The organism is Marinovum sp. 2_MG-2023 (assembly GCF_030548265.1).
Taxonomy (GTDB): Bacteria; Pseudomonadota; Alphaproteobacteria; order Rhodobacterales; family Rhodobacteraceae; genus Marinovum.
Genome location: NZ_JAUOSD010000002.1, coordinates 115343 through 173013 on the forward strand (window position 1 = coordinate 115343; position 57671 = coordinate 173013).

52 protein-coding genes (2 of these 52 running past the window's edge) are annotated in these 57671 nt (G+C 58.5%); 21 read left to right on the plus strand and 31 right to left on the minus strand.

Annotation, left to right across the window (positions count from 1 at the left end):
* Window positions 1-353 carry the final stretch of a hypothetical protein gene (locus tag Q4577_RS03400; protein ID WP_303468702.1) on the plus strand. The gene continues 448 nt to the left of window position 1, outside the view, so 353 of the gene's 801 nt are visible here — the last part of the coding sequence; its start codon lies off the left edge, out of view; its stop codon occupies window positions 351-353.
* Window positions 354-543: 190 nt separating this feature from the next.
* Here the strand turns inward: Q4577_RS03400 and Q4577_RS03405 are convergent, their stop codons facing one another.
* Complete coding sequence (locus tag Q4577_RS03405; protein WP_303468700.1) at window positions 544-1056, minus strand: GNAT family N-acetyltransferase; 513 nt, start codon at window positions 1054-1056, stop codon at window positions 544-546.
* A 459-nt stretch (window positions 1057-1515) separates the two neighbouring features.
* Between Q4577_RS03405 and Q4577_RS03410 the strand changes: the two genes are divergently transcribed.
* The 6 genes from Q4577_RS03410 (at window position 1516) to Q4577_RS03435 (ending at window position 8072) form a co-directional block, all read left to right on the plus strand.
* Window positions 1516-2541: a phosphotriesterase gene (locus Q4577_RS03410; RefSeq protein ID WP_303468699.1), complete on the plus strand. Its 1026-nt coding sequence runs from the start codon at window positions 1516-1518 to the stop codon at window positions 2539-2541.
* Between the two features lie 187 nt (window positions 2542-2728).
* Complete coding sequence (locus Q4577_RS03415) at window positions 2729-3628, plus strand: LysR family transcriptional regulator (protein WP_303468697.1); 900 nt, start codon at window positions 2729-2731, stop codon at window positions 3626-3628.
* Between the two features lie 211 nt (window positions 3629-3839).
* Window positions 3840-4784 (plus strand): tripartite tricarboxylate transporter substrate binding protein, encoded by a 945-nt coding sequence (locus tag Q4577_RS03420; protein ID WP_303468696.1) that lies wholly within the window; start codon window positions 3840-3842, stop codon window positions 4782-4784.
* Between the two features lie 71 nt (window positions 4785-4855).
* Window positions 4856-5281 (plus strand): tripartite tricarboxylate transporter TctB family protein, encoded by a 426-nt coding sequence (locus Q4577_RS03425; RefSeq protein ID WP_303468695.1) that lies wholly within the window; start codon window positions 4856-4858, stop codon window positions 5279-5281.
* A 10-nt stretch (window positions 5282-5291) separates the two neighbouring features.
* Complete coding sequence (locus Q4577_RS03430) at window positions 5292-6821, plus strand: tripartite tricarboxylate transporter permease (RefSeq protein WP_303468694.1); 1530 nt, start codon at window positions 5292-5294, stop codon at window positions 6819-6821.
* Between the two features lie 531 nt (window positions 6822-7352).
* Entirely contained in the window at window positions 7353-8072 is a 720-nt protein-coding gene (locus Q4577_RS03435) for a TetR/AcrR family transcriptional regulator (protein WP_303468693.1), read from the plus strand.
* Window positions 8073-8131: 59 nt separating this feature from the next.
* On the opposite strand, the gene Q4577_RS03440 is transcribed toward Q4577_RS03435, so the two are convergent.
* Together Q4577_RS03440 and Q4577_RS03445 are read right to left on the minus strand one after the other, a co-directional pair.
* Window positions 8132-9001 (minus strand): amidohydrolase family protein, encoded by an 870-nt coding sequence (locus Q4577_RS03440; protein WP_303468691.1) that lies wholly within the window; start codon window positions 8999-9001, stop codon window positions 8132-8134.
* Between the two features lie 9 nt (window positions 9002-9010).
* Window positions 9011-10819, minus strand: a complete 1809-nt coding sequence (locus Q4577_RS03445; RefSeq protein WP_303468690.1) for a feruloyl-CoA synthase — start codon at window positions 10817-10819, stop codon at window positions 9011-9013.
* A 129-nt stretch (window positions 10820-10948) separates the two neighbouring features.
* Here Q4577_RS03445 and Q4577_RS03450 point away from each other — a divergent pair, with 129 nt between their 5' ends.
* From Q4577_RS03450 to Q4577_RS03470, 5 genes are all read left to right on the plus strand, one after another.
* Window positions 10949-12277 (plus strand): aspartate aminotransferase family protein, encoded by a 1329-nt coding sequence (locus Q4577_RS03450; RefSeq protein ID WP_303468688.1) that lies wholly within the window; start codon window positions 10949-10951, stop codon window positions 12275-12277.
* Window positions 12278-12282: 5 nt separating this feature from the next.
* Window positions 12283-13668 (plus strand): aspartate aminotransferase family protein, encoded by a 1386-nt coding sequence (locus tag Q4577_RS03455; RefSeq protein ID WP_303468687.1) that lies wholly within the window; start codon window positions 12283-12285, stop codon window positions 13666-13668.
* 649 nt (window positions 13669-14317) lie between these two features.
* Complete coding sequence (locus Q4577_RS03460) at window positions 14318-15070, plus strand: hypothetical protein (protein WP_303468686.1); 753 nt, start codon at window positions 14318-14320, stop codon at window positions 15068-15070.
* A 114-nt stretch (window positions 15071-15184) separates the two neighbouring features.
* A complete protein-coding gene (locus Q4577_RS03465) occupies window positions 15185-15862 on the plus strand; it encodes a GNAT family N-acetyltransferase (RefSeq protein ID WP_336623644.1) in 678 nt (225 codons plus the stop codon).
* Between the two features lie 172 nt (window positions 15863-16034).
* The gene (locus tag Q4577_RS03470; protein WP_303468684.1) at window positions 16035-16253 is read left to right on the plus strand and encodes a DUF6500 family protein; all 219 of its coding nucleotides are present in this window, start codon (window positions 16035-16037) and stop codon (window positions 16251-16253) included.
* A gap of 131 nt (window positions 16254-16384) precedes the next feature.
* Here the strand turns inward: Q4577_RS03470 and Q4577_RS03475 are convergent, their stop codons facing one another.
* The 8 genes from Q4577_RS03475 to Q4577_RS03510 are packed head-to-tail and all read right to left on the minus strand — an operon-like array spanning window position 16385 to window position 25678.
* Window positions 16385-17989 carry a GMC family oxidoreductase gene (locus Q4577_RS03475; protein ID WP_303468682.1) on the minus strand — a complete coding sequence of 535 codons (1605 nt, stop codon included), beginning with the start codon at window positions 17987-17989 and terminating at the stop codon, window positions 16385-16387.
* A 46-nt stretch (window positions 17990-18035) separates the two neighbouring features.
* The gene (locus Q4577_RS03480; protein ID WP_303468681.1) at window positions 18036-19310 is read right to left on the minus strand and encodes a sugar ABC transporter substrate-binding protein; all 1275 of its coding nucleotides are present in this window, start codon (window positions 19308-19310) and stop codon (window positions 18036-18038) included.
* 31 nt (window positions 19311-19341) lie between these two features.
* Window positions 19342-20226: a carbohydrate ABC transporter permease gene (locus tag Q4577_RS03485; RefSeq protein ID WP_303468680.1), complete on the minus strand. Its 885-nt coding sequence runs from the start codon at window positions 20224-20226 to the stop codon at window positions 19342-19344.
* Window positions 20223-21101, minus strand: a complete 879-nt coding sequence (locus Q4577_RS03490; RefSeq protein WP_303468679.1) for a carbohydrate ABC transporter permease — start codon at window positions 21099-21101, stop codon at window positions 20223-20225. Before Q4577_RS03490 ends, Q4577_RS03485 begins: the two co-directional genes overlap by 4 nt.
* Before the next feature lies 1 nt (window position 21102).
* A complete protein-coding gene (locus Q4577_RS03495; protein WP_303468678.1) occupies window positions 21103-22191 on the minus strand; it encodes an ABC transporter ATP-binding protein in 1089 nt (362 codons plus the stop codon).
* A complete protein-coding gene (locus tag Q4577_RS03500; protein ID WP_303468676.1) occupies window positions 22191-23237 on the minus strand; it encodes an aldo/keto reductase in 1047 nt (348 codons plus the stop codon). The genes Q4577_RS03495 and Q4577_RS03500 overlap by 1 nt, the downstream gene beginning before the upstream one ends.
* 1 nt (window position 23238) lies before the next feature.
* Complete coding sequence (locus Q4577_RS03505) at window positions 23239-24228, minus strand: amidohydrolase (protein ID WP_303567595.1); 990 nt, start codon at window positions 24226-24228, stop codon at window positions 23239-23241.
* Window positions 24229-24232: 4 nt separating this feature from the next.
* Window positions 24233-25678, minus strand: a complete 1446-nt coding sequence (locus Q4577_RS03510) for a sulfatase-like hydrolase/transferase (protein ID WP_303468674.1) — start codon at window positions 25676-25678, stop codon at window positions 24233-24235.
* Between the two features lie 246 nt (window positions 25679-25924).
* Here Q4577_RS03510 and Q4577_RS03515 point away from each other — a divergent pair, with 246 nt between their 5' ends.
* Entirely contained in the window at window positions 25925-26815 is an 891-nt protein-coding gene (locus Q4577_RS03515) for a LysR family transcriptional regulator (RefSeq protein WP_303468672.1), read from the plus strand.
* A 427-nt stretch (window positions 26816-27242) separates the two neighbouring features.
* Here the strand turns inward: Q4577_RS03515 and Q4577_RS03520 are convergent, their stop codons facing one another.
* The 19 genes from Q4577_RS03520 to Q4577_RS03610 all read right to left on the minus strand — a co-directional run bounded on the left by Q4577_RS03520 (window position 27243) and on the right by Q4577_RS03610 (window position 48689).
* On the minus strand, window positions 27243-28043 hold the full coding sequence (locus tag Q4577_RS03520; RefSeq protein ID WP_303468670.1) for an inositol monophosphatase: 801 nt from the start codon (window positions 28041-28043) through the stop codon (window positions 27243-27245).
* Entirely contained in the window at window positions 28040-29056 is a 1017-nt protein-coding gene (locus Q4577_RS03525) for a LacI family DNA-binding transcriptional regulator (protein WP_303468668.1), read from the minus strand. The genes Q4577_RS03520 and Q4577_RS03525 overlap by 4 nt, the downstream gene beginning before the upstream one ends.
* Window positions 29049-30473, minus strand: a complete 1425-nt coding sequence (locus tag Q4577_RS03530; protein WP_303468666.1) for a glycerophosphodiester phosphodiesterase family protein — start codon at window positions 30471-30473, stop codon at window positions 29049-29051. Before Q4577_RS03530 ends, Q4577_RS03525 begins: the two co-directional genes overlap by 8 nt.
* The gene (locus Q4577_RS03535; RefSeq protein WP_303468665.1) at window positions 30470-31516 is read right to left on the minus strand and encodes an ABC transporter ATP-binding protein; all 1047 of its coding nucleotides are present in this window, start codon (window positions 31514-31516) and stop codon (window positions 30470-30472) included. The genes Q4577_RS03530 and Q4577_RS03535 overlap by 4 nt, the downstream gene beginning before the upstream one ends.
* A complete protein-coding gene (locus Q4577_RS03540) occupies window positions 31516-32340 on the minus strand; it encodes a carbohydrate ABC transporter permease (RefSeq protein ID WP_303468664.1) in 825 nt (274 codons plus the stop codon). The genes Q4577_RS03535 and Q4577_RS03540 overlap by 1 nt, the downstream gene beginning before the upstream one ends.
* Window positions 32337-33638 carry a carbohydrate ABC transporter permease gene (locus tag Q4577_RS03545; protein ID WP_303468663.1) on the minus strand — a complete coding sequence of 434 codons (1302 nt, stop codon included), beginning with the start codon at window positions 33636-33638 and terminating at the stop codon, window positions 32337-32339. Before Q4577_RS03545 ends, Q4577_RS03540 begins: the two co-directional genes overlap by 4 nt.
* 72 nt (window positions 33639-33710) lie before the next feature.
* Window positions 33711-35054 (minus strand): ABC transporter substrate-binding protein, encoded by a 1344-nt coding sequence (locus Q4577_RS03550; protein WP_244689300.1) that lies wholly within the window; start codon window positions 35052-35054, stop codon window positions 33711-33713.
* Window positions 35055-35465: 411 nt separating this feature from the next.
* Window positions 35466-36641 carry an acetyl-CoA C-acetyltransferase gene (locus tag Q4577_RS03555; RefSeq protein ID WP_303468662.1) on the minus strand — a complete coding sequence of 392 codons (1176 nt, stop codon included), beginning with the start codon at window positions 36639-36641 and terminating at the stop codon, window positions 35466-35468.
* A gap of 4 nt (window positions 36642-36645) precedes the next feature.
* A complete protein-coding gene (locus tag Q4577_RS03560) occupies window positions 36646-38064 on the minus strand; it encodes an aldehyde dehydrogenase family protein (protein WP_303468661.1) in 1419 nt (472 codons plus the stop codon).
* A gap of 26 nt (window positions 38065-38090) precedes the next feature.
* The gene (locus Q4577_RS03565; RefSeq protein ID WP_303468660.1) at window positions 38091-39527 is read right to left on the minus strand and encodes an NAD(P)/FAD-dependent oxidoreductase; all 1437 of its coding nucleotides are present in this window, start codon (window positions 39525-39527) and stop codon (window positions 38091-38093) included.
* Window positions 39528-39534: 7 nt separating this feature from the next.
* Complete coding sequence (locus tag Q4577_RS03570; protein WP_303468659.1) at window positions 39535-40278, minus strand: SDR family NAD(P)-dependent oxidoreductase; 744 nt, start codon at window positions 40276-40278, stop codon at window positions 39535-39537.
* Window positions 40275-41240 (minus strand): carbohydrate kinase family protein, encoded by a 966-nt coding sequence (locus tag Q4577_RS03575; protein WP_303468658.1) that lies wholly within the window; start codon window positions 41238-41240, stop codon window positions 40275-40277. The genes Q4577_RS03570 and Q4577_RS03575 overlap by 4 nt, the downstream gene beginning before the upstream one ends.
* 14 nt (window positions 41241-41254) lie before the next feature.
* On the minus strand, window positions 41255-41908 hold the full coding sequence (locus tag Q4577_RS03580; protein WP_303468657.1) for a class II aldolase/adducin family protein: 654 nt from the start codon (window positions 41906-41908) through the stop codon (window positions 41255-41257).
* Between the two features lie 14 nt (window positions 41909-41922).
* On the minus strand, window positions 41923-43134 hold the full coding sequence (locus tag Q4577_RS03585; protein ID WP_303468656.1) for a nitrate/nitrite transporter: 1212 nt from the start codon (window positions 43132-43134) through the stop codon (window positions 41923-41925).
* Window positions 43135-43587, minus strand: coding sequence for a MaoC family dehydratase (locus Q4577_RS03590; RefSeq protein WP_303468655.1), 453 nt, complete (start codon window positions 43585-43587; stop codon window positions 43135-43137). It lies immediately after the preceding gene.
* Window positions 43584-44009 carry a Zn-ribbon domain-containing OB-fold protein gene (locus Q4577_RS03595; protein WP_303468654.1) on the minus strand — a complete coding sequence of 142 codons (426 nt, stop codon included), beginning with the start codon at window positions 44007-44009 and terminating at the stop codon, window positions 43584-43586. Before Q4577_RS03595 ends, Q4577_RS03590 begins: the two co-directional genes overlap by 4 nt.
* Entirely contained in the window at window positions 44006-45169 is a 1164-nt protein-coding gene (locus tag Q4577_RS03600) for a thiolase family protein (protein WP_303468652.1), read from the minus strand. The genes Q4577_RS03595 and Q4577_RS03600 overlap by 4 nt, the downstream gene beginning before the upstream one ends.
* Window positions 45166-47118 (minus strand): acetoacetate--CoA ligase, encoded by a 1953-nt coding sequence (locus Q4577_RS03605; RefSeq protein WP_303468651.1) that lies wholly within the window; start codon window positions 47116-47118, stop codon window positions 45166-45168. Before Q4577_RS03605 ends, Q4577_RS03600 begins: the two co-directional genes overlap by 4 nt.
* A gap of 5 nt (window positions 47119-47123) precedes the next feature.
* Window positions 47124-48689 (minus strand): sulfatase, encoded by a 1566-nt coding sequence (locus tag Q4577_RS03610; RefSeq protein ID WP_303468650.1) that lies wholly within the window; start codon window positions 48687-48689, stop codon window positions 47124-47126.
* Window positions 48690-48821: 132 nt separating this feature from the next.
* Here Q4577_RS03610 and Q4577_RS03615 point away from each other — a divergent pair, with 132 nt between their 5' ends.
* From Q4577_RS03615 to Q4577_RS03645, 7 genes are all read left to right on the plus strand, one after another.
* The gene (locus tag Q4577_RS03615) at window positions 48822-49949 is read left to right on the plus strand and encodes an ABC transporter substrate-binding protein (protein WP_303468649.1); all 1128 of its coding nucleotides are present in this window, start codon (window positions 48822-48824) and stop codon (window positions 49947-49949) included.
* A 146-nt stretch (window positions 49950-50095) separates the two neighbouring features.
* On the plus strand, window positions 50096-50914 hold the full coding sequence (locus tag Q4577_RS03620) for an ABC transporter permease (RefSeq protein ID WP_244689215.1): 819 nt from the start codon (window positions 50096-50098) through the stop codon (window positions 50912-50914).
* A complete protein-coding gene (locus Q4577_RS03625; RefSeq protein WP_303468648.1) occupies window positions 50914-51669 on the plus strand; it encodes an ABC transporter ATP-binding protein in 756 nt (251 codons plus the stop codon). The genes Q4577_RS03620 and Q4577_RS03625 overlap by 1 nt, the downstream gene beginning before the upstream one ends.
* A 321-nt stretch (window positions 51670-51990) precedes the next feature.
* Entirely contained in the window at window positions 51991-52821 is an 831-nt protein-coding gene (locus Q4577_RS03630; protein ID WP_303468647.1) for a GntR family transcriptional regulator, read from the plus strand.
* Window positions 52822-53229: 408 nt separating this feature from the next.
* On the plus strand, window positions 53230-54114 hold the full coding sequence (locus tag Q4577_RS03635; RefSeq protein WP_303468645.1) for an AraC family transcriptional regulator: 885 nt from the start codon (window positions 53230-53232) through the stop codon (window positions 54112-54114).
* Between the two features lie 180 nt (window positions 54115-54294).
* Window positions 54295-55020, plus strand: coding sequence for an SDR family oxidoreductase (locus Q4577_RS03640; RefSeq protein WP_303468644.1), 726 nt, complete (start codon window positions 54295-54297; stop codon window positions 55018-55020).
* Window positions 55021-55096: 76 nt separating this feature from the next.
* Complete coding sequence (locus Q4577_RS03645) at window positions 55097-55825, plus strand: SDR family oxidoreductase (RefSeq protein ID WP_303468643.1); 729 nt, start codon at window positions 55097-55099, stop codon at window positions 55823-55825.
* A gap of 201 nt (window positions 55826-56026) precedes the next feature.
* Here the strand turns inward: Q4577_RS03645 and Q4577_RS03650 are convergent, their stop codons facing one another.
* A complete protein-coding gene (locus Q4577_RS03650) occupies window positions 56027-57025 on the minus strand; it encodes a LacI family DNA-binding transcriptional regulator (RefSeq protein WP_303468642.1) in 999 nt (332 codons plus the stop codon).
* A gap of 189 nt (window positions 57026-57214) precedes the next feature.
* Here Q4577_RS03650 and dctP point away from each other — a divergent pair, with 189 nt between their 5' ends.
* Window positions 57215-57671, plus strand: partial view of a TRAP transporter substrate-binding protein DctP gene (dctP, locus tag Q4577_RS03655; protein WP_303468641.1) — the 5' end (the start) only. The gene runs 545 nt beyond the window's last position; only the first 457 of its 1002 coding nucleotides appear in the window; it begins with the start codon at window positions 57215-57217; the stop codon falls past the right edge of the window.

The window sequence follows — 57671 nt, forward strand, 5'->3', positions numbered from 1 at the left end:
ATAATCCCGATAAACATGCTTCTTTGATCCCCATAGGGTACTACCTTAGCGTTGTTGTTGGGGACATGCGGAAACAAATCCCAGATTTCATGATGGGCATGCCATCTGACTCAACAATGGCAGTTGCACAAAATTGCCGAGATTTTTCATGGGACTGCAAGCCTTTCACAATGAACGATTGGGTGGTTAATAAAGTCCCTGCAAATGGCATACTCAAACAGGAGGTCACTGTTCCTGTGGATGTATGCTTTCAGGGTAGGGATATGAGTGGCGAGATGCTTACGGTCCCAACGCTTCGCCAATTTTATGATGTAGCCAATTATGTTGTTGACGTTATTTCAAAATATTCTTAACCAAAAACCACCATTTTTTGGAACGGCGCCCCTAAAATCGACATTGGTTCTATTGCAGCGAAATCACACTTTGTCCCGCACAACCGACATCCGGTGTGGCAACAATAGTGGATTTTGCTCGCTGCGCTGCCGCATGTCCGCTTTGCGCCCAACGGGAACTTTGCTACGCGCGGCCCGAATGTCCGGTCTTTCAGGCCATCAGTTGAAAACGATACAACACAGAGCCTGGCGACCAAGATGGCAAAGCTGCTCCGGCGTCCAGCTCACCCCCGAGGCGTTCAGCCAGCCCTCGCGACGCCGAATTCTCGCGATGCACAAGCGCAATCATGCTTGAGAGCCCAAGCTCCTGTTTTGCGTACCGCTTGAATGCAACACCGGCTTCGGTGGCAAATCCTTTGCCCTCATCCTGTTCATCCCAAAGCGTCCAAGTGATTTCAGGCGGCTCAGACGAGCTGAGTTGCAAGGCACCGAAATGCCCCAGCGGTCGTTCAGTGCTACGCTCCAGAAACACGAAACGCCCGAAACCGCGCAGCTCCCAGTGGCCAATCATTGAAGCCAGCTTTTCAAAGGCCTGAACCTCGCTGAACGGACCGCCGACGTACCGCGTTCGTTCGCTAAGACAGTACCTCGTGTACCAAGGCAGGTCGGATCGGATGGGCCGTCGGAACAAAAGTCTTTCGGTTTCCAAGAGAGGGGTTTGCATATCAATATCCGTCCACTTCCGGCTCATAATGCTGGACTGACACGACAAATGAATGACAGCCGGGGCGGACAGGATGTTTCGCCCGTCGAGCTGGTTTCTGACCTTGGTACAGCCGCAGCGAATTGGCCTTTGTCCCCCGGTGCGGAACTACGAGGCGGCGAAAATAGTGGATTTTGCCCGCTGCACTGCCGCATGTCCGGTTTCAGACCAACCGACCGAATGCGGCGCTTCGCATGCATGGGTGTGAACGGCGCATTGCTGTCATCGACCCGCGCACGCAACTGTGCCTTGGGGGACTGCCCCCGGGGCGCGGCACCCGTGCTTCCGCCCATCATTAGATCAAGGCAACGAAAATTTCGACGCACCTGGTTGATCCTATCTTTTTTGATGAGGTAATGACTTCCCAGGAATTTTATTGTACAGCGTACATCAAAGCGCGAAACCAAGAGGTGCATTTCTATGTCTAAAGGTAAAATTCAAACGGTTACGGGATTGATTGAGACCGATGAATTGGGGCCAACATTGATGCATGAGCATCTGATAATGGACCTGAACCTGCCCAAGGACAGGGATTATTCCCAACCTGAACAGGAAATCACTTTGGAAAATTCGTTCAGGATTCGTCAGGGTCAGACGCCATGGAAACAGAATGGCCGGCTCAATCAGCCAAATGTGGCAATCGACGAAGTCAGAAGAATGATGGAGGCAGGCGGGAAGTCGATTGTCGAATTGACGATAGGCGGCCTCTGTCCGGATCCTCTGGGCTTGGTTGAGATCTCGAACGCTACGGGCGCGCAAATCATCATGGGATGTGGCCACTACGTAGAGGCCTACCATGATGAAACGATTGGCCCTCGGACGGTTGAGAGTTTTGCCGAAGAAATGATCAAAGACGTGACAGTTGGCGCTTGGGGCACAGATGTAAAAGCCGGTTTGATTGGCGAGATCGGATGCTCAAACGACTGGACCGCACAAGAGAAGAGGGTGATGCACGGTGCGCTGATCGCGCAAAGAGAAACCGGAACCGCATTGAACGTGCACCCAGGCCGGATACGTGAGCAACCATTCGAAGTCGTGCATTTCGCCAAGTCGCTTGGGTACGACGTTGATCGACTGATCATGAGTCATATCGACCGCACAATATTTGACGAGGATGGGGTCGTCGAACTGGCCGACACGGGGTGCATACTAGAATTTGATCTCTTTGGCTGGGAGCAGACGGCCTATCCGATGGCCGAAATCGAAATGCCGAATGACGGCCAACGCCTGCGACTGATCAAGGCATTGGTTGATCGTGGCTATTCTGAACAGGTTGTCATCAGCCACGACATTTGCACCCGGGTGCGGTGGGAAGCATATGGTGGACACGGGTATCAGCATATTTTCGCAAATGTCATTCCGTTGATGAAGCGCAGGGGTTTCCCGGACCCCGCCATCGAAGCGATCATGGTCGGCAACCCGAAACGGCTTCTGGCGCTTGATTGACAATGAGCCCCCTGGAACAGTCCTCACACTCCCGGAAAGCACGTGGGCGGACCACTCGACAGCCCTATCGGCCCACCGGAAGCTGAGCGATTTTCAGGGGTGTCGTGGACGTCCCCGCGATGCTTTGCACTATCACTCTTTTGTCACGCCCCGCAGTTATTGAGAGGTCGAAACTTCAGGTGGGCCTATGAAGTCAAACCAAATAGAAGCGCTTGTTGCGATCGCGAATGCCGGTAGCATTAGCGGTGCCGCTGCTATTCTGAACAAATCGCAGCCTGCGGTTTCAAGCCTGTTGAAAGGTGCAGAGCAGCTTTTGGGGGCCCACATATTCGTGCGTGAGCCAAGTGGAATGACCCCGACCCCCGTGGGGCTGGAAATCATCGCGCGGGCCCGTGTCATATCCAACGAATACAAACGGTTGCACGAACAAGTGCAACAAATCCAGGGTGAAATGATTGGGTCGGTCAAAATCATGGTGTCGCCCATTGCAGCGGCCAAGATCGTTCCGTTGGCCATTTCGTCCTTCAAGAAAAAGTACCCGACCGTAAAGATTCAGATTGAAAGCGGACATTCCCCATCGGCCTTTACCCCGCTGCGTCAAGGTGAGGTCGACCTTGTCGTAGCGCCCTCACCTGTTCGCGCCAGCGAAGCTGTCAACCTGGCATATGAAGCTCTGTTTTCGGTCCCCTTGTGCTTCGTTGCCGGGGCCGGAACCAGATTTTCAATGACATCGAATATCCTCGATCTGGCCGATGCGCACTGGTTGATGTTTGGCCCAAAGGAACGCGAATATATCATACAGGAATATTTGTCTTCTCTGGGGTTCAAACCCAACACGCCGATTACCTGTTCGGACTCAGTGTTGAGTGTGATGAATATGTTGGAAAATTCGGACTGTGTTTGCACCTGCCCGCTCAGTCTTTTTGAGGATCTTTCGGGGCGCTGGAACATTGTGCAAGTCCCTGTGCATGTCGACTTTGGCCCCTTGGAAGTATCCGTAATTTCATCAAGCATACGGCCACTTACTGTTGCTGCATTGGCCCTGAAAGACGCAATCGTGAAAGAAGCAGCCAAGCTAAGCATCTGAAGAGTTTAGGGTTTTGGCGGGCATCTGTAGCTGACCTGCTCACTCTCGAGCCGGGGTTCGCCTGGGTATCAGGCACAGACGTCGACCAGGCATAGGCAACTCTTATGCCTATCAGGTTTTTCAATTTGCCGAACCTATTTTGCCTGTTATTGTACGGTGTACAGTTTGCGCCTGATACGGGCACGAAACTCGACAAACCTCGGAGAGTGAAATGGGATTGATGAAAAACTTAGCGGGCTTTGTCGCAGCGACAGTCCTTTCTATAGGTTCGGCATTCGCTGACGACTGGTCGCCGAATGGGACGCTGAAGCTTCAGATCGCTTTTGGCGCTGGCGGCAGCACCGACACGATGGGGCGCGTTCTGGCCCAGGTCATGAAAGAGCAGACAGGCTGGAGCATTATCGCCGAGAACAAAACCGGCGGTGGCGGTGTGGCCATGATGACAGGCATTGCGAACATGCCGGCCAGGGGCCTTGTCATGGGAATTGGTGTGAACGAACCGATCCTGGTCAACTTGGCACAGCGTGGCGATGAGTTGGCTTTCGATCTCGACAGCTTTGACTATGTCGGCACCGTGGCGCGCGGTCAGTTGTCGATCGTGGCATCTGCCGATGCGCCCTTCTCCGATCTCGCGGGCGTCGTACAACACGTAAAAGACAATGGTCCGATCGCCATTCCCTATAGTGCCGCAGGACAGCGCGCATTGTTTGAGGTGGTTGCCAAGGCAGAAGGTATCGACTTCAAATTTGTCACCAGCAAAGGCGGGGCCGAGTCGCTGAAACTGCTGCTTGGCGGTCAGGTGCAGGCGGCCTTTGGGAGTGGTGAAGAACTGCGTTACCTGGAATCCGGTGACATGAAGGTGCTGGCAAGTGTCGGTCCCGAGCGCCTGTCCCATACACCGGACGCATTGACCTTCATCGAATCCGGATATGACGTGTTCATTGATCCTGTCTGGTACATCGCGACGACAGCGGGCACGGATCCCGCAGCCTTGGATGCCCTGCGCGCGGCTGTGGACGCAGCGATCAAAGACCCGCGCGTCGTGGAAATCGTTCAGAACATGACAAAAGCTGACCCCATTAACCTGGGCGCCGAAGGGACCAGGGAAATGATGGTCGGCGGCATGGCCGTTGCCGAGAAGCTGGCTGGCAAATAACTCCTCAAGGTGGCCCGCTCTACTTTTCAGATGCGGGCCACCCTTCCTTTCGCACAATCAGGATGAACGTCATGCCTCTGTCAGCGGATCGGATATCGGGCCTGTTTTTCTTTTTCGCGGGCCTCATCTTCTACCTGTATGTGATCCCGACGTTTGTCGAGGAAGTGAGCTCTGGCTCACTTCATCCAGACACGCTCCCCAATGCGCTCAGCCTTCTGATCGCGACTTGTGGCTTGATCGTCGCGGCCAAGCCCACAAAGCACGAATTGCACGGGGCACGGGAACTATTCATGGCTGCGGTTTACTTCGTGCTGGTCTGGATCAGCCTATTTGCAATGACCTTCTTCGGGTATGCCGTCGTGTCGCCGGTCTTGGCGTTGATCCTGATGTTGCTGATTGGCGAGCGCCGGCCTGGTTGGCTTTTTTCAGGGGCCGTCATCATGCCAGCACTGATCTGGTTTCTTGTGGAAATCGTGTTGGAACGCGGACTGCCTTAGGAGAAAAGCCATGGTAGATTTAGCAACTATTCTTGCAGGCTTCGCGGATGCCTTCACACTGACCAATATATTCTTTGTGATATGTGGCGTGGCGCTTGGGCAATTTGTCGGCGCGGTTCCGGGCATTGGCCCCGTCATGGCCATGGCGATTGCAATCCCTTTCACGTTTAGCTTGACCCCGCTGGCCGGGATCGCCTTTTTGGTTGGCGTCAGTAAAGGCGGGCTTGTTGGCGGTGCCTTGCCGGCGATCCTGATCAACACCCCGGGCACACCGGACGCGGCTGCCACGGCTCTGGATGGCTATCCGCTGGCCAAACAGGGAAAACCGTTGAAGGCCACCAAAATGGCGCTGTTTTCCTCCGTTACCGGGGATACCTTCAGCGATATTGTCCTCATCACCGTTTCGGCGCCCCTTGCTGTTCTGGCGCTTAGGATGGGCCCGGTAGAAGTGCTTGCCCTGATGATCATGACTTTCGCGGTCCTGTCTGCGCTCATGGGAGACTCGGTTGCCAAAGGCCTGATTGCCGCAGGTTTCGGATTTTTTTGCGCCACCGTTGGCAGCGACCCGGAACATTTCACGCCGCGAATGATTTTTGGCATGTTCGATATCTATGATGGGCTTCCCCTGGTCTCGGTGGCCATCGGCGCTCTGGCAATTTCCGAAATCATGCGCCGCCTGTCGGAGATTCGTGGCGAAATGCGTCCAGCTGTCGAGATACAAGACACCGGCAACCCGGACGACACGCGGGTCACCTGGGTGGAATATTGGGGTAGCCGTTTCGTCATTCTACGTGGCGCGGTGATAGGCACCATTCTTGGTGCACTGCCCGGAATCGGATCGACCGCAGCGGCCTTTATGTCCTATGCTGCCACCAAGAGCACGTCGAAGGATCCTGAAAGTTTTGGCAAAGGGAACATCCACGGGATCGCAGCCGCGGAATCTGCGAACTCGGCAGTGGCAGGCGCAAACCTTATTCCGCTGCTGACGCTTGGCATTCCCGGAAGTGTTGCCGCCTCTTTGATTATTAGCGCATTCATGATTCACGGCATTCAGCCCGGCCCGCTGCTGTTCCAGGATCAGGGTCAGCTCATCTACGGATTGTTTGGCGCGATGCTCATGGCAAACTTTACCAATCTCTGGCTGGGACAGCTGGGTCTTCGTTTGTGGGTGAAGGTGATTTCGGCGCCGGAATCCATCATCTTTGCGTCGGCCATCCTGTTGAGTATCGTTGGGGTTGCTCTGTCGACCAGCGGTCTGTTTGGTGTCGGCGTGATGCTGGTCTTTGCGCTGATCGGTTATCTGATGACCTCGTTTGGTTATTCGATCGTGATCTTCATCATCGCCTTCTTCCTTGGTCCGCGCTTTGAGATTTCTTTGTCGCAATCACTATCACTGATGAGTGGCGACTTGACGCAGATCTATCGCTATCCGATCGCCGTCGCGCTGCTTGCGGGGGCTGTTGTCTTCCTGGTGTGGTTTTTCGCGACCAAAACCAAAAGGGGCGGCGAAGAAGCAGGATACACGAGCATAGAAGATTGATCCCGGAGTTTCGAAGTGCTTGGCTTTGTTTGTAAGCAGTAGACCATGACAAATAACGAAATAGCCGCTGAACCGTCCTGAGCTGCCAAATTGGTCCGGGTCAACGCCGCGCAAAGGCTTTCGGAAAATAGGCCATCCGCCGGCGACGTACCTCAGATGCGGCCCACTGCTTGTATCATCAACCCGGTGATGGGTCGGCCCAAATCTGCGCAAGCAGATCGTTGGTCATGGCATTGCGCTTTTTCGGTCAGTTCAGACCGATTGTCGCGATCTCACCGCCATATTCCAATATCAGGTGGTTCTTACACATCCCAACGGATCCTGTGACCACTGCCCTGGTCCGCAACTGCTCGCCGTTCGCAGATTTGCAAGAGCCCCGTCAAGGAGGGCGACTTGTATTAACATACCGACGCTGTACAATAAAATCGGCGGTTGGAAACAAATTCTGGTCACCATGCGCATCGAAATTTGCTTCACGGCTGACACTGACCGTGGCAAGGTTTTCTGAACCAACCAGAAATTGGAAAAAGTTTGTCGCAGAGTGAAAAACGAAAGCCAGGCAGACGCCGCAAGGGCGAAAAGCAGCTGAGCAAATCCGAGATTGTCGAAGCCACCCTGAAGCTCATTGATCGCGACGGTATCGAGGCGTTTTCAATGCGCCATCTCGCGGCGGAACTTGGCGTCTATCCAACCGCGCTCTACTGGCATATCAAAAACCGGAACGCCCTGTTGGGTGACGTGGTTTCGATGGTTCTTGCCGATCTGCTTCCAGAAGATTTTGAGGATGACTGGCGGCAGGGTATCGTCAACCTGTGCCGCAATTACCGTGAACGGATCAAGGCGCATCCCAGTATGGCGCCGGTTGTCGGGTCGCAGCTCGTGTCAAACACAAGTCTGGATTTCCCGATGATTGAAAGGATCCTTGCCGCACTCGAAGGCGCTGGTTTCAAAGGCGCATCGCTTCGGGCGGCCTACAACACGGTGCTGGCCGCCATGGTAAGCTTCACGACACAGGAATTCGCGCGCCTGCCCGCTGATGCAACGGATAGTTGGGTCCAGGACATGAAGGACGAAATCCGTGGTGTGGACCCGCAACGTTTTCCAACCATCGCGCGTAATTTGCCGGAACTGGAAAACAGATCCTTCATTTTGCGATGGGAAAACGGGTCCACGTCGCCGCTGGATGACGGCTTTGAACATTACGTCCATTCAATAGTAGCAGGCTTGGAGGCGTCGTTGCGGAGCCAATAGGCGTTCATCTCCTTGCCTGTCCTGGACGAGAGGTCGAACACTTTGGTCTCCGCCCACGACTACAACAGCCCCAAGAGCCGTGTCGCATTGTTCTTGATAATATCCTCGCGCAAATGATCCTTGATCGCAATCTGCTCAAAGTCGGAAAGCCAGCGCTCTGGCGTAATCATTGGCCAGTCAGAGCCGAACAGCACCTTCTTTTTCAGGATCGAATTGCAGTAACGCACCAGGATCTCGGGGAAGTATTTCGGCGACCAGCCGGAGAGGTCGATATAAACATTTGGCTTGTGCTGGGCGACGGCCAGCGCCTCTTCCTGCCAGGGGAAGCTGGGATGCGCCATGATAATGTTCATATCAGGGAAGTCGACCGCAACGTCATCAAGATACATCGGATGTGAGAATTTCAGCCGCATGCCGTTGCCGCCGGGCATGCCAGAGCCCACTCCGGTCTGGCCGGTGTGGAAGAGGCCGATAGCACCGTGTTCCGCCAGAACCTCATAGAATTCATACGCCATCCGATCATTCGGATAGAACCCCTGCATGGTCGGATGGAATTTGAACCCCTTGACGCCATGTTCTTCGATCAGGCGCCGCGCTTCGCGCACCGCCATCTTGCCCTTCCACGGATCGATTGAGGCAAACGGAATCAGAATATCGCTGTTTCGCGCGACCTGCTCCATCACCTCGTCATTAGAGAAGCGCCGATAACCGGTTTCGCGTTCTGCATCGACCGGAAAAATCACTGCTGCAACGTTCTGGGCGCGGAAATGGGCGGCGGTTTCGTCGATTGTCGGCTGCACGATCTTGGCGTTGAAATATGTCGCCATCGCCGCCTGTAGATCATCATAGCCATCATCGGAATGACAACCACAGGGTTCCTCGGCATGGGTGTGAATGTCGATCGCACGAATTTTGTTAAGATCAATCATTGCGGTTCCTCATTTCTTCAGACGGGCAACCGCCGCGTCGGTGTCTGCAAAGAGCCGATCAACCCATTTTGCGCGGGTCTTAAGCAGCAGTTTTTGGTTCAAGTTACCCTTGTGTGTTATCTCGCCCCCGGCCAGAGAAGCTGGTTCCTCAAGCGCCAGCATGCGGGCGATGCGCATGGACGACCCGGCCCCGCCAGCCGCATATGCCGTCATCGCTTCCGACATTGCCTTCAGCAGCGCGGGATGGTTCAACGCACCGTCCCCGTCGGTTTGATCGCCATTTGCCAGTGTGGCCAGGAACGATGGCTTGACAAAAGCGAGCGCGCCCAACTCGTCCTGACCATGTCCACATATGACCAGATCGGCCACAATACCTCCCATGGCGCTTACTGCCAGAGTGCGGACCTTCGTGGTCTGAACGAATGTGCCGGTCGACATCTTGAAGTCCTCAGAAATGCGCCCGTCAAAGAACAATCCTTCATCTGGGTTGTCGCTGTCGACAAAGCGCACCGCGTCGCCCGTGACGAGATAGCCTTCTTCGTCAAAGGCTTCGGCGGTCTTTTCAGGTGAATTCAGATATCCCTTGGTGACATTCGGGCCTTTGACGCGAAGCTCATATGCCCCTTCGATTGCCGGGATCAGTTTAGCGGTCATTCCTGGCAGCGGCACGCCGATCATTCCCGCCCGCTCCATGTGCTTGTGCATCATCAATGCGGCGGGCGCGGTTTCCGTCATGCCCCAGCTTGCTGACATTTCCGGCACTTCACTGGTTTCCGCAAGGGCGTGCTCTTTCAACTCATCCCAGATCGCCTGAGGCATGGACGCGGCCGCATAGAACACCAGATCCAAATCGTTAAAGAACGCCTTGCGAAATGCATGATCCGTCCGCATCGCCTGGGCCATCATCGAAAACCCGATTGGCACATTAAAGCAGATCGTCTGCCCAACCATGCGGATGTTTTCAATCGAACGTTCAATACCTTTTTCGGTCGGGCTGCCGTCATCCAGATAGAGCGACCCGCCATTGGACAACATCAGGTTGAAATTGTGGCTGCCGCCAAAAGTGTGGTTCCACGGAAGCCAGTCAACAATCCGCTGTGGAGAATGGGTGACGAACGGCCAGATCTGGCTTTTCTGCATTTGGTTTGCCGTCAACATCCCGTGCGTGGTGATGACGGCCTTGGGCATTGAAGTTGAACCCGAGGTGAACATGTACTTTGCCACCGTATCCGCATTCACCAGACGTTTGGATGTATCCACATCCGCCTGCCCCCCCTTGCGCAGGTCATCCATTGAGACCGGAGTGCCGCCATCGCCGGAAATCACCGTGATCCCATCAAGAATGCCTGAGCTTAGCGCGCCTTGGAATTTGGTGCTGTCATCAACAAAGACAGCGCCCGGGCCGATCAGATCAACAGCGTGGCGCAGCTTGTCGTTGGCGGCCGAAATCAGCGAATATTGTTCAGCCAATGCCACCGAAGGCACGCCGATATATTGCGCGGCAAGGGCCAGCAGCGCGTGGTCAATGCTTTTGCCGGACAACAGCATCAACGGTTTGTTCGCATTCAGCCCAAGCTCCAGAAACGCTGACGCAATCGCGCGGACCTGAGCGCGCGCATCGCCATAGGACAGCGTAGACCAGCCCGCACCTGCACGCTCTGCCAGAAAGATCACATCCGGGGTTTCGACACCCCAATGATCCAGCCAATCGCCGGTTCGGGCGACGCTGGGCCGCAAGGAGTAGGGCGATGAAAGCTCAAGACTTCCGTCAGATCGTTTCTCTAAGATAGTTCTTTGCGGCAGAAAAATATCTTTCATATCAGATCCTTACTGTCAACGTTTGGCGGTCAGCACGTCAAGTGGCTGGACAATCTTCGCCCTTCATGTACGCTGTACAATAAATTCTGTCCAGATCCTGTTCAGGATCAATTTCAAACCGGAGATGATATGTCGTTGGATAACCTGCCCGCGTCAGAGCCCCTGAGAGCAGCCGCTGCTGTAGCCGAAGAAACCTATCGTGCGGCCAATCCCAAAAGCGCCGAACAATACAAAAAGGCAGGACTGGCCCTACCCGCCGGAAACACCCGGACCAGCCTGTTTTACGGACCGTTCCCTTTGACCATGGCGCGCGGCGAAGATACCCGCCTTTGGGATCTGGACGGGCATGAATACACAAATTTCCTGAGCGAATTTACGTCGGGCATCTATGGCCATTCCCACCCCCGAATTATTGCTGAGTTGAAATCCGCACTTTCGGCCGGGTTGAATTTGTCTTCGCATACGGAGGGCGAGGCCAATCTTGCTGCCGCGATCTGCGAACGCTTTCCCTGTTTCGACAAGGTACGTCTGACCAATTCCGGCACAGAGGCCAACACAATGGCGTTGGTGGCCGCACGGATGTTCACGGGGCGCGACAAAGTTGTGGTGTTCAAAGGCGGCTACCACGGTGGCCCGCTGACTTTTGTAGGCGGGGCCAGCCGCGCCAATGTCCCGTTTGACTTCTTGTATGGCCAATACAACGATCTGAACGCGACACTGGCCGAAATCACACCCCACACCGATGAAGTCGCCTGCATTCTGGTCGAGGCCGTGCTGGGTGCAGGCGGCTGCATTCCCGGCGACCGGGATTTCCTGCATGGGTTGCAGGAGTGGTGCCAAAAGAATGGTGCGCTGTTCATTCTGGATGAGGTCCAGACGTCGCGCCATCATGCTTGCGGCTTGCAAGAAAACCTGGGCCTCAAGGCCGATCTGACCACCATGGGCAAGTTCATTGGCGGTTGCATGCCCATCGGTGTCTTTGGCGGCCGCGACGACATCATGGACATGTTTGATCCAAGCAAACCCGGATCTGTTTCACATTCCGGCACGTTCAATAACAACGTAATGACAATGCGCGCCGGTCTGGTGGGACTGACAGAGGTCTATACGCGGGACGAAGCCGAACGCCTGACCCAGATGGGCGATGCTTTCCGGGATCGGCTCAACGCCATCATTGCTGAATTTGACGCGCCGTTTCATGTAACAGGCATCGGCAGCATCATGAACATCCATGGCCAGCGCGGGCCGATCACGCGCGCCGACCAAGTTCAAAACGAGTGCAGCGCGCTCAAGGATTTGCTGTTCTTCGAACTCCTGACCCGGAACATCTATTTCGCGAAACGCGGCTTGGTGGCGTTGAACCTGTGCCACACCCAGTCCGATCTGGACCGTTTCGAAGAAGGTCTTCGCGAAATCCTTATGAAACACCAATCTCTGTGGCGGAATACAGAAGGCTAGACAATATGTCCGACACTCGCACGGCGGCCCCGGAACACGGCGCGGCAATCCAAGTCTTTTACGGTGGTGCAGGCAAAATGCCGACCATTGACCATGCCAAAGGTGTCTACCTTTGGGACACCGACGGCAAGAAATACCTTGATGCGTCGTCTGGTCCCGTAATCACCAATCTCGGGCACGGGAACGAAGCGGTTTTAAACGCAATGTTCGAGCAGGCGAAGAAGGTTTGCTACGCCAGCCGGGCCGTGTTCGAAAACGCCTCCAACCGGGATCTGGCGCGCAAGCTGGTCGATCTGGCGGGGCCCGGTTTTGATCAGGCTTTCTTCGTGGGCAGCGGTTCGGAGGCCACGGAAGCGGCAATCAAGCTGGCGCGTCAGGCGGCTGTCATCAAAGGCGAAGCCAGTCGTACCGTGGTTCTCGCCCGCTATCCCAGCTATCATGGGGCAACATTAGGCGCGGCTGCCGTCACCGGAGACCCGCAATCAGATGAGGTCTTCGCGCCAGTGATGCGCATCATGCCCAAAGTGCCGGCACCGTTTTCCTACCGCCGCCCCGAAGGGATGAGTATTGAAGACCACGCATTGAATTGCGCCCGGCGGCTTGATGAAATTATCGTCGAAACCGGCCCGGAAAATGTGCTCGCCTTTATTATGGAACCTGTGGGTGGGCTGGCGACCGGCGGTCTGGTGGCGCCTGACAGCTATTACAAGGCCGTGCGCGACATTTGCACCAAACATGGTGTTCTACTCATCTTTGACGAGGTGATGAGCGGCGCAGGCCGCACAGGGACTTTTCTGTCCGCCGACCACTGGCCCGATGCACGCCCGGACATGGTGACGTTGGCGAAAGGTGTTGCAGCGGGGTATACGCCGCTGGCTGCCGTTCTGACACCAAATCATCTGGTTGAAACGATCCTGAATTCGGGCGGGTTCCTGCACGGGCACACCTATTCGGCCAATCCGCTGTCCTGTGCGGTTGGCATCGCGGTGGTGGATGAATTGTTGCGTCTGGATTTGATGACCAATGCCACCAAAGTTGGCGCCTATATCATGACCGGGCTACAACAGATCGCCGAGACATCTGAAATCATCGGAGACATTCGCGGCAAAGGGATGCTGATGGCGGTGGAATTGGTGGCCAACAAGGCGACCAGAGCCATGATCCCCGACGAACATCGCGCAGTTTATCGCATGCTCGAAATCGGCATCGACAATGGGCTGCTGCTCTACACCCGCAAGACCTCTGGCGGCGAATTTGGTGAATGGGTTATGGTGACGCCTCCGCTCACCATGACGCAGGAGGAAGCCGACGAACTGTTGGCCCTGTTCGAAAAGACCATCCAAGACATGGAAAACGAACTGCGCAAAAGCGGTGTGCTGGCGACCACATGACCCACTCTGCCGAAGCGCCAGTTTTGCCGCAGCCTGTTGGCGTGTGCACAACAAACAGGAGAACAAAAGATGCGCTATGATTTCATCCTCCGCGCCAGGCCGTCAAACTGGCAAAACAACTTGCTCTCTGCACCGACATGGCCGTGAAAACCAAGGAGCCCGCACAAGAAACGGAGTGAAATCTCCAGCCGATCGGGCAGCAAAGTGTCAATTTCCTTCAATCTACCAAAGTGATTATGCCCAGGGCACCAAGACCCCCCGTCGGAATTGCTTGGACCCAGGTGTCGTTTGACTTCGCAGAGGCTTTGCGGTGATGCAGAGCCGTGCCCGAGAACTCTATCAAACGAACGTCTGCTATCATGAGAGCGACCAAAAACCTTCAACAACCACTTAGGTTTTGAACAGGGTTTTTGGCAGTGTCAATCGAGGTGTTTTGGCCCTGTGCCATGCAAGAGCGCCTTTGGAGCGCTCCTGCATGGCGATAGTGCTGGCTTTTCCAACAATAAACCAGTCGATCCCGAACTGTACTATTTGACGTAACGGATCATCATAAACCTGCCTTCCGTTTTTCGCCCATTGATATGTCTGCTCAATTCTGCACACTGGCTTCAAATTAAGAATTGAGACGTATAGGATCTGATTGGTAAAAATGATTAAGAAAACTCTAGTGCCGATAATCGGGTCGATCCGAATTATCTTCACAACCGCCCGCATATTGACCTTTTTGCTTTTTCTTGGCTTCTTCGTCGCCAGCCATACAATCACAGCGCTGGCTGCCATCACAAGCACTGCAATATCAGCGGTTGCTGGATCAACGTCTACCGTTATGGGGCGATCAAAAACAAAAACTCTTGACCTGACCACACAAAACACGCGGCTAAGGGCGGATCTCGATATTGAGAAACGCCGTGCCTCCAGCCTTGTTGCAGAGAATGCGCGCATCCGAAAAGTTGATGCTGTTACATTTAGAGGCCGGTCGACAACGGTTAGGGAGGCCACACAAGAAGTTCTTGATCGCACAATGACCCGGACAACGCGATCAACCCTCGCAAACGTGTCCAGTATCCCGGGTGAAAGTGTTCCATTCTACGGGATTGCGATTGTCCTTGCAGCAACAGCATACGAGCTCAAGACAGCTTGTGATAACATGATTGACCTTTACGATCTTCAAGTCGCACTTGATCCTGAAACTGCTCGCTTGGATGACAGAAGAGCGGTTTGCGCCTTACAAATTCCGACAAAACAAGAAGTCTGGAACGGTATAAAACAGTCTCCTCAAACTGCTTGGAAAATGAGTATAGCAACGCTTGAGAGCGTAACTGATGGTGTAAAAACAATAGAGACGCCTGAGTTTGGCGGTATGTGGCAAAGGTTTACCAATTGGATCGGGGGACGTCCTTAGAGCAAGTTGACAGGCGTATTTTGCGAAACCTGAACTATCCCCAACTCCCTACTCACAGCTTTCCTAAAACGACCGTTTTGGGAAGGGGTCACCAAAGCGGCCATTGGGGTACCAGTGGCGAAGGTCTGGAAGGTCCCGCACAACCAACATCCGGGGTGGCGAAAAAATGGATTTGACTCGCTGCCCTGCCGCATGTCCGGTTTGAGCCCGATCAAGACATTCAAATCGATGCTCCATCTGCGTGCGATTAGCCATTTACTGTTGTTCGGAAAGGAGAAACTTCTATTTAGAGGTAAAAAAACCTGGACGGATACCCCAGTGATGCATGAGATTAATTTCACCAGATTGTCCGAGATCGATCCATCCGAGATCGTTGCGCATATGTCTGACCCGCGTGTAGCGGAACACATGCCTTTGCTGAATTTCGAATGGGATGAGGCCGCGGTCACCAAGTTCGTCGCGACCAAAGAGGCGTGCTGGAACCGTGATGGGCTTGGCCATTGGGCTATATTGTCCAACGGCAAGTATGTTGGATGGGGCGGTTTTCAGAAAGAGGGGGACGAGTGGGATTTCGGGTTAGTTCTCAAGCCCTGTTCATTCGGACTTGGTGCGCGCATTTCACGAAAAGCGATCGACTTCGCCGTTACCGACAAGCGCATTCCATTCATCACGTTTTTGCTGCCTCCATCACGCAAGAACCTAAGTGCGCTCAACCGACTTGGCGCAATTTTTGTCTGTGAGCAGGAGTATGATGGGGAGACCTTCCTCAAATTTCAACTGGAAACCGAATGAAAGCTAAGTCCGCACAACCGACTACCGGGGCGGCGAAAATAATGGATTTTGCTCGCTGCGCCGCCGCGTGTCCGCTTTAGCGCCCAGACCGACCAAACACATCGCATTGCGGCTTTCGCGTGTTCGCCCTATGTTCTTGCCTGTGCAGCTCCAACGGTAAGGTTCAACTAATATGAGGTCCACTCTAAGAACGAAGGCAATTGCAGTCTGCAATGAGAAAATTGCGAAAAAGGGGGAGACTGTAGGCCTTTCATTCTATGCATTTTTTGCCAACAAGAATGACGATCCGGAATTACTCATGGAGGCGGCTGAATGGTGGATCAAGACACATGAGCTTGATCACTTCGAGAAGGCCGTGAAAATCCGAGAGATGATCAGCTCAGGCGTTTGAGCAATGGCGACGTCGTCCGCACAGCCGGCATCCTGGGGCCTCAGGCCTTTTGCGAACCATAGTGCTTTCGCGATCATACTTGGCCTTCCAACACATCCGGCAAGAGGCCTGGGCGGAAAACGCCACCCTTTTTAGGGTCCGGCAAGGATGAAGTCGGCCACCATTTCACCGGCCAGAAGACTGGGGGCATGGGTGTTGGCCGAGGGCATGGTGGGAAAGATCGACGCATCCGCGATGCGCAGCCCCGTGACGCCGCGAACCCGCAATCTTGCATCGACGACCGCTTCGCGCCCTTCGCCCATCCGGCAACTGCCAACCGGATGATAAGAGGTTGTGCCGGTCTCGCGGATGAATGCGGCGATGTCATCATCGCTTTGCGCCACATCGCCGGGTCGGATTTCAACCGGGTCAAACGCCGCCAAGGCAGGCTGCTGCGCGACCTTTCGGGCAAGGCGCACACCGGCAACCGCCCGCACCAGATCCTCTGGATCCCCCAGATAATTTGCCACAATCACCGGCGGTGTGTCAGGATCGGCAGAGCCCAAATGCACCGACCCCGTGGCGCGGGGGCGCAGGGGGAACGTCCCGATGCCAAAGCCGGGAAACCGGTCGAACACCAGCTTGCCGGCGGCACGCGCATCGGCCGAGGACATGGGATGCAATTGCAACTTCATATCCGGTTGGCCGGGGCCATCGCCCGTGCGCACCAGTGCATGTACGGTTGAGGTCGACCCCGACATCAAACCATCACGTCGCAGCAGATAGCGCAGGCCAAACAGTGCCTTGCGCAACGGATTATGCATGATCTGGTTCAAGGTCACGACGTTGCGACAGCGAAAGGACAACCGCGTATGCAGGTGATCGCGCAGCCCCTCGCCCACGCCGGGCAGGTCATGCACCACGTCGATCCCGAGCTGACGCAATCGCGCGCCCTGACCGATGCCCGACAGCTCCAACAGCTTTGGTGTGTCTATCGCCCCGGCGGCAAGGATGATCTCGCCTCGGCAGGCATAATGTTCCTGATGTCCCGCGCGTTTCACGACAACGGACACCGCCCGCGCACCATCGAAATCAACCCGCTGCACCACGGCATCCGACAGGATGTCCAGCCCCGCGTGGTCTTGCATCCGATGCAAATAGGCCTCGCGCGCGCCATGGCGCAACCCGCGCCGGGTGTTCGTCTGCAAATAGGCCACGCCGCCATACTGCGCGCCGTTGTAATCATCGGTGCGCGCAATGCCCGCGCCCTCGCACGCCGCAATAAATCCGTCCGACAGCGGGTCATCGGGGCCATAGCGCGTGACATGCACCGGGCCATCGCGCCCGCGCTGCGCATCCTCCCCCAATGTCGTGCTTTCCATCCGCTGGAAGCGCGGCAAAAGCGACGCATGGTCCCAGCCGTCACAGCCCTGCGCCGCCCAGCTGTTGTATTCCGCCGGATCGCCCCGCACCCAGAGCATCCCGTTCACCGTCGAGGTGCCGCCCCAGACCCGGCCACGTGGCCAGAAGATCTCGCGGTTGTTCAGATGTGGTTCCGGCGCGGTCCAATACCGCCACAGCGCGCGCTTGCCGGTCAGCACCTTGCCGATGCCCAATGGCACCCGCAGCCAATGCCAGGGATCGTCCCGCCCGGCTTCGATCAGCAATACGGAATGTCGACCGCCCCGGGCCAAACGTGACGCAGCAGCAGAGCCTCCGGCACCTGCCCCCACCACAATATAATCATAGGTTTTCATGTCAGGATAAATGGCCCACGGCGTGTCCGCCGCAGGCCTGCTCCGATTAACGCGCCAGAAGACGCTGGATCTGCTTGTCCGCAGCGGCAAGCGACGATTCAATATCGCCACCCTTCAGAATGCGCTGATACTCCGGCACAACCTTGTCGAGGATCGCGTAGAACTTTGGATGTTTGATCGGCGACTCGTTATAGACCTCAAGCTCTTTGACAAAAGCCTGGGTAAAGGCATCCGCGCCCATCGGTCCCTTGGACAGCAGATCGGCAGAAGGTGTCGAAACCTGATCGCTGCGCTCATAATACATGTCGGTGATGCCCTGATCGAACAGGATCAGCTTGATGAAATCCGCCGCAAGCTGTTTGTCCTCGGCGGCGCTGGAGACGGCGATCACATGGCTGTTGCCGATGGTGCGGTGGCTGCCGTCCGGCGCATTCGGCAGCGGTGCAACCCAGATATCGCCATCGGGCGCGGTCTTGATGGTGTTTTCCGACAGGTTGTTGAACAGCCCCCGGCCCCAGGGCCCTTCGAGGATGAAACCGGCCTTGCCCGCCGCCATCAGATTGCGGGTCTCACCCACAGAGAAGCCATCGGGCGCGCAACCCGCTTCGGAAATGTCCTGCAACCAGGAATAGGCCGCCACGGTTTCCGGTGTGTTGAAGGCAATATTGCCTTCGTCATCCACCACGTCGCCGCCAAAGCCATAGATCCACGGGATCGACCATTGCACCGCGTTGGGGTTGGACCAGCTGCGCAATGCAAGGCCATAGATCTTGCCATCATCGCCCGCAGGCAAGGCACAGATGCCCATGATCATCTCTTTCAACCCGTCCCATGTGGTGGGCGGTTGATCGGGATCGAACCCGGCCTGTTCCAGAAGGTTGCGGTTATAGAGCATCATCACCGGGCCCGGCACCCAAGGCAGCGCATAAAGCTTGCCGTCATCAAAACGCAGGGCATCCAGCGCGGCATCGGGGATCTGTGCCAGTTCATCCTCGGTAAAAAGATCGTCCAGCGGCGCCAGCCCGCCAATCGCCTCCATCGCGGGCACCCAGCCCGGGATCAGGTGAATGAGGTCCGAGGCATTGCCGCCCAGATGGGCCACCGTGGCCTGATCAAGCGCTTTTTCGAACGGCACGTCCTGACGGATGAAATCGACGCCGGGATGTTGTTCCTCGAACTTCTTTTCCATCTCGCCTGCGACCGGCTCAAGATAGCTATAGGTGCCAAGCCAGCCGGAATAGACAAGCTCTTCTGCCTGTGCGCCCCCGGTGGCGGCCATGCCGATGGCCAGCGCCGTCAGGCTTGTTTTCAGATGTTTCATGGTATCCTCCCATTGGTTTATTGAAACGTGATCAGCCTTTGACCGCACCGGCCGTAACGCCGCGCAGAAAGGTTTTTTGAAAGAAGAAAAAGAGCACCAGCACCGGAACAGACACGATCACCGCAAGCGCCATCATCTCGCTCCAGGCGCCTTCGAATTCCTGAAGGAAGATCAGGGTAATCCCGGCGGGCAATGGGCGCATGTCGGTGGTGCTGGTGAAGGTCAGGCCGAACAACAGCTCGTTCCAGCTGACCACAAAGACAAAGATCGCCGAAGCCGCCAGCGCGGGCCGCGCCATTGGCAGAACGATGAACAAAAACACCTTGAGCGGCGTCGCGCCATCGACATAGGCGGCTTCTTCGACCTCACGCGGGAGCTGGTCAAAGAAGTTCTTGAGCAGCCAGATCGACACCGGAATGGTGATCGCCGTATGGCCCAGAACCAGCGCGGCATAGGTGTTGAGCAGCCCCAGTTTCACGAACAGCCCGTAAAGCGAGATCATGATCAGCGGCACCGGAAACGCCAGCGACCCCATAAAGAACAGCATCAAAACCGGCCCGCCCCGAAAGCGGAAACGCGAGATGCCATAGGCGGTCATCGCGCCGACAAATGTCGACAGCGCCGCGGCACAGACCGCCACGATCAGCGAATTCAGCGTCAGGGTGCCCAGCACCTCGTTGAACTGGGCGGCATAGTTTTGAAAGGTGATGACCTCTGGAATCCAGCGCGGCGGGATCTGAAACACGTCCTTGAGCGGTTTGAACGAGGTCGAGAGCATCCAGCCCACCGGGATCAGCATCACCATGACCAACGCGGTGACACAGACGTAAATCATGCCCAGGTTGGCGCGGCGGCGCAGGGTTCGGGAAATGCGGCTTGGGCTGGCGCGGCGGCTCATCGTCAGGGATTGGGTCATGCGGATTTCCTCAGCGCGAAGCGGTTGTAGATGCCGGCAAAGATGATCACGAAGACCAGCCAGAAAGTGCCAGCGGCGGCGGCAAGCCCGAAATCCCATTCAGTGAAAGCGGCCTTGTAGGTGAACAGGCTGAGCACATTGGTCGCACCGATCGGCCCGCCCTGGGTCAGCACCAGCGGAATTGTGACCTCTTGCAGAAAGCGCACGGCCTCAAGCAACGCGGCGGTCATCACGATGTTCTGCAACAGCGGCAAAAGGATATGACGCAGCCGGTTGAAATACCCGGCGCCGTCGATCTCGGCCGCCTCCTGGATTTCCTTGGGGATGCCCTGCAATGCGGCAAGGGCAATCACCATGACAAAGGGCACCGCGCGCCAGGAATAGGCAAAGATCACCACCCAGGGCGCCAGCTCGGTCTCGAACAGCCAGGCCATCTGGCCCTCGACCACACCGATGCTGCGCAGGAAGTGGTTCACGATCCCCCATTCATCGTTGAACAGCCAGCCCCAGAGGATGGCAATCACGATCCACGGCACCACCCAGACCTGAAAAACGGCGGCACGGAAGAAGCCGACAAAGCGGATGCCACTGTCCAGCAACAGCGCCACGATCAGCCCCAGAACGGTGCAGAAAATCGTGGACACGCTACAGATAAAGACGGTGTTGCCCAGCACATCCCAGAACTGGGGATCTTCGAACAGATAGACATAATTGCCCAACCCCACAAAGTCGGTCGTCGGGCGCAGCGGCGAGGCATTGGTGAAGCTCAGCCAGATGCCGTTGACGATAGGATAGAGCAGCAGCCCCCCCACCAGAAACAGCGCCGGGGCGAACAGGGACATAAAGAAATAGGGATGACGTTTGATCGAATACATATCAGACCCCGATCTCGGCGATACGCTGTCCGGCGGGGCGGCTGAACAGGTGCAGACGGTCGTTGTCCATCGCGATGCCGGTTGTTTCGCCCACGCGCGGCACCGGGGTGCGCGCCGGGGCCCGCACACAAAGATTGCCGATGGCGGTATCCGCAAAGACCAGCACCTCGCCGCCGGTGTGTTCCACCACGGCCACCTGGCCCTGCAACACACCCGCACCCGGCGCACAAAGCGACAGATCATCGGGGCGGATGCCCCATGTCACGTCGGTGTCGGTCGGGGCAAAACGCCCGCCAAGATCGACGCCAGATCCATCCGTCAGGGTCAGCGCAGCGCGCCCCCCGCTGTGCTGCAACTGGCCATCAAAAAGGTTCATCTGCGGCGAGCCAATGAACGAAGCCACAAAAACCGTCGCCGGGCGGTCATAAAGCTCCATCGGGGCGCCCTGTTGGACGATATGACCGTCGTGCAACACCACGATCCGGTCGGCCATTGTCATCGCCTCGACCTGATCATGGGTCACATAGACCGAAGTCGCCTCAAGATCCTGGTGCAGCCGCCGGATTTCCGTCCGCATTTCGACACGCAGCTTGGCGTCGAGGTTCGACAAGGGTTCGTCAAACAGGAACACCTTGGGCTTGCGCACCAATGCCCGCCCCATCGCCACCCGCTGGCGTTGTCCGCCAGAAAGCTGCGCGGGGCTGCGATCAAGGTAATCCGTCAGGTTCAGCGCATCGGCAGCGGCGCGCACCTTCTGGTCAATCTCGTCCCGTTTGGCCCCCCGCATTTTAAGGGTGAAGGCCATGTTTTCATAGACGTTCTTGTGCGGGTAAAGCGCATAGGACTGGAACACCATCGCGATATCGCGGTCCTTGGGCGTCAGGTCGTTCACCACGTCGCCGTCAATGCTGATCTCGCCCTGACCCAGTTCCTCCAGCCCGGCGATGATCCGCAGCAATGTGGATTTTCCGCAGCCCGATGGCCCTACCAGGGCAACAAATTCGCGATCCTTGATGCCAAGGTCGATGCCATGCAGGATTTCCACCGGCCCATAGCTTTTCCTGACTTGGTTGATTTGAACATTGGCCATCAGTCTTGAGACTCCTGAATAAGACGCGCGTCGATTATTCCGGCCGATGCAAGATCGGGGAACAGTGACGCCGGAAGCGGGGCTTGGAACGCCGCCGCACATTGGTTGACTTCATCCGCAGTGCGCATGCCGGGCACGACACAGGCCACCGCGGGGTGGATAAGGGGAAATTGCAGGGCCGCGGCCACCGGGCTTACGCCGTGATCGGCACAGATGGCGTGGATGCTGCGCACCTTGGCCACGATCTCTGGTGCGGGTTTGCGATACATGTGCAGCGCCTGTTCGGGGTTTTCGGCCACCAACAACCCAGAGGCAAAGGGGCTGCCCAGCAGCACCGCCTGATTGCGGCGCTGACATTCCGGCAGGAACCGGTCAAGCGCACCCTGATCCAGCAGGTTGAAATGCCCGGCCATCATGAAGCAATCGAAATCACCCTCTGCCGCGAACCGTTCGGCCATGGTCCAGTAATTGTTGCCAACGCCAAGCGCCTTGACGGTGCCTTCGCTGCGCAATTGGTCCAGCGCGCGATAGCCGTCGGCCATACATTGCGAAAACAATGCCTCCAGCGCGTCGGGCGCATGGTTGGCCGGGTCGATGTTGTGAATATGCAGGATGTCGACACCGGGCAGGCCCAGCCGTTGCAGGCTGTCTTCGACGCTGCGCATGATACCGTCGTAGCTGTAATCATTGGTCAGCGAGAAGGACAAAGGCCGCTCAAAGATGCTGGCCGCCTGATCGCCGGTCAATTTGCCCGACCGGTCGGGAACAAGTTTGCGGCCCACCTTGGTTGAGGTGACGAAATCGCCCATCGACTTGTTGCGCAGGAAGGCCCCCAGCCGATGTTCGGCCAAGCCATGACCATAAAGCGGCGCGACATCGAAATAGCGGATACCGGCGTCCCATGCGGCATGAAGGGCGGCGTCGGCCTCGGCATCGCTCAGGACCGTGGGGTAATTGCCAAGCGGCACGCAGCCAAAGGCCAGCCGCGTCACCCGAAGCCCGGTGTCGCCGATATAAGAGGTCGGTATGGAATGTGGTTCTGTCATGTCAGGGGGTCTTGCTCTTTGGGGGTTGTGGCGTGTCGATCCGGTAGAAACCCTTTGCGGTATCGTGGAAAATGGCGCGCAGATCGGCCTCGGGCAGCGGCCCGAGTGCGGCGACATATCCCGCCAGAAGCGTCGGGTAATCGGAAAACAATCCGTCCACCGGAAAATTGCTGCCGAACATCAAACGGCGCGGTCCAAAGGCGGTGCGTAAATGCTGGACCAAGGGCGCGAGGCTGTCGCAGGTCCAATGCCAATCGGTCATCGCCAGACCCGACAGTTTGACCACCACATTCGGGGCCTCGGCCAGTCGGCTCATGCCATCGCGCCACCGTTCCAGACCTTCGGCGCTGCGATCCAGCGGCAATCCGCAATGGGTGATCGCAATGCGCGCCTTGGGGAATTGCGCGGCCAGATCGGCCACGGCGACATGGGTGATCGGTGGGGCCTGAAGATCGACACAGAGATCCTGCGCCACCATCGCCGCCATTCCGCGCTGAAATTGCGGATCACGGTAGAGCGCCGCACCCTCGGGCGCGCCCCGCCCCATCGCCATGACACGAATGCCGCGAAAGCCGGGAAATGCCTGATGCGCCGCAAGCACCTGATCCAGATCGGGCGCGGCCAGATCCGCCGCCCCCATCATCACGCTGGGCAGGCCATGGTCGCGGGCATGGCCGGTCAGCCATGCCGTTTCGCCTTCGGGCGCTGTGCCGCCCCGCCAATGGGCCTCGATGTGAACCGATGCTGCCAAGTTTACCTGCCCCAGATCGGCCCTCAGGTCCGGTGCCAGATAGCTGCGCCGGATCGCGGCATAATCGCCGAAATGCGCGGTGATCAACTGTTCCTGAAGCCAGGGGTAATGGTTGTTCGCCAGATCCCAGAAATGGTGGTGGGCATCTATTATCCCGCCAACAGCCACAGCCACCCGGCCACTGCTGGCCGCATCTGGCCGCCCATCGGGGCCGATAATTATGTCAGATGTCACAGACACGGGCTCAGGCGTCTTCCGATTTGGCAAAGGTCGCTGTCACGCCCGGCGGTGGCGAAAAGCCGAAATCGCCGCGCGCGATGATCTGATCCGCGCCACCAAGACTGTCGATCCGGCTCTGTTGATCCGCAATGGCGCGATCATGGGCCGCCGCCGCATCCACCTTGGCAAACAGCGCGGCATGACATTCGGCCAAAACCTCGGCATGGGCCGGGTCCTGGGCCAGATCGGTCATCTCTTCCGGGTCGGTTTCCAGATCAAAAAGCTGGGCCGCATATTTGGCGTAATAGACGTATTTCCACCGCCCCTTGCGCAGCATGAACGCCCCGCTGCGCGACCCGGTTGCGTGGTATTCCGACAGGACGACACCGGCCTCATCGCTCAGCAGATCATGTTCGCCAAATCCCTGGCCGTCACATCCCGTCGATTCCAGGATAAAGCGTGACAGGTCGATCAGCGACCGGGGCTGTTCGTTGACCTTCCCCGCCGCAACCCCATCGCCCGAGACAATCATCGGCACGCCGACCGCCTCTTCGTACATGTTGGATTTGCCCCAAAGCCCCCGCGCGCCAAGGTTGTCGCCATGATCGCTGGTATAGACAACGCGCGTGCTGTCGTTGAGCCCGGCCTCCTCCAGCGAGGTCAGGATGTGACCGACCTGATCGTCGATAAAGGTGCACAGACCCATGTATCCGGCAATCGCCCGGCGCACATCCGCCTCGGTGCGGAAATGGTCGTCATAGGCAAATGCTTCGCGGTAGTCGCGCAGATAGGGGTGATCCGGGCGCTCGTCCTTGCCATAAAGCTTGGGCATCGGCAGCTTGGACTGGTCATAGCGATAGAAATATTCCGGCGGTGCGGTCAGCGGGAAATGCGGCGACACGAAGCTGACAAACAACACCCAGGGCTTGTCGGTGATCGCCGGGGCCTCTTCGCGCAGCCATACCTGTGAACGTGCCGAAATATCCCGGTCATAACGGGTATAGATCGACTCGCCCGGGCCGGCCATGCGCGCCATCTTGTCCGCGGCACCGCGCACCACAGACCGGTCACGGATCAGGCCCAGCACATCGCCCATCCCGTCCACAATATTCATCGGGATCTCGGACTCGGTGAAACCATTGTCATCGGCCTCTAACCCACGGAAATGCAATTTCCCGATAGAGCGCACATGATGACCATTTTCGCGCAGCCGGTGGTGCCAGCTTTCCTGTGTGCCGTCATAGGCATGGGCGTTGTCCCAGGCACAGATCTCATGCACCGGACGCCCGGTGGCAAAGCTGGAGCGCGCCGGCACACAGATCGGGCTGGGCGTATAGGCGTTGGTAAAACGTGTGCCGTTCTGTGCCAAACGATCCAGATTGGGCGTTTGTACAATGTCATTGCCGTAGCACCCAAGGTTCTTGATGCTGTGTTCGTCCGACATGATGACGACAAGGTTCTTGGGTTCCATCCATCATTCACAGACCTCTGGGGTCCGCGTCCTCTTGTTTTTGAAATTGTTGAAATGCGGTCTTGGTGCGCTTGGTGAACGACCGGGGCTATCGGTGCCCTGGTTCGAAATTTTGGCCCAAAATTTTGGCCCGATACTATAGCCCCTCCCCGGCCATTCGTTCGTGTCTTCGCTCCACTTTACGCAGCCGACAAAAAGACATCCAATATCCTTTTAATCTTGCATTAATACCGTCAGCGTATTTATATGCTTGGCATCATGGAGATGCATCAACTTCGATATTTCGTTGCGGTCGCCGAGGAGCTGCACTTCGGGCGCGCCGCGCGGCGGGAAAATGTCTCGCAGCCGCCGCTCAGCCTTCAGATCAAAAAACTTGAGGAAGAACTGCAGGTTACGCTATTTGAGCGCACCAAGCGCCGGGTCGCCATCACCCCCGCCGGCAGCGCGTTCCTGCCCGAGGCGAAATCCATTCTGGCCGCAACGTCACATGCCAAACACGTGGCGCAAAAGGCATATCGCGGCGAAATCGGACAGGTGCGCATCGGGTTCGTACATTCGGCCTCATTGGGATATTTGCCGTCCTTGATCGGGCCGTTTCGCCAAATCTATCCCCAGATCGAGATTCGATTGCATGAAATGACGGTCAGCGAACAGAACGTCGCGCTGGCCAAGGGGCGCGTCGACATCGGCATCGTGCGCCCACCAATCGAAAACCCGCAACTGGCCAGTTTCGATGTGGTCAGCGAACCATTTTGCGCGGTGGTTCCGGTTGATCATTGGGCGGCATCGGAAACCGCGATCGAACTCAACGCGCTGGCGGATGAAGATTTCGTATTCTATCCCCAACACCGCTCGCCTGCGTTCTATCAACAGCTGATGACGATGTGTTCGTCCCAGGGGTTCCTGCCCAGAACGGTGGTCGAGGCCAATACCATGTACACCGCCATCGGTCTGGCGGGGACTGGCGCCGGGGTGGCCATCGTGCCCCAAAGCGTGAGCTGTATTGCGATACCTTCGGTCCGCTACATTTCGCTGACCGGATTGACGGAAAAGGCGACCCTGACGCTTGTGCATTCCGACACAAAAGTATCGCAAAGCACCCGCAAACTCATCGAGTTTGCTTACGAGCGCCTGTAACGCAAGGCCCGCGGTTTCAGCAGACCAATCAACCGCCCGCGACCATCGCCGCCTTGCAGGATTGCAGGTTCGCCAGCCACATTGGCGGTTTTCATGATTTATGGCCATGGCCAGTGGGCCAGACGTCCGGCGCAATAAAGCGTCAGCACCGGTTTAGCCTTGCCCCGGTTTCATTCGGGTCAGGTGCCCGTGTGAAGCGGCCCTTTGTTCGAATGCCACGGGTGCCTTCCAGCCGGGGGCGATGTGGTTCCGGCGCGGGTCACATCGCTGAAAATTCCGACACCAAAGTCGTCCGGATCGACGGCAAAGAGGCTCTGCCCCCCACCGGCTCCGGACTGGTGGGAGGATTTAATACCCAACCGGGCCATCGCGCGTGACTTTGCGCCATTGGCCCTTTTCGTTGGAAAGCATCCGCGCAAAACCAACCTTACTCGGGCAGAAAGACGTTTTTCCGCAACACCGGGGCCAGTTCGTGATCCGCGCGGGCCATGGCAAGCAGCGGGGCCGGTGCCGCCAGCGACGCGGTAAAGTCTGGCGCCTCGACGACACCCCCGGCGGCCTTGATGATCGCAATGCCGGCGGCCGCATCCCAAAGGTTCAGACAACGCTCCATATAGGCATCGACCCAGCCGGCCGCGACGCCGATCAACCCGATGGTGGCCGCGCCAGAGCGGCGATATTCCCCGCCTGCGTCAATGATCTGTTCCAAAAACACCGCGTGTTCGCGAAACGCGGTGCGGGGGGACCATCCGACGGCGATCAAGGCCCCGGCGGCGTCCCGGCCGGTCGCGACCTTCAGATCGGTGCCATTCTTGCGCGCCACCGGCGTATCGCCCAACATGCCTTCGAACATCAAATCATGATCCGGGGCAAAGATCGCGCCCAGCACGATCTCGCCTTCGCTGGCACAGGCGATGGAAATGGCCCAATCCGGCAACCCGCGCATGAAATTTGTCGTGCCGTCAATCGGATCGACGATCCAGACCTCGCCAGACGTCGCATCGCCCTCACGTCCGCCTTCTTCGCCGACGATGGCATCGTTGGGAAAATGTTCCGAGAGCCGCTGACGGATCAACGTTTCAACGGCCAGATCAGCGCCGGTCACAAAATCCTGCGGCCCTTTGACATCAATCGTCAGCCCATCCTGTGCGGCGCGCATGTCAAGCGCAAGGCGGCCAGCTTCGCGGGCGAGAGAAACAGCAAAGGACAGTCGATCGTGCAAATTCATGATATTTCGGTCTTTCCGGTGGTGCCGCGCAGAATTGCCTGCAATGGCGGATGTTTCAGCAAGCTGGGGGCGTCAGGCGTTTGCAGGCGATACCGCATGACTTCGACCGCCATTGCCGCCTGGGTATCGGCGTCTTGCCGCACTGTGCAAAGGTCATAGGCCGCCCAACCGGCCTGTTCAATGTCATCGAACCCCACAACCCGCATATCCTCGGGCACGCGCAGCCTCAGATCGCGCCGCAGCCCGTCCAACGCGCCACAGGCCAACAGGTCGTTGGCCGCAAACAGCCCGTCACATTTGCGCAAAGTGGCGTCGTGGCGCTGCATCGCCGCGCGCCCGGCGTCATAAGATTGCCCCTCGCAGGGCAGGACGTCACAGGTCATCCCGTGCGCGCGCACAAGCTCACAAAAGCTGTTGACCCGACCAAGCACGGAATAGGTTCGATCCTCCGGGCGCAGCACGGCAAAGCGGCGTGCCCCGGCGCCGTGCAGCATATTGAATACGATGTTTGCAGCGGCGGTGACGTCCAATTGCACCCGATCCCCCCCGCTTGGCCCCGGATAACGGTTGATCAGAACAACCGGCACACGCAGTCGCTGACATTCCTCGATCACGGCGGCGGGGGGCGTGTCCGAGGTCACGATCATCCCGGCGAGATTATAGTCAAGCATGGAGGACAGCAGAGGTTCCAGATCATCACTGCCCTCGGCGGTCAGCAACAGCGGGCGAAACCCCTCTGAAATCAGCGCGCGGGATAGATGTTTGACCTGCCGCGCCCGAAACGGGGTGTCCAGCCGCGAGGCAAGCATGGCAACCAGCTGGGATTGCTGTGATTTCAGGTTTCGCGCCAGCGCATTGGTGCGATAGCCCAAATCCGCAGCGGCGGCCATGATCTTGGCGCGGGTTTCATCGGCAATGCTTGCGCCGGGCGTGAAACACCGCGACACGGCAGAGCGCGACACCCCCGCCTTTCGGGCCACATCATAAGACGTCGGTCGGCGGTGGTCAGTCATCGCCATGTGCCTGCCGCGCAAGGGCAAAAGGCTGATCCACATTGGCAAGATCCGGCGCGGCAGCGACAATCGCCGCCAATGTCTGGGCATCACCCGCCATGGCCGCAATCATGACCGAAACCCCCGCCGCGCGCACCGCTGCGAAATCTCCCGTGCCTTCGGGCATGGTGAATTCGACGATCTGCGGCGACAGATCGGCCAGCGTGTCCTGCAGGCTGGGATAATCCTGTCGCCGGGCCATGATATGCGCCTCCGGTGCAAGGGCGCGCAAATCCTTTAGCGCCGCATGATTGAAGGACCAAAAGAACACCCGATCTTGCAGACCCGCCGCACAAACGGCCTGCCATACCGGTGCGGGCGGGGCGGATTTGAATTCCAGATAGGCACGCCCGTCATAGCGTTGCAGCAGGTTCAAAACCTCGTCCAGCGTCGGAATTTGCGTCCCGGCGAAATGCGGGCTGAACCAGGCGCCCGCATCCAACGCCCGCAATTCCGCCAGGGTTCTCTCGGTAATAGGCCCCTGCCCGGTGGTGGTCCGATCCAACGTCGGATCATGATGAACGACAATGGCCCCGTCGGCCGTCTGATGCAGATCGCATTCGATGAAATCAAAACCCGCCGCCAAGGCACATTCAAAAGCCGGCAGGGTGTTTTCCGGTGCAATCTTGTTGGCCCCCCGGTGGCAAACTGTCTTGAACGGCAATCCACGACCCGGTTGATTGACCAGCTCGGGCCGGTCAGAACAGATGCCGATCACCGGTCTGGTGCGAATATCGGCCATCCGCTGGGGGTCTTCCTCGTGCCAGATGGCGATGCGCTGGCCATTGGCAAAAGCCTGTTCAAACAACGCATCGGTCAGCGTGTCTTGCGGGCGGTCCATATGTTCCCAACACAGATGGATCACATCCGCGCCCTCGGCATAGGCAAAGGGTTCGGCGCCCAAGGGCACCAGCACAGAGCGGGGATAGGGGCTGTTCGCCTCGGCCAGAAGTTTCGCCGCCTCTCGGTCAAAGGCCCCAAGGATCGCACGGGTGATGCCATGTTCGCGCAACATCTGAAGCACCGGCAGGGTGGCACGCGTATCCTTGATATCCGCATAGAACCCTGCGTCCAGCTTTGCAGCTTCGGCCACCACATCCCGCAAGAGCGGACAGGGCCGGTTCTGGTCGGTGGTGTGGGCCAGGATTTCGGCAAAGGTGGTATCGACGATCTTGCGCCCGTCCGACAGGATCTTGTCATGGAAGGCAACGATCTGGCCGTCCGATGTCATGCGAATGTCGACCTCCCACATCTCGGCGCCAAGCGCGCTGGCGATGCGAAACGCCTCTAACGTGTTGTCGGGGGCATAGGCCGATGCGCCACGATGGGCGATGGCATAGGGACGTGCGGGGCGGGTCCAGTCGTCAGATGCGGTCACAGGCGGGCTCCTTCGGCGTCAAACAGATGCACACGGTCAAGATCGACCTGCCAGGAAATCTCTTGTCCCAGCGTGATGTCATGGCCAGCGGGCACAATGGCGCGCAACCGCTGATCATCCGGCAGGATCACATCAATCAGGTCTTCGCGGCCCTGCGGTTCAATGAAACTTACCCGCCCGGCAACGGATGGCCCACGATGCTGGGGCCCGAAATGTTCGGGCCGCACCCCCAGTGTCACTGGGCCAGTGGCCGTGATCCCATTTGGCAGCGCCAGCGCATTGCCACCGCCAAGGGCAAGCTGGCCATTGGCCTCGGCCTGCAAAAAGCTGATCGGGGGGTTGCCCAAAAATCCCGCCACATAGCGCGATGCGGGGCGTTCGTACATCTCGGACGGGGTGCTGATCTGTTCGATGTTTCCGTCTTTCATCAATGCGATACGGTCGCACATCGACATGGCTTCGATCTGGTCATGGGTCACGAGGATTGCGGTAATACCCGTTTCGCGCTGAAGCCTGCGGATCTCGGACCGCATTTCCAGCCGCAGCTTGGCATCAAGGTTGGCCAGCGGTTCGTCCAGCAACAGCACATCCGGTTTGCGCACCAGCGCGCGGGCCAATGCCACACGCTGTTGCTGACCACCAGAAAGCTGTTGCGGTTTGCGGCTGAGCAGATTGCCGATCTGCACCAGATCGGCCATTTCACTCACCCGGCGCTTGATCTCTGAGGATGACAGCTTCTGCACTTTCAGCGGAAAGCCGATATTTTCAGCCACGCTCATATGCGGGTAAAGCGCATAGTTCTGAAACACCACACCGACGGGGCGGTCCTGCGGTGGCAGGGCGGTCACATCGCGGTCCCCGAAATGCAGCGTGCCACCGTCAATCCGGTGAATGCCGCTGATGGCAAACAGCGTCGTCGATTTGCCACAGCCCGACGGCCCCAGCAACGCAACCATCTCGCCAGAGGCGACAGACAGCGACATGTCCTCGATCACCGTGGTGTCGCCAAAACGCTTGGTAAAGTTTTGCAGTTCGATCCGCATCAGCCTTTCGTGCCTCCGCCATAAATGTTCATGAGCCGTTTCTGGAACAGCAGGTAAACGGCGATGACGGGCAATGCGTAGAACATGCCGATCGCCTTGAAGAGCCCATAGTCGGGGCGTGTGTCGTCCGCGATGACCGCGTTCATATAGGTGGCCAACACCTGGGCATCTGCGCCGGGGGCCAGCACCAACGGCAGGATGAATTCCGACCAGCCGGCGAGGAAGGAAAAGATCAGCAGCGCCGACAGCCCCGGTTTGACCTGTGGCAGGATCAATTCGCGCCAGACGCGAAACCGCGAGGCCCCGTCCTGAACACCGGCCATTTCGATTTCCCACGGGACGGAATCATAGAAACCCTTCATGATCCAGATCCCAAAGGGCAGTTCCAACGCCGCTTTCACCAGGATCACCCCCATCAAGCTGTCATAAAGCCCGAGAAACTGAAGCACGATGAAAATGGCGATGATCAGGGTGATTGTCGGAAACGCATGCAGCATGATCAACCCGGCCAGAAAGAACCGCCGCGCCGGAAAGTTCAGGCGCGACAGCGCATAGGCCGCAGTGATCGAAAAGGCGCACACCAAAAGCGCGGTCGAGCTGGCAAAAACAAAGGTGTTGAAGGTCACCCGCCAGATAGAGGGCCGCGCACTGTCGATGCTTGTCCATAGAAAGCGCCAGTTTGTCAGTTCCCATTCCTGCGGAATGATCCCGCCCGGCGCAGGGCGTGAGATGCTGTCAATCAGCTGAAAGCCATACATGATGACCAGCGGCGCCGATATCAACGACAGCGCGAGGATCAGGATCCAGTTGCCTTTGGTGTTCATTGTTCGATCCTCGGCTTGGCGACGAGTTCGCGGAAATTGAAGAAACGCAGGTAAAGGGCCGACAACAGGATGCCGATAATGACCAGCCCCAGCGCATAAGCCGCGCCCAATCCATATTCGAGGTTCCCGCCGTAGTTCGACAGAGCAGTGTGATAAGCAGCCAGGGCCCAGACCTCGGTTTGTCTGCCGGGGCCGCCATCAGTGGCCAGCAGGATGTATTCAAACGATGTCAGCAACGACAACGTCTGATACGAGGTGATGAACAGGATCGGCCAACGCATCTGCGGGAGCAGAACGTAACGCGCCTGTTGCCAACGGTTGGCCCCATCGACCTGTGCCGCGAACAATTGTGTCTCGGGGATTGCGCGCAGCGACGAGGAAAACAGGATCATCCCCAGTGACGCACCGACGCAGCCATTGATCAACACAATGAAGATCCATGCATGGGTGGCGGTGTGGCGCATCCAGTTGATCGGCTCGATCCCGAAGGGGCGCATCATGGCCGAGATAAAGCCCTGATCCCAGGTCAGCCATTGCCACATCAACACATATAAAACAGGGGGCAGAATGCGGGGCAAAAACCAGATGGCCCGGAAAGTCTGGGCCGTGCGGGTCGGCAGATAAAAGGTCGACAAAGCCAGAAAAAGTCCGAAACTCACGTTGAACCCCAGTGTCAGCACCACATAGAGCACCGTATTCAGCGCATAGCGCCAGGTTGCGGGCAATTCCCACAACAGCTCGAAATTCTGGGTGGTGAAGGTCCAGCCGGTATATGCCGCCGTGGTCAATGCGGCGCGATCCGGGTCCGGCACGCCCAGATCGGCGATGGCCGTCTGGAATTCGGCTTCGGTGGCAAATCTCTGGCCAAGGATCGAAACCCGGAACAACTCTGCCGCGGTCTTGCGATCCCGCACCTTGCGCAGCGGATTGCTGCGCAGCTCCTTGAGCGCGCGCTCCATGGCGCGACGGTCATCGAATGTCGCGCCGCCATGCAGCTTTTCCAGCTCGCTGGCGCGGTCTTCGCCGAATTCAGCGGCAAACAACGCCAGTGTTTCCGGCTGTACCGCATATCCGGCACCCTCCAGAAGCGTCACGGCCTCGTCGCTCACCCCGGCCGCGGGCAGACGCCGCAGGTCGCTTTCACTGATCTGATACGCGCCGCCAAGAATGCCGGTCGATGTACTCATATTGGTGAAGGCAAAAACGACGGTCAGCACAACCGGCAGCAAAAAGAACATTACCACCGCCAGCAGTGCGGGGCTGAGAAAGCCCAGGCCCAGAAGGGTCTGTCGGGTCATGTCACACCTCGTATTAAATCGGGGCGACGGCGCACAGGAGGCGCGCCGTCGCGGGATGTTCAATGCCGCAGATCAGCGGATGATCAGCTCGTCGCCAAGGGTGGCCGTCAGTTGGGCCTCCACTTCTGCCACGGCTTCTTCCGGGGTCTGGATGCCGGTCCATGCCGCTTCGAGACCTTTGAACATGGCCTCGGAGAAAGCACCGTAGGACGGGTGGTTCGGCTGTGCATTTGCATGGGGCAACAGCACTTCGGTTGCCTCGGATGCCCAGCGATCGCCGGCGTAAAGGTCAAGACCGGATTCGGCCTTGCCGATGGCCAGGTGCGAAGATTTGATCGCATGCAGGGTGTTCAGGCGCGGCTCGGACGCGATGGCGACCAGTTGAGCGGCGATTTCCTCGGCGCGGTCGTCTTCCTGATCTGTCAGAAGATAAACCAGCGGATGGGTCACGGTGTTGGCGCGGCCCGCATCATTGCCTGCCGGGATCAGCGTAAAGCCGATGGTGCCAAAGAAATCTTCGTTGCCCTCTTTGCCGGTGTAACGGCCGTAATGCCATGTGCCACCGTGCCAGAATGCGGCTTTGCCGTTGGCAACTTCGGAATACCACTGGTCCCATTCGGTGCCGATGTGGTTCTTGCGGGTCACGCCTGCTTCGACCGCATCAACAAAGAATTGATACATTTCGGTCATCGCGGTGCGATCAAACAGCAGCTTGCCGGTTTCGGGGTCCGTCAGCTCGCCGCCGAAGGATTGATAGAACTGGGCATAATCCGGACCGTTGGACACGCGCGGATAGAAACCATAGCCTTCTTCGACCAGCCCCATGTCCACGGCTTTTTTCGCATCGGCCAGCATGTCGCGCAGGGTGTATTCACCGGCCTCGACGCGGGCCGACATTTCGGCCATGTCCGCATCGGTGTAACCCAGCTGCGTGAATGTGTCTTTCCAATAGAAGAACGGGCGGCTTTCGGCATCTTGGGGCACGCCCCATTGCACGCCGTCATAGGCCGCAATATCCATCAGATTGCTGTAAATGTTGTTCAGCGGCCAGGCATCCAGATCGACATAATCTTCGACCGGCACGATGTAACCTGCACTGGCCCAAGGGGCGATATCCAGGTGCGACGTGACAACGATATGCGGTGCATTGTTCGCTTCGGCGCCCAGGGTCACGGCCTGTTTAAAGCCATCCCAACCGTCAAAGTCGCGCTTGCCTTCAACGGTAATGTTCAATTCTTCACCGTGAATGGCGGCTTCGCGCGACAGAAGGTCGGCGGCAATTTCGATGTTTTCGATGCGGTAATGATCACCCTCATTGGACCCGCCGGCCCAGACTGTGATGGTGATATCTTCTGCCAAAACCGGCATTGCGGCGGTGGCGGCGATCAGCGCGGTGGCGCAGGTCATCTTTATCATGGAATCTATCTCTCCAAGCTGTAGGGCGCGCGCGGTGAGGTTTTGCACACGTGTGCATAGTAGTGCACATTTTTTACAACAGAAGATTACAAGCTTTGTGTCAGTTTTGTAAAAACATCACGTTTTCCAATAAATACCTGACTTTTTTAAACAAAAAAATTGCCTCAGAAGCCGATTCATTTGGGATTCGCGATCACATGCCGCTGAATCATGTCCTGTGTCAGAAACCGGGACACATCCGGACGGCATACGCCGGGGCGCCGGCTGGCCACGCCCGAAACGCCAACGCCCCGTCCCCGGATCAATGAAACAGCAACCTCAGGCCCATTAACGTGGCAACACCAAACGATCTGCCGCCAAACATGCTGCGCACAATGGAACCACGCCTCACCGCATCAAAAGAGCGGAGGCTCAACAGGTTTCCAGACAGATCGCAACGCCTTGGCCGCCTCCGATGCAAAGCGCGGCAAGGCCCATTTTTGCCCCGGTTCGTTTCATCTGATGCAAAAGCGTGACAACGATGCGCGCCCCGGATCCGGCCAGAGGATGGCCAAGCGCGATGGCCCCGCCATTTGGGTTGATCTTGCTGTCATCCCAACCGATCTCGCGGTTCACCGCAATCGCCTGGGCGGCAAAGGCCTCGTTCAACTCAATGACATCCAGATCCGCCGCACGCCATCCGGCCAAATCCAATGCCTTTCGCGCGGCCAATGCCGGGCCCAACCCCATGTCCATCGGGTCCAGCGCCGCCGAGGCATAGGACGCGATACGGGCCAAAGGTGGCTGGTCCACCTCCCGCAAGCGCCGCTCGCTGCCCACCAATAATGCAGCAGACCCATCGTTTAGCCCGGACGAATTGCCAACCGTCAGGGTGCCTTCGGGGTCAAAAACCGGTCGCATGGCCGCAAGATCCTGTGCCGATACATCTGGGCGCGGGTGCTCGTCAGCAGAGATGGTCCGGTCACCGCCTTTGGCGGGCACCACCACCGGCGCGATTTCCTGTGCAAAGTGGCCCGCCCGGATCGCCGTGGCGGCCTTTTTCTGCGACATCAGCGCAAATGCGTCCTGCTCCTCGCGGCTCACCTGATACCGCGCGGCCAGTTGTTCAACTGTCGCGCCCATATGGATATCATTGAACACATCCCACAACCCATCGGTCAGCATCATGTCCCGCGCCGTTGCATCCCCCATCTTTTGGGGGCTGCGGACATGCATGATATGCGGGGCCGACGTCATCGAATCCTGACCACCAGCAAGGATCAAGCCGGCATCACCTGCCTTGATCGCCTGTGCGGCCATATGGATCGACTTTTGTCCCGCGCCGCACACCATGTTCAGCGTGACCGCTGGCACATCGACGGGAATGCCGGCACCCATCGCGGCCTGCCGCGCCGGGTTCTGACCGGCGCCGCCAATCAGAACCTGCCCCAGCAACACCTCGTCCAATGCGCCCGCGTCCAATCCGGTCTCTGCCAGAAGCGCGCGAATGACCTGCGCGTTGATGTCCGCGGCCGACAGTCCGGTAAAGGCACCATTCAGCTTGCCAATTGGCGAGCGTTTGGCCGCAGCGATGTACACCTGTTCCATCGGTTCAGGCCCAGCCAGCGGTAGACTTGATCTCCAGATAGTCGTGCAGGCCCCATTCGCCATGTTCGCGCCCGTTGCCGGATTGCTTGTAGCCGCCGAAGGGCGCACGGGCATCCCAATCCGCGCCATTGATCCAGATTGACCCAACCCGAAGCCGCCGCGCAATACGCCGCGCTCGTTCCAGATCAGGCGTCTGAATGTATCCCGACAACCCATAGATTGAGTCATTGGCAATGCGGATTGCATCCTCCTCGGTGTCGTAGCCGATGATCGTCAGAACCGGGCCAAACACCTCTTCGCGGGCGATGGTCATATCATTTGTCACATCGGCAAAGACCGTTGGTCGGACAAAATACCCCCGGCTCAGCCCCTCTGGCCGCCCCAGGCCCCCTGCGACAAGTGTTGCACCTTCGTCTATACCCGCCGCAATCAGCGACTGAATTCGATCAAACTGTGCGGCGTTGACAACGGGGCCAAGCGCCACATCGGTCATTGGGTCACCGACACTATGGGCCTCTGCCGCTTGGCGTGCGACATCGCGCGCTTCGGCCATCCGGTCATGTGGCACCAACATCCGCGCCGGGGCACGGCACGCCTGACCGCAGTTGACGAAACAGGCATCAACCCCTTCGCGCACCGCGCGGGCAAGATCGGCGTCGGGCAGTATCAGATTGGCAGATTTTCCGCCCAATTCCTGCGCGACGCGCTTGACAGTCTCTGCCGCGGTTTTCGCCACGGCAATTCCCGCGCGGGTGGACCCGGTGATCGACACCATATCAACCTCCGCATGACGCGACAGCGCCTCGCCCGCGATATGGCCGTGTCCGGTCAGATGATTGTAGACGCCGGGTGGGAAACCGGCCTCATGCACCAGTTCGGCAAAACGCAGCGACGACAGCGGCGAAAACTCGGACGGTTTGGCGATCACGGTACAGCCCGCCGCCAATGCCGGGGCCACCTTGACCACCAATTGGTTCATCGGCCAGTTCCAAGGCGTAATAAGCGCGCAAACGCCAATCGGCTCTTTCGAGATCAGGGTAGAGCCGCGCATCTCTTCAAAACGCTCGCCCTCCAGCGCGTCTATCGCCGCCTCAAGATGCATCCGCCCCACAGCCGCCTGTGCGTTCTGCGAAAAGCTGCGGGTGGTGCCCATCTCTGTCACCATCAGATCGGCGATCTCGTCGTAGGCACCGTTATACAGCTCCAACAGGCGCCGCAAAAGCGCCAGTCGTTCCGCCGGTTCCGTCTGCGACCAGCTGTCAAAGGCCCCCCGAGCAGCAGCCACCGCTGCCTCGACATCATCGGTGCCCGCCATGGGAATGTCGGCGATTTTTTCTTCGGTTGCCGGGTTGATCAATGCGTGGGTGTCGGTTGAACGTGGCGCAACCCATGCGCCGTCAATATAGAACCTGTCGTATGTCATCTTGATATCCTCCTCATTCTGCGGTGTCAGACCGCAGGTCGGTAGCGTTCGAATTGAGCGTCAAATTCGGCGCGCGCGTCGGGCAAAGCATCCGGCCCGGCAAGGCGATACATGACCCCGGTGGTCGCGCTTTGGCGCACACGGTCCATCAAGTCGCCCGCAACCTGCCCCATCGGGTCGGTGCCGCAGAGCCGTGCAAAACGCAGTGCCATTTCGTTTTGGCGGCGATACCCGCTGTGATGGCCCTGGTGTGTACAAGCCTCAATTCCCGCGCGCATTTCGGCTTCGCTGCGCGCAACGACACCACCCCAAGTATAGGCCAAAAACCGTGCCTGTTGTTCCAGCGGCACCGGATAAGACCCCATTTGTGACCAAAGCCCCATAAAGGCGAGCCCCGGCAAATCGGGATGAAAGGTGAATTCATCCAGCGTGATCGCGTTGTCGGTCACTTCTAGCGTCTGACGCATCGGTTCGGACAGAAACGGCAGGTTCAGGGCAAAACCCGTGGCGGCAATGATCCCGTCGGCCTCGACACTTTGCCCATCTTCAAAAGTCACACACCGGCCATCGATCCCGGCAATCCATGGCACCGGTTTCACACGACCTTCGGCCACCAAATTCAAATAATGCTGAGAGCCTGTCACACCGGCACGGGCAAAATCCGCATGTGGTTTCGGCGCGCCGTAACGGCTTGGGTCTCCGGCAATGCGATGGACCAAAGCCTCGTCATTCGCGGCCAAGGCAGCCTTGTCATCGCCAAGGCACAGCGCCGCCCGATCATAGGTAAAGACGAAATATTCCAACGGAACGCCCGTGACCATTTTCGGATTCACATAGCGTTGCCGCCGCTGCGTCAGCCGGACAGAGGCCGCCCCCAACATCGACAGGTCGGACGCAATCTCAAGCGCCGAGATCGACCCGCCCGCTACGATCACATGACGCCCGCGATACAGGTCCGGGTTCTTGTAATCAAAACTGTGAACAATCCCACACTCACCCGTAAACGCCTCGGCTTCGGGGATCGGCGGGATCACCGGCTTGTTGAACCGGCCACTGGCAATGACAACGCGGGCAAAGGTTTCGGTCCGCGCCTCGCCGCCCTGCACAAACGTCAGGGCATAGCCCGCGTCTGTCTGTTCCATCATCGTCAAACGGCAACCGAACTCTGCACGCTCCAACAGCCCATGTGCGTCGGCGTAGCGGCGCATATAGGCCAATACCTGCGCATTATGCGGGAACAGCGGCGTGCCCTCGGGCCAGGGTTGATCGGAAAACCGGGTGCCTTCACCGAAGGTATTTGTGACCATTCCCGGCCAGATACCACTGGCCGGATTGTCATGCGCCCATTGCCCGCCGGGGGCCTGATGCGCTTCGAATATGCGCGGGGAAAAACCTTGCGCCTTTAGCCAGCGGGCGGCGGCAATGCCGCCCGGCCCCGCACCAATGATAGCGACCTCTTCCATGACGGCCTCAGTGGAAATAGATGCCACCACAGACGTTCAACGCCTGACCGGTGACAAAACGCGACTGATCCGAGGCGAAAAAGACGGCTGGGCCGACAATATCGTCAGGATCACCCAGACGTTTCAGGGCGGCCACATTTGCCCAGTAGTCCATTGCCTCCTGCGTGCCGAGGTTTTCCTTGCCCATTTCGGTCAGGATAATACCGGGGCAGATCGCGTTGACGGTGATACCGTCCATCCCCGCCTCTTGCGCGTAAACCCGTGTCAACGTGATGTCGACGGCCTTTGTCGCGGCATAATGGCCTTGGGTCGGCACGCCCTGACGCCCGGCGATTGAGGCGATGTTGATGATCCGTCCGACCTTGCGCGCCCGCATCTGCGGCAAGACGGCGTTGGTGACAAGCAACACACCCTTGGCGTTCACATCGAAATGCGCATCCCAGGTCTTTTCGTCCAGATCTTCCAACCGGCTGGGGATCAGAATGCCGGCGTTGTTGACCAGAATATCAATCTGCCCCGCTTCTGCCACTGCCGCTTCGACGGCGGCCTTGTCGGTGACATCCAGATGCAGCACGCGGGCCTTTTGACCCGTCGCCGCAATGCGGTCACGCACCTTTTCCAAATCGGAATTCTGCCGTTCCAGATCGCTGATCACGACATCGGCGCCGTTTTCCGCCAAACCGACGGCAACAGCCGCACCAATTCCGCGCGAGGCCCCGGTAACGAAGGCGGTTTTTCCTGCAAGCATCATGCCATTTCTCCCAAAGTTTCGCGCAGCGGCCAATTTTCCATTGCGGCGCAAGTGTCATCGAATGAGGTCAATCGCCCCTGCGAGCCAAGGCCAAGCGCCACATGGGCGGCAACGGTATTGGCAAAACGGGCGCATTCGCGCAGCGACCAGCCCTTGGCCAGCCCCACGATGATCCCGGCGGTAAAGCTGTCCCCGCATCCGGTGGTGTCGACCACATCAATCCGGTGCGAAGGCAGATGAAACGGTGCCCCTTCGGCGGGATCGACATAGACCCCGTCCCCCTCAAGCGTCAGGATCGCGTTCTTGACCCCGCGTGCCTTGAACCAACGCGCGACAGCGGCGGGATCGGTTTCGCCAGACATCGCCGCGGCTTCGTGGATCGACGGCACGAAATAGTCGATATACGGGAGCAGCGGCAGCACCTTGGGGACGGTTTCGGCATTGGCCTGGATCAGGTCAAAAACGGTTGTGCGCCCCATCGTTTTGGCACGCTTCAACAGATCGACCGATGCCGCGCCATCAAAGGCGTCCAGAAAACCCGTGCCGCCAAGGTGAATGATGCCTGCGTCCAGAATGCGCGCGATCTCTTCCTCGGTTGGCAAAAAGGTCTTGCTGGTGCCGGGCACAAAGAACGCCGCGCGTGCGCCGTTGGGCCGGATCGGCAACATGCTGCAAGATGTCTGCTCGGTATCATCGCGCTGAAGCAGATCAAGGTTCAGACCGTATTTTGCCATATCTGCTGCCAGAAAGTCGCCCATGGCGTCGCGTCCGATGCGCGCCGCAATCTGGCCCCTCAGCCCAAGGATCGCGCAATCCACCGCAGTCGCGCCGGCGGTGCCGGCCACGGTCATGGTAATTTCGTCAATGAATGTGGCCCCGCCGGGGGGCGGAAGTTCGTCCGCATAGCGGCCAAGCACATCAAGCACCAAAAAGCCGACGGCGCTGAAATCATAAGTTGGCATTCTGTCGTCCTCCATTATGCGTCGCTCAGGCCGTAGCCAGAGATCTTGTCGATAACGTCTTGAATTTGTTGGTCGCTCAGAAGTGGCGGTTCGCCCAATTGCAGACAGCCGTGATACTGGCGGGCGAGTGTTTCGAGTTCTTCCGCCAGCCAGAACGCCTGAGCCAGATCACTGCCCGCCGCGATCATGCCGTGGTGCGCCAGAAGACAGGCCTTGCGCCCATCCATGGCTTGCAGCGCCAGACGGGACAGTTCCGCCGATCCGTAAATTGCATAGGGCGCACAGCGGATATCCGGCCCGCCGAACACCGCCACCATGTAATGCAGCGGCGGAATGTCCCGGCCCATGATTGCCAGCGTGGTGCAAAAGGTCGGATGAGCGTGCAGCACTGCGTTTTCTTCCGGGCGCGCGGCCAGAATATCGCGGTGAAAGCGCCATTCACTGGACGGTTTCCATGGCCCATGCGGCGTGCCATCCATATCGAGATAGACAATATCCTCGGGCGTCAGGCTGTCGTAGGGGCGGCTTGTCGGCGTAATAAGTAGCCCGTCACCGTGACGCAGGCTTACGTTGCCAGACGTGCCCTGGTTCAGCCCCGAGGCATTCATTTTCCGACAGCAATCTATGATTTCCTGCCGTTTGTCGTCTTCGTTTCGATTATCCAGCATTCCGTGTCCTCCCGTTATCGTTTGCCGCCCGCAAGCCGCGCCGCCTCTGGCTGGTTGCGAAGGATAAGCATGGCGGTCAGCCCGATGACCGGACCGGGCACAAGCACCAGAAACGTCCAGCGCCACCCGCCAAAAGCGTCTGCCACCACGGGCAAAAGCCAAATTGTGAAAATTGTGATCGCGAAACCCACGCCCATCTGAAACGCCAGCCCGGCCCCGACCTGTGCCTGATCTGACAGTTCGGTCACGGCGGCCGAAAATTGCGCACTGTCGGCCACGATGGTCAGCCCCCAGATCAGCGCGACGGTCAAAAACATCCATGTCGGCGCATCAAACAGAAACCCGATCAAAAGCGCGCAACTGCCTGAAATGGCCATCGCCAGAGCTGTTGTTGCGCAGCGCCCGATCCGGTCGGCCAATGCCCCTGCCAGAACGCACCCCGGTGCCCCCATTGCGACCACCGCAAAGGCCAGCAGCGACGCGTTGAGCGACCAGGATCCGGCAGCATTTGCCGCCGTGGCATAGGCCAGAAACCAGCCCCACATGGCGTAGAGCTCCCACATGTGGCCAAAGTACCCAAGGTTCGCCAGCATTACCGGGCGGTTGCGCAGGATTGCCCCGATCTGGCGCAGATCAACACGCGCCCGCGCGAAACCATGTGGCCCCTCGCGCAGTGCCGTTGCAAACACGACCGCCGCGCCGACCGTCGCAAGGCTGCTGACGATCAGAACGCCCTGCCACGGAAATGTCGCCCCAAGCGCCCGCACCAGATGTGGCAGCGCCGATCCAAGCGTCAGCGCGCCCACCAAAGTCCCCATAGCAAGACCACGGCCCTGCACAAACCAGGTGGCAATGAACTTGAGCGCAGGCGGATAAATCCCGGCAAGCGCCACCCCGGTGACGAAACGGGCCGTAACGGCACCCGTGATCCCCGGCTCCAGCAACAACACCGCGTTGGCTAGCGCCGCCAGTATGGCCGCCCCGGTCATCAACCGCGTCATGGGCCAGACATCCGCCAGCGACATCACACTTGATGCCAATGCCCCAAGAACAAACCCCGCCTGCACGCCGTTTGTCAGCCATGCCGCCTCTGCCGGGGTCAGGGACCAGCTTTTGCTAAGCTCGGGGATGATTGCCGTTGCCGAAAACCAGGTGGTCATCGACAAAACAACAGCCAATCCCGTCAGCGCCAAAGCGCGCCACTTATGGGTGTGGGCGCCGGTCACTTACAGACCTTCGAGCGGCATGGTATAGGTTGTGGCTGTGCCCTCGACACAGATGTCTCCGGCCGCATCGACAACCGAAACCGCAAGTTCGCAAATCGGCTTGTCACCCCGAACCGAGGTCACTTCGACCCGGCCGGTGATCTTTTCGCCAACGCCGACAGCCTTGCGGAAATTGAGGTTGGTGTTCAAAAACACCGTGCCCGGTCCGGGCAGGTCTTCGGCAACGCAGGCATTGAGAATCCCGGTCGTGACACCGCCCTGCACAATCAGTTTGCCAAAGGGCGTTTTCTTGGCCAGCGCCTCGTCATAATGCACCGGATTGCGATCACCGGTCATCGCGGTAAAGGCATGAATATCGCCCATCCCGGTCGTCCGGCTACGCTCGGACTTTTGGCCGACTGCGGGCTTGCCTGCCGTCACATTGGCCCAGCCGTCTTTTCCTGTGGTGCTCATTGATTGATCTCCTCGGACAGTGTGAAACAAGGCAGCACGCGACTGCCAATATCTGTGGGGGCAAAAGCCAGCGTTGCGCCGACCGTCGGCGTCCGCCCCTCGGTCAGGATATGGCTGAGCATCGTTGGCCCTTCGGCCAGCTCAACAAGCCCAACAACATAGGGGGCCACCGGCGCCCAACCGGGATGCCCCGGTTTGTGGATGACCGAAAAACTTTTCAGCGTCGCGGCCCCGCTTGCCCGCACCCAGGTCAGCGCATCGGCCCAACAGTGCGGGCAAATCGGACGCGGGTAGAAAACATAAGCGCCGCAATCGACACAGTTCTGGATCTTCAACACGCCATCTGCCGCGCCTTGCCAGAAATGGGCGTTCAACGGTTCGTAAATCGGACCGGGAACCTTGAGTTGTGCAAGATCGTTCATGATGCGCCTCCAAGAACCAATGCCACCGCTTCGCTCATCGTGGCGCCGTTGCCGGTGACCAAAGCGGTGTTGCACCCGGCGATCTGTCGTCCGGGCGTGTCACCCCGGATCTGGCGCACGGCCTCCACCACATGTGTCATGCCACCCGCCAGATCGGGCTGACCAAAGCCAAGCTGCCCGCCGTGTGTGTTGATCGGCTGGCGCGCATCCGATCCCATGCCGCCATTGTCCCGCAGCCACAGCCCGAATTCCCCCGGTGCGCAAAGACCGGCGTCTTCAATCGTGGCGGCCAGCATGATGGTGTAGCAGTCGTAAAGGCTCAGGAAATCCACCTGAGCCACGTCCATCCCCGCCTGCCCCAACGCGCGGGCAATGGAGGGCTTCAACGGCCCCGAGGTAAGATCCGGCGCTTGGCTGACGGCACGGTGCGTCACCTTTTCACCCGCACCTAACAGGTGCACGGGGCGATGCGGCCCTTTGGCGGCGCGTTCGGCTGTGGTGACAATCACCGCTTCACCGCCGGCCACCGGCATGACGATTTCGAACAAATGCAGAGGCGAGGCGATCATCGGCGAGGCCAAAACATCGTCAACACTGGCCGGAGCACCATGGAAAATAGCCGCCGGGTTAAATTGAGCATTTGCTCGCGATCCGGCAGCCAGGGCGGCATAATCTTCGGGCTCACATCCGTAGCGGGCCATATGGGCCTGCATCAGCAGCGCATAGGATGTGTTGGCCCCCGACGCCCCGAACGGCGTGTCAAATTCACGCGCAGGGTTTCGATTTGGCGACCGTGGCGCAACCGGATTGCGATGATTGCCCAGAACGCAAAGCACGGTCTCGCACTGACCCGCCGCAATCGCCGCCGCCGCGCGCCAGATCATGCCCGGGCCAGACGCTCCGCCCAGATCGACCATATTGGCCATCGTCGGCTGCATCCCGAAATATTCAGCCACGGCTGCGGGCACATGCTGCGGTGTTTCGCCGACCTGCGGACCAACCAGAAGCCCGTCAACCTCGGACGGCGCAAGTCCGGCATCGGCAATCGCCTCCGCCGATACGCGCATGAGCATATCCATCGTCGCGACATCTTCGGTGCGGCGCTGCGGCGTCAGCTCTCCTATGCCGCTGATTGCGGCACGCGGGGACAGGTGCCTCATAGCGATGCCCCCCTGTCCAGCGCGCGGTATTCGTCAAGACATTCGGGATTGGCAAGAGAGCTCAGGTTTTTCACCACCCCCCCGGCCAGCGCCGTGCGCGCCGCCCCCTCAACGCGCTTGCCGTTGATTGTATAGGGAATATCGGCCACCACATGGACCCGTGCCGGAACATGACGGGGCGAGGCTTCGGCGCGAATTTGTGTGCGCAGCAGAGCAACAAGTTCCGCGTCGATCGCAACCCCCGGCGCCGGTTTGAGCGCAAGAACAACCTCTTCATCACCCTCATGCGCCGCGCCGAAGACAAGAAAGTCTTCCAGAGCGCGCTGGCGTTCACACACCGCATAGATTTCGGAAATTCCGATACGGACGCCGCCGGGCTTTAGCGTGTTGTCTGATCGACCGTGAACAATTGCACCGCCCAAGGGCCGGATCTCCGCCACGTCGCCATGTGTCCAAACTTCGCGGCGATCCCCGAAATAGGTGTCGCGATACCTCTTGTCGCCGCCCTCGCCCCAAAAGGTCAGCGGCATGGAGGGAAACGGCTCTGTGCACACCAATTCGCCCCGACGCCCGACAACCGGCGCGTCACGGTCGTCGAATACGGCTATGGCATGGCCAAGCGCAGGCACTGTCAGCTTGCCGCGCCGCACCGGATGCAAGGGAGAGCCAATCAGAAAGCACCCAAGAATTTCGGTGCCGCCAGAGATCGACGCAAACATCATGTCCCGTTTGACCGCGTCATACGCCCAGTCGAACTGATGCGGCAGACAGGGCGCACCGCACACCATCAAAGACCGGAGCGACGACAGATCATGACGTGCGCCGGGGTGGTATTCCTCTGCCTCCAGCGTAGCGAGGTATTTTGGGCTGGTGCCGAAATGGGTAACCTTGACCTGCTCGGCCAATTTCCAAAGCGGCGCGGGGTCAAGCCCATCTGCCGTCTTTAGGATCGGCGCGCCATCATAAAGAACCACAGCCGCCCCCGCACCCAACGCGGAAACCATCCAGTGATACATCATCCAAGCGGTATTGGTGTACCAGAACACGCGATCCTGTAGACGCACATCACCGTGCAACACGTGTTCTTTGAGGTGCTGCATCAGCACGCCGCCGGCGCGGTGAACAATGGCCTTTGGGGCGCCTGTCGTGCCGGATGTGTAAAGGATATAGGCCGGATGATCGAAAGGCAACCTTGTGAAATCCGGCTCCATATCGCCCTGGCCTGCACCGAAATCGGCAAAAGCGGTTGCTGTGGCATCGGCCATTTCGCCTTCGCCGCTAATCACAAGGGTCTTGATTTCAGGCACTTGCGCCAGAACCTCGGCAATCCGCCCGGCAATGTCATGCATCCGACCACCGTAGCGATAGGTCGGCGCAGCAAAGAGAACCTTTGGCTGGACCTGCCCGATCCGGTCAACAATCGCGGCGGTTCCGAAATCGGGCGAACATGATGTCCAGACCGCACCGATGCTCAGACTGGCAAGCAAAGCCACCAAACCGTCTGCGGTATTTGGCATCACGCCGGCAACCCGATCCCCGGAAACAACACCCGCCGCACGCAGGCCCGCAGCGACCCGCCCGACCTCTGCACGCAACGCCCCACGGGTCAGCGATGTTACCGCGCCCAGCTCGTCGGATGAATAGACGGCGATATCGCCTGGCTCACCCTTCAACAGGTTTTCGGCCAAATTCAAACGGGCCTGCGGGAAAAACCGTGCGCCGGTCATCCATGCGGCATCGTCAGGCACAAAGGCTGTTTCGCCCTTGTCGCCAATAACACCGCAAAAGTCCCACAGCGCCGACCAGAATGCGCCAAGGTCCGAGACCGACCAACGGTGAAGCCCGTCATAATCCGCCGGATCAAACCCGTTGGCACGGGCGAATTTCGCCAGTGCCGTTTGCGTGGATGCTTCGGCGGGGGGTGTCCATAGAATATCTGTATCCGGCATCACCACTACTCCGCCGGAACCGCGACGGGGGCCGCAGCCGCCGGGGCGACCGAGGTCAACCCCAATCGGTCCATCTGTTCCTCTGGATAGCCTTCTTCATCCAGCCGCAGACGAAGCAAGCGTAGCAGACGGTCACGCTGCTCGGGCTGAGTCTCCCAAAGGTTTGTCAGCTGCTCGGGATCTTCGGCCCGGTTGAACAGGAAGTTTTCATAGGTGCGCGGATCAATGGTGATCGGCGTTTTCCACATCGGATACTCTACGGTCGGATCATATTTCCCGGTCGCCTCAGGTTCTGGCGGCAATGCGCCCACCCGCCCGTCAATCGGATTATCCACCAGCAAAGGCCGGGTGATCATGGTCGAATAGGTGTTCAGCACCTTGCCCTTCTCGGGCGATTTGAACAGCGTCCAATCCCCATCCGAGATACAGGCCCCCTGCCCGAACGTGCCATAGATTGCTTCGTCTCGGATGGCTTCGCGGCGCTCCAGAATCGGCAGGAAGCTCCGGGAATGGCGCGTGCTGTCCGGCGGTGTGCCGCCCGACGCCTCGATGATGGTCGAAAAGATATCGACGGTTTGCGTGATTTCGGGGACCCGGCGGCCGCCGTTTTCGGCACCGGGATGCCAGACGATCATCGGAATATTCGCGTGGCTGTCGTAATGTGGATATTGCTTGCCGAAATGCCCGCGCTCGCCCAGATCGTGACCGTGATCGGTGGTAAAGATCACCAGCGTGTCTTCCCACAGCCCCTTTTCCCCAAGCTTGTCGAGAAGCACGCCCATCCATTTGTCGACCATCGTGGTCTTGCCGTAATATTGTGCCTTCAGATAGGCGAGCTCTTCTGGCGTGGCCTGCTCCATAAAGGCATCAAGGTCGTCGTAGACCTGATAGGGCGGCCAGATGTTGTGGTCGTCCGCCGTGCCCTCGATACCGTCAGTGTACATCGAGGCATAGGGCTCGGGCACATGAAACGGCTCGTGCACATCAAAGGTTTCAACCTGAAGGAAGAACGGGCCGCGATCCGAATACCGATCAAGCCAATCCGCCGCGGCCGAGAAGGTCTTGGCCGGGAAGAAATCCTCTTCGCCGCCAAATTCTTTAATATTCTCATAGTATTGCCGCATGTGATAGGGTGAGCGATGCTCGCTCATCTTCTCGACCCATTTTGGCACGTCGCCTTTGGTGTCGGGCAAGCGGTGAAAGTCTGTCTCGTGGCCACGGATCATTTCAAGCGACTGGAACCCCTGGATGTAACCATTCGCCGTCTCCTCCCAATAATGGTAGTGATCGGTGACCATGCCAGTGTTGTAGCCTTGGGCCTGCACTTCGCGCGGCAGGCGCGGGTCGAACACCTCAAGCGGGCCCCAGGGACGCCACATGAATTCCTTGCGCCCGGTAAAGATCTCGCGGCGGGCGGGCATGCACGGCAGGCTGCCGATATAATGATTGTCGAAGACACAGGCGCGATCGGCCAGAGCATCAATATTGGGCGTCCGGCAGCGCGTCTTGGGATTGTAGCACCGCAGCGCTTCCTTGTTCAGGCTGTCTACCAGAATCAGGATGATATTCATGAGTTCTCTCTCCCCGGTTGCCCCCGCCCGCTGCGCCTTTGGCGGCGCGCGATACGCGGGAGGGCTAGCGTTCTTTCTGGTCACATCTGATTATGTCCAGAAATCCATGATCCTGTGATATACAAGAATTTTATGTTTGAAAAGAAAAAAGATCTGGTTATACTCAGATTTATTCGGCGTCGATGGACGCTGGCCAATGAGGATCACGGGAGGAGAATCCGAATGACGAATTCCAGAAACAGCTACATCAGCCGCCGCAGTCTTTTGCGCACTGGCGTTGCCGCCGCAGCCACCACACTTGCCGCGCCTACATTCTTTGCGGGCAAGGCGCATGCCGCCAATGAGACCCTGAATATCGGCATCATCCCCGCCTATTCCTTCGGTCTTTACTGGCTGATCCAGGACCAGGGCATGGCGCCCGGAATCGACATGAATTTCAGCGTCTTTCCTTCGGGGCCGCCCGCGATCGAAGCGATGGTGGGCCGGTCGGTTGACGCCATCACAGTGGGGTCCGTGCCGCCGCTCGCAGCGATGCATCGCAAGGTCGCCGATTTCCGTGAAATCTCGGTCTGTGGGGATGCCAGCGGGCTGTTCACCGTGGTTGGACGCAAGGGAATCAATACCTTGGCCGATCTTGAGGGCAAGCGGATTGCCGTCACGTCCGGCTCCAACTTTGATTTCTTCCTCGATACCGTGCTCAAGGCCGAGGGTCTTGAAGACATGCCGCTCAACCGAATCAACATGGAGCCAATCGACGGCCAGGCCGCGTTGGTCGCCGGGGCGGTCGATGCCAATGTCCCACTGGCAACCTCGCGCAAACTTATCTTTGACGCACTGCCAGATGCCAGCCTGATCGTCGACGGGCTGAAACTGCCGCTGGCCACCCGGCCAAGCATCATGGACGTCCTGATGACGACCCAACAGACAATGGATGCCAAGGAAGACGCGCTGAAGCAGGTTGTTGGCGCCTTCCATCGGGAAGCCGTACCGATGCTGCGCAATGACAACGCCACAGTCATCGACCGTATGGTTGCATGGCAATCCGGAATCGGACGGGCCGGCGTCACCGCATCAGATGTCGAACCGCTGCTGAACAGCTATTTCTACTTCGACACGGACGAGATCAAAGACGTCTATGCTTCTGGTCAACTGAAGAAATCGCTTCAGGTGCAGTCGGAATTCCTGGTTGCGAACGATCGTATCGGCGGCATTCCCGATCTCGATGCGCTCGTCTCGGACCAGATTGTCCGTCAACTCTGAAAAAGGTCACGACACAGGCAGTGGCGGTGAGCGCCCTGCCTGATCCTGCACGGGCGTCCGGGAATTCCGGCGTGCCCATCCGCTGTTTCGGTGTCATGCTGTGCAAAGCGCCGTTTGCGGATCGAACCCACAAGTGGATCTGAGCTATGGATAAAACAGAAACATTGCCACGGGACACAATCATGCCACTACGCGGATTGAAAAACCGATTGTCGGGTCGGCTGGTGCTGGGGGCAGCATCGGTGGCCACGGTCATTCTCGCCTATGTCTGGATTACGAACCTGCCCAACAACAACCCCGCCCTGCTGCCCCCGATCCGGGACATTGTCGGTGCATTCTTTACCAATGTCGCCAGCGGAAATTTGGCCACCGCGCTTGGGGCCAGTCTGTTCCGGGTCATCATGGGCTTCTTTATCGGCACCAGTTTGGCGGTCCTGATTGGCTGTCTGATCGGCTGGTACAAGGTCGCGGAATACCTGTTTGACCCGCTGATCGAAGCGGTGCGCCCGATCCCGCCACTGGCCTATATCCCAATCATCATCATCTGGTTTGGCATTGGCGAATTCAGCCGCATTCTGATCATCACGATTGCCTGCTTCATGGTCTGCGTTGTCAACGTGATCGCGGGCATGAAGAACGTGCCACAAGTCTATGTTGATGCTGCATCAACCATGGGCGCAACCCGGTTGCAGGTCTTTCGGACCGTCGCCGTTCCCGCGGCAACCCCCTTTATCATCACCGGCTATCGCATCGCTCTTGGCGCGGCCTGGACCACGCTTGTCGCATCCGAACTGATTGCGGCGCAAAACGGTCTTGGCTTCCTGCTTCAGGAGGGGCGGCGCTACTTCCTGACGGATCAGGTGATGATGATCATCGTAATAATCGGCGCCTGCGCCTTCTTGATGGACCGAGCCTTCAGGAAGATTCAGGCGCGTCTCATGGTTTGGTCGGAGGCTCGCGAATAATGTCGGAAATCGTAGTAAACAATCTAACCCACACGTTCGGCAAGGGCAGCGCATCGCCGCTGACGGTGCTGGACGGTATCAACCTGAAACTGGAATCCGGCAGCTTCAACGCCATTGTCGGCACCTCTGGCTGTGGCAAGTCCACATTGCTCAAGATGATGGCGGGCCTGTTCGATCCCTCCGACGGGCAGATGACGCTGGACGGCGAAGTGATCCAAGGCACCGACCGTCGCCGCGGCATGGTGTTCCAACAGGATGCGGTTTTCCCCTGGATGACCGTCGCGCGCAACGTCAGTTATGGCCCGCGCCTGCGCGGCGCCAGCCGGGCAGAGCAGGCCGAGATCGAGGAAAAGTGGATCCGCATGGTCGGATTGACCGGGTTTGAGGATCGCTGGCCCCGCGAATTGTCCGGCGGTATGCGCAAACGGGTCGATATCGGGCGTGTCTATGCCAACGATCCCGACGTGCTGTTGATGGACGAACCGTTTGGCGCGCTTGATGCGCAAACCAAGGAACGGATGCAGTCCGACCTGCTTGAAACCTGGTCAGCGACCCGCAAAACCGTCGTCTTCGTAACACATGATCTGGAAGAGGCGATTTTCCTGGCCGACAAGATCATCGTCATGTCCGCGCGCCCCGGCCGTGTTCATCATATCGAAGAGGTCTCCCTGCCCCGGCCGCGTACCAATGACATGCGCCTGACCGACGATTTCCTTGCGATCAAACGCCGTCTCTGGGCGATGCTTGAACATTAAAACTGCGCCACGTGCCCTGCTGTTCCAACGTATCTGGATATGGCACCAAACTTGCATGGCCGCGAAAAACTGCCCCGGCGCTTCAGCAAATGCGGCGCCGGGTTTGAATTGGCTCACACCCTGACAGCAACTCCAAAACCGGCGAAATGAAAGCATCGCGCCATAAATTTGTTTACGCCCGCACCGATAAACACCGATACCGCCCCTTTCCGGCAAGATCGCGTGGACGTCTCAATCCTGAACGCATAAGATCATCGCGCCGCTGCACCGCGCAGCGTCTTTCTCAGTCTCCTGGACGAATAGGACGGACACCGGTTGAATGTGAGCAGACCAAATACCAAAGCGGGCCGCTCAGGTCGCCCCAGCTTTGAACAATCGGACGGACTTGCAACCGCAGCATTCCGGCGTGAGGTCAGCCGGATCGTATTGTCGCGCGAAGTCACTTCTCCGCTGTGGACCCAGTTGAGTGACCAGTTGGAAAACCTGATCCTCTGCGGCAAGCTGGCACCGGAATCCCGCATACCGTCTGAATCCGCCCTCTGCGACATATTCAATGTATCCCGGCCGGTGGTGCGCAGCGCCATCAGCGCCCTGGCGGCCCGCGGTCTGGTCAACAAACTGCCGCGCAAGGGCATGTTCGTCGGCAAACCACCCCGCGAAAGCAGCTTTGTCACCTCGAACGTCAGCCTGTTTGATGACATGATCGCGCGTGGGGCCAAAATCCGCACCCGCACGTTCGAATTGGCAAAATCCCTTGCCAACGACGAGGAACGTGCCGCTTTGCAACTGGGCGACACGGCCGAGGTCGTCCGGGTATCCCGTGTTTTCTGGGTCGACGAAGAGCCGATTACCTATACCAATATTTCCTTTCCAGCAGAGAAAGTGCCGGGTTTCGAAAAAACCGATCTGGAAGGGCGATCTGTTCTCGGTATGGTTCAAGAGCTGTATCAACGGCAGCTGGTCAGGGCAGAACGCTGGTTCTCAGCCGCAATGCCCAACGCGGATGTGTGCGAAAAAATGGACATTTCCGCCGACAAACCGCTTATTTGGATTGAATCCGTCGGGTATGAGAACGACGGCACGCCACTCGAATATTACCGCGCCTTCTATAACAGCCAGGCCGCGCGGATACACATATCGGTGTCGAACTGACCGCAGAAAAAGCCGCCGTGCGCCCCATTGATCGGCAAAACGCACGGTTGCGATCAGGGGCCGACCAGACGACAGATCCTGATACCATTTCGCCCCCACCCCTGTTGAAATAGTACAAGTGCGACACCGCCCCACCGATTAAACGGTCGCCCGTCTGCATCTGGCATTCCCTGTGGATTTCCACCTGATACGCCGCGCCATGTGGCATTTTCTGCAATTGCACGGTCACGCGGGAACCGATCAAAGTCACCACTTGGCCGACCCCAGCGGGCGGAATGTCAAAAAAGTATCACTAAATGCGATGTGGCGTCGTGGTCGCAGGCGCAAAGCAGTGATAGAAATCCCCATCACCAACACGCCGGGACCGCGCCCAGATGCGGAACGAATTTGGGCGATGGGGAGGATGACATGCAACTTGACCTTGAGCTGGTCCATATCAGAAACGGTGACTCCTTTGCCGCCTGGCGGCATGGCTACCCGTTTCGCACCGTGCGCTGGCATTACCATCCCGAATACGAAATCCACCTGGTGGTGGCGACCACGGGCAAATTCTATATCGGCGATCACGTCGGCGATTTTGCCCCGGGCCAATTGATCATGACCGGCCCGAACCTGCCGCAAAACTGGATCAGCGACGTTGAACCCGGCACCACCGTGCCGCAACGCACAGAGGTGATCCAATTTCCGCAAAGCTTCGTGGACAGGCTGATTGCCGCATTCCCGGAAATGGAAGCCGCCAAAGGTCTGCTAGAGCGCAGCCGCCGGGGCATCCTGTTTGACCAAGAGACCTCTGCCGCGGTGCAGCCGCTGATGAAACGGCTGATCGACGCACGCGGCATCCTGCGTCTGGGGCTGTTTTTCGAGATCCTCGATCACCTGCGACAGGCCCCCAGACCCCAGATTCTGTCCAGTCTTAGTTTCCAGATCGACATGGAAAAATCGCAGGAGTCCGACATGAACCGCGTCATCGCACATTTGCGGGACAATCTGACCGAACCGCTCAGCGAAACCACTCTCGCCCGGATGACCGGCCAAAGCCAAAGCGCCTTTTCGCGCGCGTTCAAACGGCACACTGGCACCACATTGGTGCGGTTCCGCAATCAGCTGCGCATTGATCTGGCCTGCCAGATGCTGGTGTCCGATCCAGAGGCCAAGATCGCCAATATCTGCTTTGATGTCGGCTTTTCCAACCTGTCCAATTTCAATCGCCACTTTCTGCGATTGAAAGGCCTGTCGCCCTCAGACTTTCGGGCAACCTTTGCCGAAAACGACGCCCTGCACATGCCTGCCTAGACCCGGCCGCGCCACCGGCCGACCGCCATCGTCACCCTTGTTTCGCACGCCCCCGGCGCGCGGAAACAGGGAATTTTTGCCACCCACAAACCCAGGGGTCGAAACCCGGACCGCCACATCGACCGCAACACATCGCAACGACCGGGCCATGACCGGTCAGCCCATCACATGAGGGACCCCATGGAATATTCTGGAAAAACCGCCATCATCACCGGCGCCGGCAAGGGCATCGGGCGCGCCACCGCCCAGCTTTTGGCCGCGCGCGGTGCCGAGGTTGTCGCCATCAGCCGCACGAAATCCGATCTCGACGGGTTGCGCGCCGAAATCGGCGGGCGCAGTGTTGTCGCCGATCTGTCCGACCCGGACAGCGCACGCGCCGCCATGGCCACGGCCGGCACCTGCGATATGCTGATCAATTGCGCGGGCACAAATGTGCTGGAAAGCGTGCTCGACATGACCGACGCCGGGTATGAAACGGTGATGGGCATCAACCTGCGCAGCGCGTTGATCTGTGCCCAGGAATTCGCCAAAGCCCGGATCAAGGCGGGCGGTGGCGGCACAATTGTCAATGTCACCTCGATTGCCGGCCATCGCGGATTTCAGGATCATCTATGTTACGCGGCATCAAAGGCCGGGCTGGAAGCGGCGACACGGGTTTTGGCGCGCGAGCTGGGGCCGCATGGCATTCGCGCCATGGCAATTGCGCCCACCATCACCTTGACCGAACTCGCGGCAGAGGCCTGGAGCGACCCGGTCAAAAGCCAGCCGATGATGGTCCGCCATCCGGTCGGCCGTTTTGCCAGCGCCGAAGATGTGGCGCGCAGCATTGCGCTGTTGCTGTCCGAGGATGCCGGCATGATCTCCGGCTCTGTTCTGGCGGTGGACGGCGGATTTTTGGCCGTCTGACATCCCGCCCCCACCCCGAAATATGACGATGACCCCCCCGCGCCCGCCACGGCGCTTGCCCCAATGGAGGAAAAACATGGCTGATGGATTTCAAGGCAAGATCGCCGCAGTGACCGGCGCCGCATCCGGGATCGGATTGTCAATTACCCGCGCCTTGCTGGGCGAAGGCGCAACCGTTGTGATGGTGGATCGCGATGCCGCCGCGCTTGCCACCCTGACCCGGGAGCTGGGCGAAGCCGCAATCGCGCAGGTCACCGATCTGCTGGACCCGGCAAGCTGTGACGCCATGGTGCCGGAGATCTTGGAAAAGACCGGGCAGATCGACATCATGCTGTGCAACGCCGGCAGCTACATCGGCGGCGACCTTGTCGACACCACCCCCGCCGCCATTGATCGCATGGTCAATCTGAACGTCAATGCGGTGATGAAAAATGTTCACGCGGTGGCCCCACATATGATCGCGCGCGGCACCGGCGACATTGTGGTCACCTGCTCGGTGGCGGGACATACGGCGATCAATGTCGAACCGGTGTATTCGGCGTCGAAATGGGCGATCACCAGCTTTGTACAAACCATGCGTCGGCAATTGATGGGCCACGGCATTCGCGTGGGTCAGGTCTCTCCCGGGCCGGTGATTTCGGCCTTGCTGGCCGATTGGGAACCCGACCGCCTGCAACGGATGAAAGACGCCGGCGCGCTGATGGAAACGCAAGAGGTCGCAGACGCCATGATGTACATGCTGACCCGCCCCCGCAACGTCACCATCCGCGACATGATTGTCCTGCCGTCAAATTTCGACATCTGACACCGGTATTGCAGAGGACACCCCAATCATATCCGGCCCGATGAAGCATCAAATGGCCTGATCCCCGCGCCGCCAAATTGCCTGACCCAACCGGGCGGCATGCGACGCACATCATGCCATGGAGGCTGGCACACTGAATAAATACCGGGCGCGGCGGTCTTGGTCGAAGGCGTTTGCGCCCGCAGTGTCTCTCGGCCCGGATCAGGCGGAGCCGCGTTCGATCAACCGGCAAGGTATCCAGATCTTTTCCTCGACGGTCTCTTCCTCGACAAGAATGCGCGAAATCACGTCGGTTGCCCGTTTGGCCATGGAATGCACCGGCAGTCTGATCGTGGTCAGCTGGTTGCTTTCCCATTCCGCCATCGGAATATCGTCAAAGCCGACAACCCGCATATCCTCGGGGAAACGCACGCCCGCCCCCGCCCGCAACCGGTCCATCAGGCCGATCGCAAACAGATCGTTGGGGCACAGGACCCCCTCGGGCAGGTCGCCGCCTTCGGCCAGCAGCGCATCCGCGACGCGGGCGCCATCGGCATAGGTATATCCGCCTTCGAGGATCTTCGCGGGTTGCAGTCCCATACGCTCTAACCCGGCAAGATGGCCGACGTACCGCGCCGTGCTGGTCCAGTGACCGATCGGGCCCTTGGCCACTGCAACAGTTGTGCACCCGCGTTCAGCAAGATGCCTTGCAGCCAGCGTTCCGCCCTGGGTCAGATCGGCACAGACAGAGGCCGTAATCTCGTCATCATCAATCCGATTCAGCAGCAAAACCTGCAATCCGGCCTTGTGCAGATCCCTGATTAATCCCGGCGGAATGTTCATCGACGTCAGAATGACAACACCCACCTGGTATTGCCGGAACGTGGCAATCAGCTTGTCCGCATCCGAATCGACACCAATCTGCCCAGAGATCGGAATGAAGTTTTTTTCCTGCAATGCCATAGAGATAGATTGATGTAGCACCGCATGAATCGGGTTTTTCAGTTCACCCATCAGGATACTGACGATTTGCGACCGGCGCGAGGTCAGCGCCTGCGCCAGGGCATTGGGCTGATAGCCCAGATCGGCGGCGGCCTTGAGGATTCTCTGCCGGGTCTGTTCCTGCACGGAATGCCCGCGCGAAAAGGTCCGCGACACGGTTGCCCGCGATACACCGGCCCGCCGTGCAACATCGTCTGCGGTAACTCGTCCATCTGACATTGGCAGCTCTTTTCCCTTGTTTACAAGCACAATGGCGCACATCGGCCTTCTTGTCCAGCAACATTCATGAACGCGCGTTCATTCATTTTTGCACTTTTTTACAAGCAATCCTTGACTCGCCGCGCCCCAATGTCGCAATAATCATGAACGCGCGATCATTCGCGACATCGTTTTCTGGGAGGAGACCACATGAAACATTACACGATCCAGGCGCTTGGCGCCGCGGCAATTGCCGTGATCGCATCGGGCAGCCAGGCGCAGGAGATCTCGTGGGATCTTGCGCTTTTCGGCAGTCCGGCGTTCCGCGTCGCCGGCGAAAGCTTCGCTGAGTACGTCAATGAAAACAGCGGCGGCAAGATGGAGATCACTGTTCACAACGGCACCCTCTCGCCGACACGTGAAGTTCTGGACAATGTGTCGATTGGCGCCTTCGAGCTGGGGTATGTGATTTCCAGCTACCACCCCGGCAAGAATCCTTTGCTCTCGGTTCTTGACCTGCCTTTCCTGCCGATTGACTCGATGGAGGACCGGCTGGAGGTGGCGGAATTGATCTACGACAATCCGCATGTGCAGAAAGAATTCGCCCGGTGGGGCGTGATGCCGGTGATGACCGTGGTGCAACCGAACTATGAGATCATGGGCAAGG

Coding starts and splice junctions, on each gene's coding strand:
- Q4577_RS03580 (WP_303468657.1), bottom strand. CDS start 41,908: ATGCTGGATAATCGAAACGAAGACGACAAACGGCAGGAAATCATAGAT.
- Q4577_RS03640 (WP_303468644.1), top strand. CDS start 54,295: ATGGAATATTCTGGAAAAACCGCCATCATCACCGGCGCCGGCAAGGGC.
- Q4577_RS03645 (WP_303468643.1), top strand. CDS start 55,097: ATGGCTGATGGATTTCAAGGCAAGATCGCCGCAGTGACCGGCGCCGCA.
- Q4577_RS03520 (WP_303468670.1), bottom strand. CDS start 28,043: ATGAATTTGCACGATCGACTGTCCTTTGCTGTTTCTCTCGCCCGCGAA.
- Q4577_RS03480 (WP_303468681.1), bottom strand. CDS start 19,310: ATGAAACATCTGAAAACAAGCCTGACGGCGCTGGCCATCGGCATGGCC.
- Q4577_RS03545 (WP_303468663.1), bottom strand. CDS start 33,638: ATGACCCGACAGACCCTTCTGGGCCTGGGCTTTCTCAGCCCCGCACTG.
- Q4577_RS03510 (WP_303468674.1), bottom strand. CDS start 25,678: ATGGAACCCAAGAACCTTGTCGTCATCATGTCGGACGAACACAGCATC.
- Q4577_RS03610 (WP_303468650.1), bottom strand. CDS start 48,689: ATGAATATCATCCTGATTCTGGTAGACAGCCTGAACAAGGAAGCGCTG.
- Q4577_RS03575 (WP_303468658.1), bottom strand. CDS start 41,240: ATGCCAACTTATGATTTCAGCGCCGTCGGCTTTTTGGTGCTTGATGTG.
- Q4577_RS03500 (WP_303468676.1), bottom strand. CDS start 23,237: ATGACAGAACCACATTCCATACCGACCTCTTATATCGGCGACACCGGG.
- Q4577_RS03570 (WP_303468659.1), bottom strand. CDS start 40,278: ATGATGCTTGCAGGAAAAACCGCCTTCGTTACCGGGGCCTCGCGCGGA.
- Q4577_RS03650 (WP_303468642.1), bottom strand. CDS start 57,025: ATGTCAGATGGACGAGTTACCGCAGACGATGTTGCACGGCGGGCCGGT.
- Q4577_RS03565 (WP_303468660.1), bottom strand. CDS start 39,527: ATGGAAGAGGTCGCTATCATTGGTGCGGGGCCGGGCGGCATTGCCGCC.
- Q4577_RS03605 (WP_303468651.1), bottom strand. CDS start 47,118: ATGCCGGATACAGATATTCTATGGACACCCCCCGCCGAAGCATCCACG.
- Q4577_RS03425 (WP_303468695.1), top strand. CDS start 4,856: ATGCCTCTGTCAGCGGATCGGATATCGGGCCTGTTTTTCTTTTTCGCG.
- Q4577_RS03405 (WP_303468700.1), bottom strand. CDS start 1,056: ATGCAAACCCCTCTCTTGGAAACCGAAAGACTTTTGTTCCGACGGCCC.
- Q4577_RS03550 (WP_244689300.1), bottom strand. CDS start 35,054: ATGATAAAGATGACCTGCGCCACCGCGCTGATCGCCGCCACCGCCGCA.
- Q4577_RS03445 (WP_303468690.1), bottom strand. CDS start 10,819: ATGAAAGATATTTTTCTGCCGCAAAGAACTATCTTAGAGAAACGATCT.
- Q4577_RS03470 (WP_303468684.1), top strand. CDS start 16,035: ATGAGGTCCACTCTAAGAACGAAGGCAATTGCAGTCTGCAATGAGAAA.
- Q4577_RS03490 (WP_303468679.1), bottom strand. CDS start 21,101: ATGTATTCGATCAAACGTCATCCCTATTTCTTTATGTCCCTGTTCGCC.
- Q4577_RS03595 (WP_303468654.1), bottom strand. CDS start 44,009: ATGAACGATCTTGCACAACTCAAGGTTCCCGGTCCGATTTACGAACCG.
- Q4577_RS03560 (WP_303468661.1), bottom strand. CDS start 38,064: ATGACATACGACAGGTTCTATATTGACGGCGCATGGGTTGCGCCACGT.
- Q4577_RS03600 (WP_303468652.1), bottom strand. CDS start 45,169: ATGAGGCACCTGTCCCCGCGTGCCGCAATCAGCGGCATAGGAGAGCTG.
- Q4577_RS03635 (WP_303468645.1), top strand. CDS start 53,230: ATGCAACTTGACCTTGAGCTGGTCCATATCAGAAACGGTGACTCCTTT.
- Q4577_RS03450 (WP_303468688.1), top strand. CDS start 10,949: ATGTCGTTGGATAACCTGCCCGCGTCAGAGCCCCTGAGAGCAGCCGCT.
- Q4577_RS03410 (WP_303468699.1), top strand. CDS start 1,516: ATGTCTAAAGGTAAAATTCAAACGGTTACGGGATTGATTGAGACCGAT.
- Q4577_RS03420 (WP_303468696.1), top strand. CDS start 3,840: ATGGGATTGATGAAAAACTTAGCGGGCTTTGTCGCAGCGACAGTCCTT.
- Q4577_RS03455 (WP_303468687.1), top strand. CDS start 12,283: ATGTCCGACACTCGCACGGCGGCCCCGGAACACGGCGCGGCAATCCAA.
- Q4577_RS03485 (WP_303468680.1), bottom strand. CDS start 20,226: ATGACCCAATCCCTGACGATGAGCCGCCGCGCCAGCCCAAGCCGCATT.
- Q4577_RS03525 (WP_303468668.1), bottom strand. CDS start 29,056: ATGACTGACCACCGCCGACCGACGTCTTATGATGTGGCCCGAAAGGCG.
- Q4577_RS03440 (WP_303468691.1), bottom strand. CDS start 9,001: ATGATTGATCTTAACAAAATTCGTGCGATCGACATTCACACCCATGCC.
- Q4577_RS03515 (WP_303468672.1), top strand. CDS start 25,925: ATGCTTGGCATCATGGAGATGCATCAACTTCGATATTTCGTTGCGGTC.
- Q4577_RS03555 (WP_303468662.1), bottom strand. CDS start 36,641: ATGGAACAGGTGTACATCGCTGCGGCCAAACGCTCGCCAATTGGCAAG.
- Q4577_RS03475 (WP_303468682.1), bottom strand. CDS start 17,989: ATGAAAACCTATGATTATATTGTGGTGGGGGCAGGTGCCGGAGGCTCT.
- Q4577_RS03540 (WP_303468664.1), bottom strand. CDS start 32,340: ATGAACACCAAAGGCAACTGGATCCTGATCCTCGCGCTGTCGTTGATA.
- Q4577_RS03590 (WP_303468655.1), bottom strand. CDS start 43,587: ATGAGCACCACAGGAAAAGACGGCTGGGCCAATGTGACGGCAGGCAAG.
- Q4577_RS03495 (WP_303468678.1), bottom strand. CDS start 22,191: ATGGCCAATGTTCAAATCAACCAAGTCAGGAAAAGCTATGGGCCGGTG.
- Q4577_RS03625 (WP_303468648.1), top strand. CDS start 50,914: ATGTCGGAAATCGTAGTAAACAATCTAACCCACACGTTCGGCAAGGGC.
- Q4577_RS03535 (WP_303468665.1), bottom strand. CDS start 31,516: ATGCGGATCGAACTGCAAAACTTTACCAAGCGTTTTGGCGACACCACG.
- Q4577_RS03620 (WP_244689215.1), top strand. CDS start 50,096: ATGGATAAAACAGAAACATTGCCACGGGACACAATCATGCCACTACGC.
- Q4577_RS03415 (WP_303468697.1), top strand. CDS start 2,729: ATGAAGTCAAACCAAATAGAAGCGCTTGTTGCGATCGCGAATGCCGGT.
- Q4577_RS03430 (WP_303468694.1), top strand. CDS start 5,292: ATGGTAGATTTAGCAACTATTCTTGCAGGCTTCGCGGATGCCTTCACA.
- Q4577_RS03460 (WP_303468686.1), top strand. CDS start 14,318: ATGATTAAGAAAACTCTAGTGCCGATAATCGGGTCGATCCGAATTATC.
- Q4577_RS03615 (WP_303468649.1), top strand. CDS start 48,822: ATGTTTGAAAAGAAAAAAGATCTGGTTATACTCAGATTTATTCGGCGT.